Here is a 55276-nt window from a genome sequence, read left to right as displayed (position 1 = left end):
CCCCGCGGGGAACCATTGGTCGATTTGTACCGCAAGATGGTGGACGAAAACCTCGTCCGAAAAGACATCTCTTTCGGTGAAATGGCGCGGCTCGCCATCTCCTATGCCCGCGACGAAGGCATGGATCCGGGCGATGCGGTGACGGTTTTATACGCCTCCGCGCTAAAGCAGAAGCGCAGCTACATCCGTCAATTCGCAAAAGTCTTGGATGTTCTGGGCGACGCGTTGCTCCATCCGGAGGCAATCCCACGCGCCTTGGGCATGGACCTCTACAAGCTGTTCGAAGCGGAGGAGGGGCGCGGGGCGCAAGTTGCGGAGACCCTCAAAGCGCTGGACGATCACGACCCCGCCTCAGAGGTCCGCGTGCTGCGCGAAGCCCTGTTGCCGCCCGAGGACGACACGCCGACCCCGCCCAAATCGGTGTCCAAAACATCGCTGCGTCTGGCGCGGCCAGAGGGCGAAGCGCGGGTGCTGGCACAGAACGGCAAGGTTGAGTTGCGCCTGCCGCGCGACTTCTCTGCGGTGAGCCGTGAAAAGCTGCAAAGCGCGGTTGAAGCCTTTTTGGCAAACTTGGACTGACCCACCGGTGGTTCCCCGCGGGGAACCACCTTGCCGCTTTTAGTTTGGCGGCCTTGGTTAACTTTCCCTTAAATCTATCATGACGCCACCGCTGAGGTTTGCGTGCTGCCGCACGCCCCGTTGCGGCTTTCTTCGCGAATGCGGGGTGATCTGCCGATGGTTCCCCGCGGGGAACCATCCCGTCGCCTACAGTCCTGCGGCCTTGGTCAAATTTACCCTAAATCTATCGCGACGCCGCTGATACCTTCGGGTCATTTCAGCGGAGGCATGGCCGAGTTGTTTCTGGATATAGCGCTCGTCCACCTCCGCGCTGGACGCCAGACCCGCGCGCAAACTGTGCCCCGAGAACAGCGCAAGACGTTCGCGCGGCGGCAGATCACTTCGGATGCCCGCATCAAGGACGGTCTGCTTGATCAGCCGCGCCACGTGCTTGTCGGACAATCGGCCGTCGAGCGCCCGCGTGGTGTCGCGGCTAACGCGCCGGAAGAGCGGGCCGAAGTCGATCTTGGCGAAGTGCAGCCATTGTTCCAGCGCGTGGACGGGGCAGGTGGCTTTTGTGGTCCCACGGCCAATCTCCACCTCGCGCCATCCGGTTTTGCCACGCAGAAACAGCACCGCACCCGCGTCTTCAATTTGCACCCAACCGCCGCTGTCCGATGTGTCGTCGCGCCCGCAGTCCAGCGCGACGATCTCGGACCGCCGCAACCCGCCTGCGTATCCGACGAGCAGAATTGCGCGGTCCCGCAGGCCACGCAGATCGTGGGACAGGGTGGCGATCATCGCGATTAAATCATCCGCCAACACGGCCTCTTTCTGGCGCGGCGGGCGGGCGTGTTGGCGGCGGATACCGGCGAGCACGGTCGCGATGTGGCGGTCCTTGCGGTCGAGCGTGAGGCCGCGTTGTTGGTACTGCCAGCCGATGCCGGAGAGGCGCCGCTCAATGGTGCTGACGCTGAGCGGAGGAGTGCCATCGTCAGGGGCCGCGCAATGGGCAATATAGAGCCCGACCAGCTCCGGCGACGGGGGCAGGGCAGGGACGCCGCGCATCCGGCACCATCTGCTGAAGTGCTTCCAATCCGCCTTATAGGCGCTGCTGGTGTTCCCCGCAGTTGCCTGCTCCGCGTAGTCACGCGCGGTCTCTGCCAGGCGCTCTAGCGGGCGGGAGTGGGCGGATATCGGCGTGTTTTCAGGCATGGCGCAGACGATATGCCCTCAAGTCCGATAATGCAATATTATTGGACGTAGCTAGAAACGACAGGGTGGGGCGGTTTCTGTGCCGAATTGTGGACAAAAGCGCCGTGTAGGATTAGGGGTGTAGCATGACCTACCAGCCAACCGATATCTCCGACGACCAGAATACCCTACCGAAGCTGCCCGCTTGGGTCACCTCTGCGCGGCCCAAAACCCCTGAAGATGTGGCGTTTTTGTCGGGTGCGGCGCTCTCCCACCTGCATCTTGTGTTGGAGCGGGAAGACGTCCCCCGAAGCTTGTTGCGCGCGCGCCTCGCCCTGCGCGCGGCGGAGGCTTGCGTGACGCATCAAGGGCGGCCGGAAAGGGCAGGGGATTTGCGCGATGCTGTAGCGTTCCTGCACCCCGGTGATAGCCCCGGGCCATCGGGTGAAATTGCCCTGTCGTGGCAACGGGCGGTGGCGCGTCCGGTCTCTGTGGATGCGCTGCAAGGGGCACTGCTGGACGTGGGGCCGGAGCGGATCGCGACTTGGCTGGATGCGTACGACCAATGCGGCGCGGGACATGTGGGGGCAGCGTCGCGGGCCGCAGCAGTTCTGCAAACTGTTCTGGAGGAGCGGCCGCGCGATCCCTCAACCGCGTTGTTATTGGCTGACGCGGCCTTAGCGCAAGCGCTTGGGTGGACCCATGTTGTGCCGCTTTTGGCACTTGGTCTCAAGCGCGGTGATCTGCGGACGGAGGGTGACGAGTTACGTACGTCCGTCCATCGGGCGCTTGTGGCTGCTGCCGTGGAGGTGATCCGCGAGGGGGCAGACCTAGCGCGCCGCGCGGCGCGGTTGCGAGAGGTCGCGCCGAGGCTGAGAGCGAAGGGAGCAGAGGACGCCGTGACCGTGTTTCTGGCGCGCGATGCGGTGGCACCTGCGGCCCTGACGTCGCTGCGCTCCGACCGGGCCGCGCGACGGTTCTGCGACCGGCTGGTGGATCTGGGCGCGGTGCGCGAGCTCACCGGTCGCGACACGTTCCGGCTTTACGGGCTTTGACGATGGCGAAGAGTGACGCAGACCAAACGCTCAATCGGGAGCTTGGGGACATACCGGCAGAACTGCGCTGGCGCGAATGGATGCGCCGGATCGAAGCGGTGCTCTTTGCTTCTGCCTCACCTGTCCCGCGCGAAGACCTTGCGCGTGTGGTGGGGCAGGGAGCCTCGGTCGAACTGCTTATCGAGGACCTTGCCGCCGATATTGAAGGCCGGTCCTTCGAGGTGGCGAAGGTGGCCGACGGCTGGATGTTTCGCACGCGGCCCGTCTACGCGACCGCGATCAAAGCCGCTTCAGACGTTGCAGACCAAGACCTCGACCTGCGGGAGTTCGATATCGCCGTCTTGGCAGCCATTGCCTACCACCAACCGCTGACCCGCGACGGTTTGAAGGACATCTTTGGCAAAGATATCAGCCGCGACCTGATCGGGCGGTTGCACGCGCAAGATCTGATCGGAACCGGTCCACGATCCCCTAGGCGCGGGGCTCCATATACGTATGTGACGACGCAGAAGTTCTTAGTCGCGTTCGGAATGGAGAGCTTGCAAGACCTGCCGGATCGCGAGCAGCTGGTGGATGCAGGGTTGGCAAGTTGACAGGCGCAATCCCGTCTGGTGCCAAGATGAGCGGCACGCGTTTCGCGGTGCGTTTGGCGTAGCTGCCAAACTCTGCGCTGTGGCGGGGCGCGTTTGACTTGTGACAGCGCCCTGACTATTTAGGAATGAGACAAGGAGACACGACAATGGATCACACGCGCATCAACTGAACCCCTTATCCGGTTTCTACATGCGAGCGTGTTTATGTCTTTTGTTACCCTTGCCGGCGTCAGCTGGCACACTTCCGATCACTCCCTTCTTTTCGACGATCTGTCGCTGACCTTCGGGGACAGACGCACGGGGCTGGTGGGCCGCAACGGCACTGGTAAGTCGACGTTGCTGCGGCTGGTTGCGGGTGAGATCACCCCCGTTGCTGGTCGCGTCGTCGCGCCGCCCTCCACCGTATTGATGCGGCAGGACGCGACCGACGACGGGCAAATTACAATTGCCGACCTCTTTGACGCCGCCGCGCCGCTGGAGGTTTTGCGCCGCGCCAGCGCAGGCTTGGCCAGCCTCGACGAGCTTGACGCGGCCGATTGGACGCTTGAGGCGCGGATCAACAGTGCGTTGACCGCCTTGGGGCTGGATTACCCGCCCGGCACACCATTGGAACGACTATCGGGGGGCGAGCGCACGCGGGCGGCTTTGGCCGGGTTGATCTTTCAAAAGCCCGACGTGTTGCTGCTGGACGAACCGACCAACCACCTTGACCGTGCGGGGCGGGCTGCCGTGGCGTCGGTGCTGGGCGATTGGAAGGGCTGTGCGATTGTTGCGAGCCATGACCGGTGCCTGCTGGAGCAGATGGACGATATTGTCGCGCTGACAGGCCTCGGCCGGCGCAGTTATGGCGGCGGCTATAGCGCCTATGAAGCACAAAAGAACCACGAACTTGCGGTCGCTTCCGAACGGCTGGCGCACGCCGAACAACAAAGGGCGGGAGTCCGCGCTCGCACCCAACAGGCGGCAGAGCGTAAGGCGCGCACAGACGGGCAGGGCAGGCGGTTGCGCGCCTCGGGCAGTCAATCGAAACTGGTGCTGGATGCCGCCAAAGAGCGCAGCGAAGGGTCCGGTGCCTCGGCCGCGCGGCTGCGCGAGAAACAGATCGCGGACGCCGAAGCTGACTTGGCGGCTGCGCGCGATGCCGTCGACGTGCTCCAGCCCTTGACCATGGATATTCCGTCCAGCGGTCTGGCGGCGGGGCGCGATGTGCTGACCTGTGATGGGCTGACTGTCGGTTTTGACGGGCAAAACCCGGTGTTCAACGGGTTTTCCTTTGCGCTGCGCGGCCCGGAACGTATGGCGCTGACCGGCCCGAACGGTGTCGGGAAGTCGACGCTGTTGGCCTGTATCACTGGCGCGGTGGAGCCTGACGCGGGCCGCATCCAGACGCATGTACCCTTGGCCCTGCTCGATCAGGATCTCAGCCTTTTAGATCCGCACGAGACGGTGCAAGAGGCCTTTGCCCGACTTGATCCGTTGGCTAGCGAGAACCAACGCCGGGCTGCATTGGCGCGGTTCTTGTTTCGTGGAACGCAAGCAGAGCGCAGGATTGATAGCCTGAGCGGCGGCGAACGTCTGCGCGCTGGACTGGCCTGCATTCTGGGTCACAGCCAGCCGCGACAGCTTTTGCTGCTGGATGAGCCAAGCAACCACCTTGACCTTGACGCCATTGATGCTTTGGAAGGGGCATTGAACGGGTATGATGGCGCAATGATCGTGGTCAGCCACGACCCGTCATTCCTGAACCGGCTCGGGTTGACCCGCAGGCTTGAATTGGGATCCCCGTGATGTGTCCGCGTAAAATCGTGACCTGCAAACACTGCTGATCTTGGGCAGTGCGGCGCAGAGTGCGAGATCGTCTGCCGTCTGCTAGCCGAAGGCGGTGACGAATTGTATCGGCGCCATAAATAGGTTAGGCGTGCAAGTGCCTAGAACAAGGAGCTTGATGCGCAGAGGTTGAAATTTCGGACGATTACACACCGACTGCATTGCAGCGGACGATATTTCTTTGCGCGCAAAAGCGCCAATTCTTAGGACTACCAATGACAAAAACTGAACTCGAAATCCGCCCGTATCAGGCGGAGGACAACGCCGTGCTGACGGCTGTATGGCTCGACGCCTCCCGCATCGCTCATGACTTTCTGGGCGCGGCAAAGCTGACCGAGCAAAGCAAGCTGGTGTCGGACATTTACTTGCCGCAGGCGGAAACATGGGTCGCCTGTCTGGACGGCAAGCCGGTGGGCTTTCTGGGGTTGATGGACAACTACATCGGCGGGCTTTTCGTGTCGCCGGATGCGCAAGGGCGCGGGATCGGGCAAGCCATGATCGCGCACGGGTTGAAGCTGAAGGGCACCCTGACGCTTGATGTTTATGCCAAAAACCTGCGCACGGTCGCGTTCTACGAAAAACAGGGATTTGTAGAAACGGATCGCAGGCCAACCGATAAGGAAGGCCTGCCGTTCGAAGAAATCTCGATGAGCTTGTCCAGCTAAACGAGAGGGCGGGGCGATTGACAGTCGCCCCGCTTTGCACATTCTAGCGCGAAGCCAAGGCGCGCCAGGCCTTGCCAATGCCTATCCGGATGAACCGTTTCTGGAGCAGGAGGTTCAACAAATGCCGGCCTGGCTGGATGCGGTTGCGGATGGCGCAGAAATCAAAACGTGAAGGGAATTCGACATGTATATCATCACTCTTAACCTGACGGAAAAGAAGGGCGAGGCCGCCGCACATATGGCGGCTCACAACGAATGGATTGCAAAGGGGTTCGAGGATGGCGTGTTCTTGCTTGTCGGTGGGCTGAAGCCGCAAGGCGGCGGTGCCATTCTTGCCACATGTGATGATCGCTCGGAGATCGAAGCACGGATGGCTGCGGATCCCTTTGTCCGCGAGGGCATTGCAACGGCACAGATTCAGGAGGTTTCGCCCGCGCGCGCAGATCAGCGTTTGTCGTCCCTGAAGGTCGCGGTGGCGTGAGCGATCTGTTTATAGGGCCGGACAGTTGCGCCAAATGCAGTTGGTCGAAATGGTAAAGACCGAGGGATCTATGGCAGCGTTCTTCTCGTCGTTCGCGGCATACAGAAGCGGGAAATCCACTTGCGAAACAATTTGGAAGTGCTCAGACGGACCGAATACCTGTGATGGTTAATCCCTGCCATCAGCGCACAATGCCGGATCATCCGCCAAGTGATCAATAAGAGCACGTACTCTGGCCGTTAGGTGCCGATTATGTGGAAAAAGCGCTGCCACAACATAGGGTGAGACGCGTTGCTCGGCAAAAAGTTCGACCAGATCACCCGCTTTCAAAGCATCCGCAACCGTATATGCGGGGCATCGTGCGATTGCGGCACCCGCTGCGGCAAGGCGCGCGGATCCGGCTGGTGCGTTCATCCGGAAACGCCCGTTTACCTGAACTGCTTCTTCCTGCCCGTTGATCATGAACCTCCAGACTGTAGGTTCTGTCATATTGCCGTCGAGTATGCACTCATGGGTGGCAAGCGCCTGTGGATGGCTCGGTGTCCCCGCGTGTTTCAAATAGGCGGGTGATGCACAGACAACCAAAGGCATGCGCCCAAGCTGGCGGACTTTGAGCGAGCTGTCCCGCATCGGACCAATCCTGACGGCAAGATCAAGCCCTTCGTCAACAATCGAAACTCTGCGGTCCGAGAACTTTAGGTCGAGCTCTACATTTGGGTGTTTCTCGGCAAATCGGGCGAGCGATGGAACAAGCCGCAATGCGCCGAAACCCGTGGGTGCCGACATGTGGATTGCGCCGCGCAGCGATGCCTGTTCGTTCCTGACTTTTTCCTCCAGCTCATCAAACCCATCAAGAAGCGGCGCGCATAAGGCAAGGTATGTGGCACCCGCATCCGTCAGCGTGACACTGCGTGTTGTGCGGTTCAGCAGTTGCACACCAAGCGCGTTTTCCAGATCGGCCACATATTTGCTGACCAAACGCGCAGATCGCCCCATGCGCTGTGCTGCGATGGTGAAAGAGGCGTTTTTTGCAACAAGCGCAAAGGCGCGCATGCGATCGATTTTGTCCATAGGATTACGCCCTTTCAGGGCCAAATGTTACGCTAAAACTGGCAATTATCCCAAATCAGTACAGCAGTTATTCTTGACTTAACATCTGGAAATAACTGGAGACGTTGATGTCAAACGCTGTTCGCATTCACCATTTCGCCAAATCTGGCCACGCACATCGCGCCTTGGTGTTCGCCAAGCTCGCAGGGATTGCGCATGAAGCCGTCTCTGTTGATCTTATGTCAGGCGCGCATAAATCGCCTGAGTTTCTGGCGATGAACCCGAACGGGCAGGTGCCGGTTCTTGAGGATGGCGACGCAATCGTATCGGATTCCAACGCGATCCTTGTCTATCTCGCACGGAAGTATGCGCCCGACTGGATTCCAGACACGGCCCTTGGCGAAGCCGATGTCCAGCGTTGGCTTACCCTCGCGGCAGGAGAAATTGCCTTTGGATCCTGTGCAGCGCGACTGATCACCGTTTTCGGCGCACCATTGGACCCAGAATTTGCCGCCGCAGTGGCCACTCGGGCGATGCAAAAGCTGGAACACGGGCTGGAAGGGCGCGATTGGCTTGTCGGTGATCGTCCGACCATCGCAGATGTTGCAGCATATTCCTACACCGCGCACGCGCCAGAGGGGAATGTATCGCTTGATCCTTATCCGAATGTTCGGGCTTGGCTTGTCCGTTTTGAGGCCCTGCCCGGATTTGAAGCCATGCCCGCGACCGCCGTTGGTCTTGCGGCTGAGTAAAGGGATTTGACATGACCACCGAAGCGCCCCGACATCCGCTGCCGCCATTCACCAAAGAGACAGCCATCGAAAAAGTCCGCCTTGCCGAAGACGGATGGAACGGTTGCGACCCTGCCAAGGTCGCGCTCGCCTATACGCCCGACAGCAAGTGGCGCAATCGGGCCGAATTCCCCGAAGGGCGCGCCGAGATCGAAGAATTCCTGACCCGCAAATGGGACAAGGAACTGGACTATCGCTTGATCAAGGAGCTGTGGGTGTATGATGGGAACCGCATCGCAGTACGTTATGCCTATGAATACCACGATGACAGCGGCAACTGGTTCCGTGCCTACGGCAACGAGAATTGGGAGTTCGACGAAAACGGCTACATGGACCGTCGGTTTGCCAGCATCAACGAGCATCCGATTGCCGCGGCAGATCGTAAATTCCATTGGCCGCTTGGGCGTCGGCCTGACGGTCACCCCAGTCTCGGCGACTTGGGGCTTTAATCCAGCATTCGGGAGCAGGCAGATGCCCCTGAATGCAAAATTCCACGATAGGGGCGGAAGGATCAGGCAATGACGCAGATACATCGGTCGCATGCGGGGGAATTGCTGCTGCAAGAGCGGCGTAATACACCCAAAGAGGTCATGGATGGCATTCCCCACTACATCGCCAGTGATATGCCGCAGCAACATGCGGATTTCTTTGCGGGCCTGTCCTATCTGCCGTTGGCAACGCTCGACCAGCAGGGGCGGCCTTGGGTTAGTCTTTTGGTGACGGCGTCGGAGGGTGATCCATCGCTCGGCATCAGACAGGATGGGCGCAGCACGACCGATATCGTTGCAGAAACCTCCCCCTATGACCCTTTTGCGCGCGCCTTGCGGCAAGCGGCGATGCCCGCCGACCAAAGGCGGCTCTTTGCAGGGGTCGGTATTGATTTCAATAACCGTCGACGCAACAAGATCGCCGGAGCAATTGACGAAGCATCTGTTGAGGAGTCTGGAAAATTGCGGCTTCGGCTGATTTCCGACCAGCATCTCGGGAATTGCCCGAAGTACATCACCGTGCGCGCGTTGAGGCATGTGCAGCGCACAGCAGAGCTTGCGCATGACAGCTTTGATACGGGGACCGGGGCCTTGCCCGTTGACGCCAAAGCCGTGGTTGGTCAATCAAGCACCGTCTTCTTGGCAACAAAATACACCGCCGCGGATGATACGGCGGACACTCAAACTGATATGGGCGTCAATCATCGCGGTGGCGCGCCGGGCTTCACCCGCCTCTACGAAGAGAGGGATGGCGAGAAAGTTACGACTTTCCTTGTGATGCCTGACCATTCCGGCAATCGTTTTTACCAATCCTTGGGCAACATCGAGACGGACCCTCAGGTCGGTCTGGTGTTTCCGGACTTCACAACGGGTCATGTCCTGTATGTCACCGGCGAAGCTGAAAACCTGCTTGATCAGGATGCCGAAGCGTTGATGCCGCGTGTAAGCTTGCTGACCCGCATCAAGGTTTCCGGTGCAGTATTGGTCAAAAATGGCCTCAACCTAGAACTGGCATCAGCGGAGCAGTTTTCGCCCTACAACCCGCCAACAAGACACCTGCGGCGGGAGTTGGACCAGATGGGGCACGCGCCTGTCGCCCAAGACAGCTCTGCGGGAATAACCGCAACGCTTGTTTCCGCACAGACCCTTTCCGACAGCATCAAGACATTCAACTTCAAGCTCTCTTCGCCCGTCAATGCGCCCTTACCCGGAGGATTTGGTGTATTTGATTTCTCGGGGATACTGGATGCAGGTTACAGCCATATGAACGAGGCCAACCCGCAGTTGGTGAACGAGGATTATGTGCGCACATGGACACTTTCCGGCTCGGCTGAGTTTGATGCGCAAAGCAATGTTTTTCGCCCGACCGATCACGTCAGCATTACCGTAAAACGCAAACTAGGCGGCTTGTTGTCAAATGTTCTGCACGACAACGCAGGCAAACTGATCACGCATAACCTGCCCGTTGCTTTCAAAGGCACCGGCGCGGGGTTCACTTGTTTCTCCCAACCCTCGGACGGTGCCGCGCCAAGTGTTCCGTCACAGATGCTTTGGCTCGCAGGGGGCGTTGGCGTTACGCCATTTATGGCGATGTGGGACGGCATACTCGAAGTTGCGCGGGCTCATCCGAGCCAGATTGCAACCGACATCGTTCTGCTGTTTTCAGGGCGCGATGATGACATCAATGTCCTGAAACGCTTTCAGGATAAGCGCGGGTCGCTTCCTTATCATGTGAAGCTTCATATCGGCGCATTTCAAAGCGGCAAGGGCGGCGCGATTGCGGTGCAATCCGCGCGGGACGGCTTGCGCCAGACCTACCCTGATGGCGCTTTGGGAATGCACGAGCGGCGCATGGAGGTCAGTGACATTCGATCCGTCGCGCGCCTTCACGATCGCGAGGTATTCATGTGCGGACCGGATGCTTTGATGACGTGGTGCGAAGCGACGCTTACCGAACTGGGCGTAGAAGAAGCCCGTCGCCATCGCGAGTCTTTTGTTTTTTGAATGTCCCACACTGTTGAAGATCAGTTCATCTCGGTTGATGGCACCCAGGCGGTCATGAAGGGCGTGACTCGCGCCGCTGTCGAAAGCCAGCGTTTCCAGCTTGAAGGGTCGTACATCTACGTCCTTGAGCGTGAGAACGAAGGCGCACCATGGCAGATCGTACTGGACATGTTCAACAACTACGCAGCCGATTGATCCTCGGCATCCACCCTCTCAAAGAAGAATGACATTAGGAAAATCAACATGGCCATGACTGAAGATCACACGAACGCAGCCGCTGTCAAAGAGACACTGGACGGGCTGATCCACGGCGTATCGGGGCACTCGTTTGAAGTGCTGGACAGCCTCTATCACCGCGACATGCGGACCTATCTTCTCCTCAACGATGGCACCTTGATGCGTAATGACAAGAAGGGGTTCATGGCCTTCATCAAGAATAATATGGGTGCGCTGAAGGACGACGATCCGTGGGTAAAGTACCACCTCGTCGAGGCGGACGATACCCATGGCCATATCGTGGTGAGCCGCAAGAACGATGCCACCGGGCGCTATCAACTTATCTCACTCAGCATCGACTTCGTGTTTGAAGATGGCCGTTGGCAGATCACCCGCGAGGTCATCATGACACGTGACGCAGCGACAGACGCGTAAGCTGTGGGCTTTTGGTCAGGTGCGCCCCTCGGCGGTCCCGCCGAAAAGATACCGTTGCCAGCATGATTGCGCCGCTCGTTCTTGATAGTGTAGGCGCACCAATTTTGCCTTGGCAGCCATTCGGATAAACCGCCACGTTACAGCGAGGCTCGCAGTATCGTGGCGATCCGACGTCGGGGCGGTGATTTTCGCATCGGGATAGTCCTTGAACCAAACCGCCAGTTGGTCCAGCAGCGGTTTGAGCGCGGCGCCATTGTTGCTCCGTCTCGCTCCTTGTTATCGGGACAGGAAGTCGAAAGACATGCACCAAAATCACGATATTCATCCGGGTCTCCCAAACCAGATTGCCAGACGGCAACCGCCAAAAGAGTTCAACTTTGATCTGTTCTCCTACGGCGTTTCCATCTTGGACCAACTGCGGTGGGCAGCTGAACAATCCGCCCCAAGCCTGATAGGCCGTGGCAGGCTTTTCCCGGGTTTACGCCACTTTCGACGCGGCGCGCCTGTCTCTGGTATTCTTTGACTAGACCCCTGCGAGAACGGGGGGAGTAGGGTTCTTCAAGAGATAGATGCTTTCCGAGGCATGACTTTCAGGGCCGCGGAATTCAGTATGTCTTCACGCACTGGGTGCGCGGGCAATCACTTTGATTTCGAAGTCAAACCCCGCGAGCCAATTCACGCCAAGTGCTGTCCAGTTGGGGTAAGGGGCTTGGTCAAAAACGCTCGCCTTGACCTCCATGATGTCCGCAAACTGGTTTTCCGGATCGGTATGAAAGGTTGTCACGTCAACGATGTCATCGGTGCTGCAACCGGCGGCTTCGAGTACGGCCTTCAAGTTGTCAAAGGCCAATTCGACCTGCTTTTTGAAGTCAGGTTCAGGCGAGCCGTCTTCGCGGCTGCCGACCTGACCAGAAACAAAAACCAGATCGCCGGATTTGATCGCAGCGGAATATCCGTGCGCTTCGTAAAGCGCGTGACGGTTGGCGGGGAAGATTGCTTCGTTGGTAAGCGCCATGTGGACCTCATATGTCAGACGTGGAATCCTTCACCGCATTCATATACGGTGTGTATGTGATCTAACCCGCATACACACCGTATGTCAATTGACATACACTACGTATGTGAAAGAAGGAGACGTTGATGGAAAGTCAGACCCGAGCCAAAAAGATGGAAGCGACTCGCAAGAAACTCATCGCAGCGGGGCGTAAAGCCTTTGCGAAAAAAGGGTTTGCAGCAGCGTCGATGGACGAATTGACCGCCGAAGCAGGGCTGACACGGGGCGCGCTTTACCATAATTTTGGCGACAAGAAGGGCCTGATGGCTGCTGTTGTCGACCAGATCGACATGGCCATGGCGACCAAGGCTAAGGAAGCCGGTGAAGAGATCGGTGGAGGTTGGGAAGGCCTTCTGGCTGAAGGTAGAGCTTACATTGAGATGGCGCTCGAACCAGAAGTGCAGCGAATTGTGCTGCTGGATGGTCCGGCGGTATTGGGGGACCCCGCCCAATGGCCCAGTCAGAACCGCTGTCTGCAGGGGACGATTGGAACACTCCGTGCACTGGCGTCCGAAGGGCTGATCAAACCCGTTGATATCGAAGCGCTAGCGCGTCTCTTGAATGGTGTTGCGTTAAATGCGGCGCTTTGGGTCGCCTCTAGCGAAGACGCCCAAGGAACATTGCCCAAAGCCATAGCGGCCTTCGAGTGTCTGGCCACAGGCGTTTTGAATAAAGCGCCGCAGGCTGTGCATGAAAGCGGCTAAGGGGCCAGCGCAACTTTCGCAATGGACGCTGCATTTTGTTCAAGTGCGGATTGGCTCCGGACCCATGCGGTGGCATCGATTGATAATCGGGTTCTGAGCCAGGCCAAGGTCAGCCGCCGTGTGGCTTCCAGTGCATCTGGGTCTTCTGTCTCGGTTTCGCGCGCGTCCCACCCCGCGATCCCGCCCAACCCGTGGCCGACGCCTTTGATTGTCAACAAGGCCTCGCCGCCGGGCGCGTCATGAAACGCATCAGCGTGCCATTCAGGACCACGGGGCGTGAAGTGTGGGGTATCGTCGGCACCGCAGACCACGAGGGTCGGGACCCTGATCCCACTAAAATCGAGGTCGAAGAAGGGAAAGCGCGCCGCGCTTTCAGGTGTCAGATCGGTGCCGCCCCGACCGGGGGACGCGAGCAGAATGCCTGCCCTGATACGTGGATCAGAGAAGTCTTCGCTTTGCAACTTTGCACCAAGCAGCAGGCTGCATGTAAAGCCGCCGAAGGAGTGGCCTGCTACTGCGATTTGAGCGCGATCCAATCGACCGGCTATGGTTGGCGCCTGAAGCTCAACCTGATCAAGCTGATCGAGGATAGCGCGTATTTCGTTCACCCGTTCCCGCCAGAAAAACGGGCCCGCAGGCAAATCAGGATCAAGCCCCGCTACGCGTGAGCTTGCATGTGTGGGCTGTATGACGACCATCCCGCGCTCCGCCCAGAACTGCGCAAGCGGGGCGTAGCCGTCCTTGGACGGGATGTAATTCGAGGGACCGAACCCATGCGACAAGATCACGATGGGTAAGTTGTATCCGGTCGCAGGTGCCGTGAGGCGCAACTCAAGTGGCTGACGGCCCTCCATGGGCAGCTTGATCGGTGAATAGGCCACAGTGAGTTGCGGGTCTGGCGTTGGCAGGGCGCGGGAGGCATTGATCAATCGGTTCATCGGAGCGGTTCCTTGTGGCGGGGATAATTGGGTGGCTTGCTGTGGCCTATGGATCAGCCCACAGGCAGGCCTTCTTCGCGAAACAAAGCCGTCGCGTCGGCGCCGGCGGGCAGCTTCATTGGCGCGGTCTCATCGGTAACGGCGCGCCAGACAGCCTGCGCGACATCGCCCACCTCGGTTTTCTTGGCCTCGGATTGGAGGCTCTGAACGTAAGCCTGCACGAACGGGCCGTAGGCTTGGGGGATATCCATGCCCATTCGCGCGACTGCATTTTGCCCGAACGATGTTGCCTTTGCGCTGCCGGGAAGGACCAACCTGACACGGACGCCAAATTCCGCCGCCTCCAGCGCGAAGCTTTCGGTAAAGGCATTCAGGGCGGCCTTGCTGGCAGAGTAGATCGACAGGGCGGGAAGCGGGCGCAGGGTCACGCTGGAACTGACGTTAACGATGACACCGTTTCGCTGCGTCCGCATTGCGGGCATCACAGCACGGGTCATCGCCATCGCACCCAACACATTCGTTTCAAATAATTCGCGGACTCGGTCTATGTCTGCCCCTTCCAGCACATTGAGCATGCCGACACCTGCGTTGTTCACCAGCGCGTCGATCTGCCCCGCATCGGCAACCGCAGCGGCAATGCTTTCTGGGTCGGTCACGTCCAAGGCGAGAACTTTTAGGCGCTCGCCCTCTGGCAGCCCTGCGGCGGAGGGCGAGCGCATTGTCGCGATGACGTCCCAGCCCTGATCGAGAAACTGCGCGGCGATGGCTTGGCCGAAGCCGGAGGAACAACCAGTGATGAGAATACGGGGCATTTTCAGATCTCCTTGTCTATGATGAAAAGGAGATAGACGGCAGTGTTCGGTCATTCTATATTCAGGTGTCCAAAATAATTCATCAAGCGTCCAGATTCATGCTCGACACCCCGTCAGATCCTCTGTCCAGCGTCGTGACCCTGCTGAAGCCTGCGGTGTCCATATCGAAGATGGTCGAGGCTGGCGGCCAGTGGTTGGTGGAGCGTCACGACATGGCCAGCCCCTTCTATTGCGCGATGGTTGAAGGGCAGTGCCGATTGCACATCACAGGGCGCGATCCGGTCACGTTGAGGGCCGGAGATTTCGTCCTGATCCCGCACTTGCAGGGCTTTACGATGTCGAGCGAGGTGCCGCCGCCGCCGCATGTGCCCCGCGTGCCTTTGGAAACCGGTCCCGGGCGGTTCCGGTTGGGCGTGTCAGAGGCCCCGGTCGATGTTCGCGCTCTGGTCGGGCATTGCAGCTTCGACACGCCAGCCAGTGACCTGCTTGTGTCACTGCTGCCCGATATGATCCACGTTTCAGGGCAGAGCCGTCTGACGGGTTTGGTGCCAGTCATCCACGAGGAAACCCGCGCCGACCGACCGGGGCGCGGGATGATCTTGGAGCGCTTGCTGGAGGTCCTGCTGATTGAGGCCCTGCGCTCGGGGCCGGCGGCGACCTTGCCGCCGGGGCTCCTGCGCGGCTTGTCGGATCCGAAATTGGCCGGCGCCTTGCAACGTATCCACGCCGAGGCGGGCAGCGCCCTATCCGTGTCAGACATGGCGCGGGCGGCGGGTATGTCCCGCTCCGGATTTTTCGAGCGGTTCCGCAAGCAGGTTGGCCGCGCGCCGATGGAATACGCAACTGACTGGCGTATGGCGGTCGCCAAGACCTTGCTGCGGCACGGCGGTCTGACAAATGCCGAGATCGCGCTGAAGGTCGGCTACGGGTCCGCCAGCGCATTCGGGCTCGCCTTCACTCGGCACGAGGGCGTCTCGCCCGGCGCTTTCGCGAATAAGAAACAGCTTCGACTTCCACGAGTGCCCCTTTAGGGAGGGCGGAGACTTCATAGCACGCTCTTGCAGGGAAGGGGGCTTGAAATGCCTTGCCGTATTCTTCGTTGATTTAGGCACATCCTGACAGATCGGTGAGCAGGATCGTCGTCTTCACTGTCCGCGATATATCGGCCCCTGCAGCCTCGGCGATGGCGTTAATGTTCGCGAGGCATTGGCGCCTCTGTCCAACGGCACCCGTCGCGGAAAAACCGCCCGTGGACGGGTCGATTGGCAACTGGCCTGAGACGAATAACACGTCGCCGACTGCCATGGCTTGGCTACGATATGTAGAAGTGACTGCGGCAGTCGGGTCGGCGCTCTGACTACCTACCCTTGATTTTGATTGAAAAGCTGCGCCGTGCTCCGTGCGGTGGGGCGGGGAAGGGTTGGGCTTTGCGGATTACACCTAACGCGGCTTTATCGAGCGCCGCCGAGCCGGAACTGCGGGCGATGGATAGGCTGCTGAGTTGTCCGCTTGACGCGATTGCGAAGGACACTACGGCGACGCCGCGCGTGCTGACGTTGGGTTTGCGGATGCGCGAGATGCGGTGCATGACCTTGCCCGGGTAATTGCTGGCGGCGGCGTTGCCGCTCTTCGCCGCGCGGCTTTTTTGTGTGCCTTGCGACGCGGCACGCGCGGTCTCGGTGCCAGTGGCGGCACCCTGCCGGTTGCTCACTTTTCCGGTGTCGCGCTTGGCCTTCGGGGCCTTTTTCTTGGCAGGGGCGGCTTTGGCGACTTTCACCGGTTTGCGCGGGGCGAGATCGGGGTCGCGCCGTTTCGGGCGGGGGGAGGTCGCGGCGGCATCCTCTGGCGCGGCCTTGATGATCTGTTTCGGCGTGCTGGGCGTTAACGGGGCAGCTGCCACGGGCGAGAGCACGGCCAGCGCGGTCGGGTCGGGCGCGGGTGTGGCCTTTGGCGCCGCGGCCGTGACTGGCTGGGGCGCCGTCACGATTGGCTTCGGTTGCACGGCTTCTGTTACCGTTTCCACCTTGGCGGGGGTTAAAGTGCCCGCGCTCATATCGGCGAAGTTTGCGCCTAGCCGTGCTTCGGCGGCGCCAGCGCTGCTTTCAATTTCCACTTTTGCGTCGGGGGCCAACGCGCCGGAGACCCCAAGGTGAGCCCCCGCCGCGAGCATCACGGCGGCGATCTTTATAGTGCGGGAGGTGGCAATCATTCTAGGCCCCGTTCGGTGACGATCATGATTTTACCCGCCCCTGCGCCGCGCAGGTCGCGGGCGATACGGATCATGTCTGTGGCGGGCAACGCGCGGTCGGGGACGATGCGGATCACCGTGCGGTCTTCCGCGCTTAGGCTGGACAGGTAGGCGGCGGCATCGGGCTGGTCTGCGCCTTGATAGGACAGCCTGCCATCGGCGTGGATCACAAGCGTATCGGGGGGCGCGCGGCCTTCCAGATCACGGGTGTCCACAAGGTTCAGCGTCTTGTCCAACGGTTGGGCGAGGGTGCCTGCCACCATGAAAAACACCAGCATTAGAAACACGATGTTGATGAGTGCAATGGTCGGTTCGCGTTGCGGTTTTGCCTTGGCCAATCTGCGCATATCAGGACGCCCCCAAGAGGGTAACGGTCAGCTTCGGGAAGGCCCGCAGGGCGACGAGAAGGTCGGTCAGCCGTTGGGCGTTCACACCGTCTTGCAAGGCCACGATCAGCGTCGTTTCGGTGTCGGGCAGACCTTCGGCCAGCGCGGTGATCTCCAACGGATCGCCGTTCACGCTGAGGCTGTCTTGGCCCAGCCGCAAGAACACTGGCGGAGTCGTCTGTGCCATGGCACCGGTGCCTGCGTTGGCGGCCAGCTCGACCTCCGAAAACTTGGAAAAGGTGGAGGTGAGCATGAAGAACAGAAGCAGCAGGAAGATGACGTCGATCAGCGACGTCATCGACAGTCTGCGCCGCCGTTTGCGGGCCTTAGCCATGGGTTGCCACCATCTGGGGGGTGTCAGCGGGGGCCGCTGCTCCGGTCGGGGCCAGCATGGTTTGGATGGCTTTTTCGGCAAAGACGCGCTCTGTCTCCATGCGGCCCTCGAACCAGCTTAGGATCAGCGCGGTTGGCATCGCCACGACCAGCCCGACAGCGGTGGTGAGCAGCGCCACCCAGATGCCGCCAGCGAGGATGGACGGGTCCACTTGTGCACCCGCGTCCTGCAAGGATTGAAACGCCTCGATCATGCCCAGAACGGTGCCGAACAGACCTAACAGCGGCGCAAGCTGCGCGACGGAATCGAGGAACCGCAGACCGCGTTCAAGCTTGCCGAAACGCAGCTCTGCCTCGGAGAGCAGACGGTCGGACGCGGCACTACGGCCAGAGAGCGCCATATCAACGACAGGGGCCAGATAGCTGGTGGAGCGATCAAGGGCTGCGCGCGCTACGCTTCGGTCGCCCGCGTCCCACGCGGCGATGGCTTCCGACAATGCTTTGTGACGGCCGACGCCTGCGGCGGTGAACTGCCAGATTTTGTAGAGGATCACGGCCAGCGTCAGCACGGACACGGCCATAAGGATGACGACAACCGGCCCGCCTATGTGGGCGATGGTCAGGAGGGGATCAAAGAATGTGGGAAGCGAGATTTCCATCAGCCCAGCACCTCCACGCTACCCACGCGCGATACGGGCTTTAGCGCCGTGTCGCAGACGCCCGCGTCCGCTGCCGTGCAGGTGCTTGCACCGTTGAACAAAATCCGGCTGAGGTCGGCGCAGGCCATGTTGGGCACAGCAAACTGGCGCACGCGGGGGCGGTTTGGCGGCAGGGTGCCGAAGTCGAAGAGGGTCAGGCTTTGCACCGCGCCCGATGCGTTGAACAAGACGGTCTCAAACACGGCTTTGTCAATGGCGGTGCCTGTGTCGTTAGTGACCATGAAGGACAAGGTGCAGGCGTCGGCGCTGGCTTGGGTCGTGTTTAACTCGACCGTCAGCGCGCCTGCGGTGGCGTCTTGTGACAGGGCCGGTGCCGCGGCGGCGAACAGGCAGAAAGAGAGTGGTAGAATGCGTCGCATTGGGGGCTCCGGCGGTTGAGGCTCTGGCTAGGGCGCACCCGTCGTGTGGCGCGTCGCTGGAGCATGTTGTCGTCTGACAGGGTGCGGTCAAGGCATCCTCTATATCCGATAGAAATACTAGGGATATATTTTCCCGTCTATATGGGACGTCACGTCGCGCGTCAAATCGTTCGTCGGGGCTGCCTTGGGGCCTTCCCAATTGCGCATATCCTTTGTATCAGGGCCGTACTTCGGTCTGGGCAGTACGCTGTCCGGTTAAAAGGGAACGTGGTGCGGCCTTTGGGCCAACGCCACGACTGCCCCCGCAACTGTAAGCGGAGAGCGAAGCCGACACATGCCACTGTCACGCCAGCCGTGATGGGAAGGTCCGGCTAAGCATCGACCCGCAAGTCAGGAGACCTGCCGAGGTGTTCACCCTGTCCGGACGCGAGGGGCGTCGGGGCTGCGGAGCTTCCGCTTGTGGTGTTTTCACCGTCTGCGGGGGGCCAACCCTCAAATGACATATCTGACCTGCGGACCTATGATGGGCCGCATCCTGAGGGATAAGACATGCTGCGTTCTTCTTTGCTGGCCTCCGTGGCCTTTACAACAATCTCCACGTCATCTGCGATGTCGCAAGACGCCTTCGACCTTGGCGAAATCGTCTTGTCGGGCGGGTTGACCAGCGTTGAGGCCTCCGACTACGGGCGGGCCGCGACCGTGTTGGACGCCGAGCAGATCGAAGCGCGCGGCGCTGATTACGCAGTCGATGTATTGCGGGGTTTGCCGGGTATCTCCGTCTCGCGGGCGGGGTCTGCGGGCGGCATCGCACAGGTGCGGCTGCGCGGTCATGAGGGCAACCACACCCTTGTGCTGATCGACGGGGTTGAGGTGGCCGCGCCCAACACGGGCGAATATGATTTTGGCGGGCTGCTTGCGGCCGACATCGAGCGGATTGAGGTTTTGCGCGGTGCGCAATCGTCTCTTTATGGCTCCAACGCGATCGGCGGCGTGATCTCGATCACTACCAAACGCGCCACGGAGGATGGTCTAAGCGGGCAGGCGGGCCTTGAGTTTGGCAGCGACGGCACCGTGCAGGGCAACCTTGCGCTGCGTGCCAGCGGTGCGCGCGGCGGCCTGAGCTTTGCGGCGCAACGGCTGAACACCAACGGCTCCGACATTTCGGGCACGGCGGGCGGGGAGGAAGACGGCGATACCAACGCCACCTACGCGCTGAACGGCCGCTATTTCGTGAGTGACACGGTCACCGTTGGCGGCACGCTGCGCTACACCGACCGTACGGCGGACAATGATGCGTTCAACTTCGGGGCGGCCACGCGGTCTGGGCTGGTGACGGATTCGATTGCCAATGTCGAGACGCAGGAACTGTTCGGCTCGCTCTATCTGGAGGCGACCGCGCTTGGCGGGCGGATGGAAAACCGTCTGGACCTATCCTTTGGCGCGCTTGATCGGCAGGGACGCAACGGCACCGGCGCCAAGGACGGCGACAACAGCGGCACACGCCGCAAGCTGGCCTACCGCGCCACCTTCGCGCTGGACGCGGGCACCATTGGCGAGGCGCGTCATCTGTTGACCGTAGCCGCCGAGACGGAACGTCTGACCTACAAAGAAAACGATGCGTCGATTGTGTTTGGCGCGGGCCAGCTGGTCAAGCGCAGCCGTGATCAGGAGGCATTCGTGCTGGAGTATCAAGGCAACATCACGGACGCGCTGGATGTGCAGGCCAGCCTGCGCCACGATTTCAACGACGCCTTCGAGAACGCCACGACCTACGCGCTTGGCCTGTCCTACAGGTTGCCCAATGACACCACGCGGTTGCATGCCTCCTACGGCACGGGGGTGCAGAACCCGACGTTGATCGAACAGTTCGGCTTCTTCTCGGATTTCGTGGGCAATCCAAACCTGTCGCCTGAACGCAGCAAAGGCTGGGACATCGGCGTGGAGCAATCGTTTTGGGGTGGGCGCGGGCTGTTTGACCTGACCTATTTCAAGGAGGAGCTGACGGACGAGATCACGTCCGTCTTCGATCCGGTGGCGGGGGTGTCCACGCCAGTTAACCAGACAGGTAAAAGCGACCGTCAGGGGGTCGAAATCGCGGCAGAACTGGCGGCGACCGACCGGTTGGATCTGCGGTTCAGCTACACATGGCTGGACGCGAGCGACCCAGATGGATCCATTGAGGTGCGGCGGCCGAAGCAAGAGGCGCTGTTGCAACTGGGGTACCGGATGGCAAACGACCGGACGCGACTTAATCTGGATGTCCGGCATGTGGCAGGATTGTATGATATGGACTTTACCGCACCCGCGTTTGGCGGCTCCAAGATCCGGTTGGACGACTACACCGTCGTGAACGCGGGCTTCAGCCATGACATCACCGACGGGGTACGGCTGAGCGGGGGCGCGCGCAACCTGTTCAACCAGTCGTATCAGGAACAGGACGGCTACACCGCGCCGGGGCGCGTGGCGTTCTTTGGCGTGGCGAGCCGGTTCTAATGCGCGTCGCGGCCCTCTCTCTATGCGCTGCAGTTTGGGCCGCGACAGCACCCACGTGGGCCGACAGTCCGGCGCGGGTGGTTTCGATTAATGTTTGCACGGACCAACTGGCGATGCTGGTCGCCGACAGCGGGCAGCTTGTATCGGTGTCACAGTTGGCGTCTGACCCGCGCATCTCCGCGATGACAGAACAAGCGGCGCGCTACCCCGCGAATAGCAGCCGCGCCGAAGAGGTTTACCTCATGCGGCCCGATCTGGTGCTGGCGGGCAGCTTCACCGCGCGGGCAACCGTTGATATGCTGCGGCGGCTGGATATTCCCGTGGCGGTGTTTGATCCCGCGTATTCACTGGCGGATGTCCGCGACCGATTGGTGCAGATGGGCGATGTACTCGGGCGAGAGGTCCGCGCGGCGGGGCTAGTGGCCGAATTCGATGCAACGCTGGAAAGCTTGCGGGATGCCGCCGCCGCAACCCCGCCGCGCGTGGCGCTCTACTACGCGAATGGATACACGTCGGGGGAGAACACTTTGGCAGGGCAAATACTCGACTACGCGGGGCTGGCCAATGTCGCGACCGAACAGGGCTTTGCGGCGGGGGGCTTTATGCCGCTAGAGGTTCTGGCCATGGCGACCCCCGAAACTGTCATAACGGGCAGCCCTTACCGTGGGCCTGCCCGCGCCGAAGAGATCAAAAGCCACCCCGTCATCGGCGTGTTGCAACGCGGTGTGCCGCGTGCGCGACTGGCCGATCGTGACTGGACGTGCGGCACGCCCTTCGTGCTGCGCGCCATTGCCGATATGACGGAGCTGCGACGTGCTTTGCAGGAGGATGCGCAGTGATGCGTCTTGCCGTGACATTGATCGCGTTGGTCGCGGTGTTGTTCGTCGCGGCATTGGTCACTGGCCCTGCGGATATCGGTCCGTTTGAAAGCCTACTCGCCCTTATCGCGGGGGGCGAAGGCCCTATGCCGCTGGTGATGCGGGAAATTCGCCTGCCACGGGCGTTGCTGGCGGTGCTGATCGGCGGCTCGCTTGGGCTGGCGGGGGCGGCGATGCAGGGCTATTTGCGCAATCCGCTGGCCGATCCGGGGTTGATCGGCGTGTCGGGCTCTGCCGCATTTGGCGCGGTGCTGGCGATCCAGACGGGGCTGGCGGCGGCTTTTGCTTTGGGCCTGCCGCTGGCCGCGTTGGGCGGGGCGCTTTTTGGCGTGTTCGCGGTGTTGGTGCTTGCGGGGCCGCGCGGGTCGTCGCTGACGTTGATCTTGGCGGGCATTGCGATATCGGCGCTCGCGGGGGCGTTTACGTCACTGGTGCTGAACCTTGCGCCCAATCCGTTTGCGGCGAATGAGATCGTGTTCTGGATGATGGGATCGCTCGCCGACCGCTCCATGACGCATGTGTGGATCGCCTTGCCGTTAATCTTAGCAGGCGCGTTGATGCTGGCCACGCTGTCGCGCGGGTTGGACGCATTGACCTTGGGCGAGGACGCGGCGGAGGCGATGGGCATCAGCCTGCGCCGCCTGCGATTGACGCTGATCTTTGGTACGGCGGCGGTGGTCGGCGCGTCCACGGCGGTTGCGGGGGCGATTGGCTTCGTGGGCTTGGTGGTCCCGCATCTGCTGCGTCCCTTCGTGGGGTCACGACCCGGCGCGCTTTTGTGGGCCTCCACCTTGGGGGGTGCTGCGATGTTGCTGGCGGCGGATATTGCCGTGCGGATCATCCTGCCCGCGCGGGATTTGAAGCTGGGTGTCGTCACCGCATTGGTTGGCGCGCCACTATTTTTGCACCTGATCTACCGCACACGAAGGGACGGGTTATGAGCCTGCTGACCCTAAGGGAATTCGGCGTTGCACGGCATCAATGCGACGTGCTGCGCAATGTGGAGCTGACCATAGACAGCGGCGAGATGGTCGGGATTATCGGCCCCAACGGTGCGGGCAAAACGACGCTGATGCGCGGGGCGCTTGGGCTGTTGGCGCATCGCGGCGAAAGCTCGCTTGCTGCCATGACACCGCGTGAGCGGGGCCGCGCGGTGGCGTGGATGCCGCAAGCGCGTGAAATCGCGTGGCCGGTTGATGTGGAGACTTTGGTGATGCTGGGCCGCTCTCCGCATATGGGCCTTGGGCGACGTCCGACAAAAACAGATCACGACGCCGTGGCCCGCGCATTGGACCGCATGGACCTGACAGGCCTGCGCAGCCGCACGGCGACGCAACTGTCAGGTGGGGAGCAGGCGCGGGTTTTGATCGCACGGGCGCTGGCGCAGGACACGCCGCTTTTGATGGCGGATGAACCGATTGCGGGCCTCGATCCCGCGCACCAGATCGCCACAATGCAGGAGTTCGCCAGCTTGGCGTCGGAGGGGCGGTCGGTTGTCGTGTCGCTGCATGATCTGGGACTTGCTGCGCGCCATTGCACCCGCCTGATTGTCGTCGACAAGGGCAGAGTGGTGGCGGACGGCACGCCGGTTGACGTGCTGACGCAAGAGCTGATCCGCGACACCTTCGGGATTAGCGCATTCGTGCAAACCACGCCTGAAGGACTTGTCGTGCAGCCGATGGGTGTTGTGCCTTGAGCGCGAATTTCCTCACTTGTTGAAACGCGCGCAAGGGTCGTCCCGCTCTGCCGGATCGGTCACCACGGTGATGTCGAACGGCGTCTCGGTCGGGGCCTCAACAAAACCTATGGCTTTCACGGAGACTTCGGGGGCAGCCAGCGCGATCATCGCCGGAACCCCCCAATCGGTGCGGGCGTGGCCGTTGCCCGCGATAAGAACGATTGGCGCGCCGTAAGTCTCTAACGCTGCCAAAACCGCCTGTGCGAAGGCGGCATCACGGTAGCGTTGCGCCTCCACCATGCCGCCCATCATGTCGAGCGGCATGGCTTCGCAGTGGGCGTCGAACTGCATTTTTTTGCGCTGCTCCAACTGGTCTGCTGGCAGGGCGTCGGCCAATCCGAAGCGGTCGCCGTCTGGAGCCATCACCGCAGACGCGCCACCGCTGAAGGCTTGGCGCACCGTGTCTTTGGGGGCTGCGGCACCGATGACCGGACGGATGCCAAGTGCCTCAAACACTGGCTGGTAAATCGCGTACTCGGGCCAACCGGAGGTGGCCCAGCCGATGCGCGCACCCAGCCCGTCCAAATCAGTGCGGGGGTCTGCGTTGACCTGTTTGGCCTGCGCGGGGGTCAGCATCTCAAACACTACCGCGCGCGGGTCCAACCGCCGGATCATCTCTGCTTGCCCCAGATGGTGTAGCGGGTTATCATGGACTTCGCCCAGCACGACGACCTGCGCCCCCAGATCGTCCGGCACGCCGGTGAGATCCTGCGCGCACAGCGGCATGGCGAAACAACATAGCAAAGCGATGGGTCGGATCATGAAGCGCTCCAATTCTCGGTCATAAGGTTGGCGGCATGGGGCAGGATGAAGGTGTGCCCCGCCTGCGGTGCGGTGTTGACCCGCAACGCACAGCCATAGGCGTCGGACAGGGTCGCGTCGGTCAGCACGTCGGCGGGTGTCCCGTGGGCCAAAAGCCTGCCGCCTGCCAGCATAGCGACCTCATCCGCGTATAGCGCGGTCAGGTTCAGGTCGTGCATGACGGCAACGACGCCGCCGCCGGACCGAGCAAAGCCGCGGGCGATTTCCATAACTTCAAGCTGGTGGCCGATGTCGAGGCTGGCGACTGGTTCGTCCAGCAACAGCCAGCGCGGCGCGCCGTCCTCCACAGGGGCCCAGACCTGACAAAGCACGCGGGCCAGTTGCACGCGCTGCTGCTCGCCGCCCGACAATTCTTGGTAGAAACGGTTGGCGTAATGGGCGAGGCCGACGCGGCGCAGGGCTTGCATCGCGCGACTGTCATGGGTTGCGGCGGTGCCGTTGGTCAGCCCGATGCGGACTACCTCAATCACGGTGAAGGGGAACGCCATGGTGGTGGCCTGCGGCAGCACCGCGCGTTGCGCGGCCAGTTGCCACGGACGCTGGCCTTGGGTGTCGGTGCCGTTCAAAAGCACGGTGCCCGAATAGTCCACATCACCCGTCAGTGCCCGCAGAAGCGTCGTCTTGCCAGAGCCGTTTGGGCCGACGATGGCCGTTAGCTGACCTGCGCGGGCGGTGAAGTCCACGTGGGCCAGCACTTGCGCGTGACCAAGGGTGACGGAAATGTTGCGTGCGGTCAGCATTACAGCTCCATCATGGTGCGGCGGCGCAGCAGGATCCACAAGAACACCGGTGCGCCAAGAACGGCGGTGACGATGCCGATGGGAAGCTCTGCGGGGGCTATAATCGTGCGGCTGATGACGTCCGCGACAAGCAGCAGACTTGCGCCCAGCAAGGCGGAGTTGATGAGCAACGTTCGGTGGTCGGGGCCAGTGGCCAGCCGGAGCAGATGCGGCACCACTATGCCGATAAACCCGATGCCGCCGGAGACTGCGACGGCGGCACCCGTGGCCCCAGCGACGGTGAGGATGGCGATGTTTTTCATGCGCTGCACGGGGATGCCGATGTGGTGGGCGGTGGCCTCGCCCATGGCCAATCCGTTCAGCCCGTCGCCAAGTGTCATCGCGGCCCCGAGCGACAGAGCGATCAGCGGGGCGGCGACCAGCGTTTTGGCCCATGTGGCCCCTGCCAGCGAACCGAGGCCCCAAAACGTGAGGTCGCGCAACTGGCTGTCATCGGCGATATAGACCAGAACGCCGGACACTGCGCCCGCAAGTGCGCCCAAGGCAATGCCCGCCAGCAACATGGTTGCGACCGAGGTGCGACCGCCGCGCGTTGCCACGCGGTAGAGGACCATCGTTGACGCCCATCCGCCCATGAAAGCGGCGACAGGCACTAACGCGTTGCCGGTGATTTCCACCAGCCAGACGGGCAGGGCCGCGCCCAGCACGATGGCGATGATGGCACCCAGCCCCGCGCCCGCGCTTACACCGACCAAACCGGGGTCGGCGAGCGGGTTGCGGAACAATCCTTGCATAACTGCGCCTGACACCGCCAGCGACGCGCCCACGCAAATGCCAAGCGCCAGACGCGGCGCGCGGATGTCCCACAGGATGACGGCCTCAAGCTGGGTCAAGGGTTCACCGCGGGCAAGTTTAGCCAGTGCCGCCCACAGCGAGGTGCCGGATGCGCCCCAGGCTAGCGAGGCGAGGCTGACGACAACCAGCAGCAACGCCAGCCACAGATGTGCGGCGCGGGCGGCGTGCAACCGGTCGCGCGGGGTGTCTAAATCGCTGATCGCTGTCACCCTAGCCTCCGTAAAGTGCTGTGTTGAGGTCAGTCACCGCCTGCGCAGTGCGCGGTCCGAACCCTAGCAGATACAGCCCGTCCATCCGCACAACCGACTGGCTCTTTGCCGCAGGGGTGGTGGTGATGGCGGGCAGGGCCAAGAGTTCTTCATTCGACGTCGCGTGATCGCCACGGCGATCCATCATCAAAATCACGTCGGGCGCAGCGGCACTCACGGCTTCGTCGGTGACGGGTTTGTATCCCTCAAACTCAACGAGCGCGTTGACCGCGCCCGCCATCTTGATGATCCCGTCCGCGGCTGTGCCGGTGCCCGAGGCAAGGATGCGCCCGCCGTTGGTGCTGAGGATGAACAATACGCGCTTGGGGATGCCACTTTGTGTGGCCGCATGCTGCGCGGCGTCTAGTTTGCGCCCCACGTTGTGGGCCAATTCCTGCGCTTTCGGCTCCACGTCCAAGGCCTTGCCGACGGCTAGAATTTTATCGACGACGCCTTGGGCGGTGTAGGTTTCGGGCACGGTCACGAAGGGCACGGAAGCGGTTTGCAAGAGCTCAATGGTTTCGGGCGGGCCTGCGCCCTCCTCGGAGATGATCAGCGCGGGAGATACGGACAACACGCCTTCCGCCGACAAGGCGCGCAAGTAGCCGACGTCGGGAAGGTCTGCGGCCTCCGGCGGAAACACGGATGTGGTGTCGCGGGCCACCAAGCGGTGCTGCTGGCCCAACGCATAGACGATTTCCGTGACCGAGCCGCCGAGCGACAACAGGTCCGGTTGCGTGTTCTCACCCGCCGCCCAGAGGGCAGCGGAACCGCCCCAGAGAGCCGTGGCAAAGGTGAATGCCAGAATCGGCAAGGCCTTGCGGCGACTGAAGGCGCGCCTCATGATGCGACGGCCTCTGCTTCTTGCAAGCTTTCGAGTTGCTCGACAATGGCACGCCAAGCGGGTCGGCTATCGCGGCCTTCCTTGCTGATGCCAAAAATCTGGAAAATGATAGTGCCGTCTTTGTCGAACGCTTCGACGGATAGGGCAGGCCCGCGCTGCGTGGGTTTTTCGACGGCCCAGACCTCCGCCACGTGATCAAGGCGCAGGTGCAGGTTGAAATTGGGGTCCAGCACGTTTTGCCACGGGCCCATTGCCTTCAGGGTTTTGACGGGTCCGGTGTGGATTTGGATGCACCCACGGTTGCCGACGAAAATCATCACCTCGGTGCCGGTTTCTTGCAACTTGTGCAGCATTTGATCGACCGCACTCGTGTCGAGTTGCCGCACAAACGGCGCACCGGCGATGCGGTAGGCGCCAAGACGGTTCATCTTTAGTTTGGAGGCCAACCGCAGGAATTGGTGCGTGTCGGTCATTTTGGTCCACTCGGCCCGTAGTTCGTCCAGCTTGGCGAGGTTCGATTTCGCGGCTTCGGGGGGCTTGCGCGGGGCTAGATCAAGAGTTTGGCCTTGGTCTTCGATGGCGAGCGACGTCTTCAGGTCGCCCCATGCGCTTAGGTCGGAGGTGTCGCGGAGGAAGATTTTGTGGACCGCATCGCCAGCGGCGTCAAAGATTTGAAGGCTGCGGCGGGTGCCGGTGTCAGTTTCGCGCTCCACCAGAAAGCCGTGCTGCCAATGGCTTCCGAAAATACGCAGGTCGATGTCTTCGGTCTGCACCATCGCGGCGTGTTTTCCGGGGTGGTAGTTGTCGTAGATGCCGATCTTCTCATGCACGCAGGACGGTGTGCGGGTGAGGGCCATCACCTCTCCCAGCAGTTGCGCCGCGCCCATGATGCGGTCGGGATGCGGGTCGATGCGGGTGACGTCAATTCCGGTGAAGGCCGCCAGCAGGTCAGCCTCGGCAAAGCCGTGTTGCTCTGCCAGATCGCGGTCGCGCATTTTCGGGTTCTCCGTGCGCAATGCACGAATCTCTTCGGGGGTAGGTTTAGCCATCTCAGCGCCTCACATTGGTGAATTTTCTGTGGTGGCTGGGCCATTTATGCGGGCGTAGCTGCCAACCCGTCATCGGGCAGGAATAATGTTGACACTTTTAGTAGGATTAATTTAGAGACGCAAGCGGCGGATTGATCTGCCGACCAAAATCCACGAAATCCACGCCAGCCCATCGCAAGCATCTGGACACAGCCATGCAACCGAGGGGTAGACCATGCCACATTTTAATTCGCGCGCCGCGTTGCGCGCCACCACGGCGCTGATCGTCGTCGCCAGTTTGCCCATCGCGGCAATAGCGCAGGACGACGGCGATCTGGGCACCATCATTCTGGGCCAGAGTAAACGGGACGTGCAGACAGACACCGACGTCGCCGTAACAACATTGGATCAAGACGAGATCGACGACCGTCAAGGCGGCACTGTGGGTGAGTTGATCGACACCGTGCCGGGAGTAAGTCTGGTGAACGGCTCCACTCCGCAAGGTTCGGGCATCAACATTCGCGGCTTCGGTAGCAATTCGACGTTCGGCTCTGACCAGAAAGTCGCGGTGATCGTGGACGGCGCCAGCACCGGCGCGGAGGAGCTGTACCGTATCGGCACCCAACTGTTCACCGACCCAGAGCTGTATAAAGAGGTCGAGGTTATTCGCGGCACCATTGGCAGTTTTGAATATGGATCCGGTATTGTGGGGGGCGTGGTGAAACTGGAGAGCAAGGATGCCTCCGACTTCACCGGCGGGGTGCCGGGATTGGTGGCCCGCGAGACGTTGCAGTTTTCCAGCAATGGCGACGGGATCACGTCCTCCACCATTCTGGCGTGGCAGCCTACCGAAAACTTCGAGGCATTGTTTAACTATACGTGGCGCAAGCAAGGCGTGCAGCAGGATGGCGACGGCAACGACATCAGCACCAAAGGCGTCAAGCTGCCGAGCTACCAGCTGAAAACCAAATACAGCTTCGGGGAAGACAACGCCCATGCGGTGACATTTGCCTATAGCGACACCTCCGCCGACGACCGTGACGTGCCTTTTGATACGTTCACTACCACCGGCATCGGGTTCGGAAATGTGGACCGGCAAACCCAGTCCCGCACCACCGTTCTGGGGTATAGCTATAACCCCACAGGCAATGACCTTGTCGATCTGGATGTGACCCTGTCCTACGCGGATCAGGATATCCAAAGCGAGGGGGTCAGTGGCCAGACAGGAACGCTGGCGGCATTGGTCAATGCGGATAACCGCTACGAGATGACGAAGCTTACGGTGAAAAATACGAGCCTGTTTAGCACGGGGGCCATTGCCCACAACCTGCGCAGCGGTGTGGAGTTGATCCGCAAAGACCGCTTGGATGCGTCATCTTCCCCCGGCGGCACGGACGACCGGATCGCGGTATTTGCGGTGGATGAATTGCGCTTTGGTAACGGGTGGAGTGTCACGCCTGCGCTGCGCTATGAGCGTTCAACAATCACAGGCTCCACCGCGCCGAATGACGGCACGTTCAAGAACGCGGCCCTGATGGGGGGCGTGTCGCTGCGCTACGAGTTCGCCAACGGGTTGTCGCTGTTCAGCTCCGCCGCTTATACGGAAAGCTTGCCGATCATTGACGACCTCGGCAGTCCGGCATTCATGACCCAACCCGAAAAGTCTCGGACGCTGGAGGTCGGCGCAGCCTATTCCAATACTGACGTATTCGCGCAAGGCGACACGTTTAGCATCAAAGGTAACCTCTATCACACCCGCCTTTGGGACGTGACAAGCTATCAGGCGTCGGGCTTGCCTTTCGGAACGCCGATCACCGAGATCGAGGTGAAAGGGCTGGAGCTTGAAGCGTCTTACGCCATGGAAAGCGGCATCTATGTTGACCTGAACGCGAACATTGCGAGCGGCACCGAGTACCAACCCGGCGGCACCACCGTCGACTGGCGCAATGTGCCAGCCAATGGGGTTAACCTGACGCTGGGCAAAAAGTTCGGGGATGAGTTGGACCTGAGCTGGGAAGTCGTGGCGCAGCGCCGCTACACCAAATCGGCCACGCCTACGGCAGGGTTCGGAGTTCACAATCTGCGCGCCACCTACAGGCCGCAGCAAGGGGTGCTGGAGGGCATGGAGGTCCGCGTTGGGGTCGAGAACGTCTTCGACAAACAGTACCAACGTCGCCTGTCCACACGCGCTGCCGCAGGGCGCAACGTTAAGCTAACGCTGGCGAAAAGCTTCTGAGGCAGGAGCGGCCGCGGCGCGAGGTATTAGGTGCCCTCGCGCCGCGGCGTCCAAGAATAGTTTCTTGCAGAGTGTCTTCGTTCGGTTACCAATGTCGTGGTATTTGACAGAAGGCCCCACAGGTCGGCGTCGTTTGTGGGCCAAATTATGGAAATTATTATGACAAAAACGACAAAAAATTTCATTTACGGTTTGTTGGCTGCGATCATTGTTGCGGCGCTGTATTTTGCAATGCCCCAAGTCACGGATCCTGATCCGGCCTATGGGGTGGAGCTCCAAAAATCGGACGCGATCTCGACGGAAACAGTGGCGGCGATTGACGACTATCTGGAGACCGAAAGCGAGCATGTCGAAGTCATCATGGCAGTGCTGGATGGGACATCCATCTACGAGTACGGTGACACAACACGCATTATGAACGGCGCATCCACCCGCAAAGCAGTGCTGAGCTTGCTTTACGGGATCGCCATTGATCAGGGGCTGATCGACCTCGACAAAACCTTGGCTGAGCTGAACATCGATGAAAACACGCCGCTGACGGAACAGGAAAAGACCGCGACAATCCGCGATTTACTGATGGCGCGGTCCGGTATCTATCTGCCTGCCGAGGGTGAGCATGACGCGCAGATCACCGATCGCCCCGCACGCGGATCACACCTGCCGGGGGAATTCTTTTTCTCCAATAATTTTGATTACAACGCCTTGGGCACGATCTTCATCCAAGAGACTGGCCAACCCATCGGCCAGTTTATGGAAAAATATCTGGCCGAACCGCTGGGAATGCAGGATTTCGACGCGGACAACGTTGTTATGGGCGATCCTTGGTTCATGCCGAACAATGGGTCGCGGCATGAAATGTACTATATGTATACCAGCGCGCGCGATTTTGCCCGTATCGGTGCGATGGTCGCGAATAACGGTATGTGGGACGGCAAGCAGGTTGTCCCTGCCGCATGGATTGAGCTGAGCACCTCGCCGCTCAGCGCCCTAACGAATAGCGGCAGATACACTGCGTCGGGGTATATCTGGTGGATTGATGAGAATACGAATACCGTCTGGACCGATGGCTACGGGGGCCATTACATGCTGATCGACCCCGCGCGGAACCTGACTGTTGTTATGCGGACGTTCAGCGGGAACTCGTACCTGTCCACGGGCCTTTGGCTTGCAAGGTCAGATCGTAACGCGGCGCATCCTAAGTATATGGTTCACGCCTACGAAATGATGATCGCGGAGTTGGACGCGCGGGGGTAGAGTGGCCCGCCGACCAGATAGTCGGCGGACCTAGCCGCAAATCCGCGCTTGCCTCGCATTGCTAATTCAGCCGACGTTTGTGAGCCGCACTGGCTTCCCCGGTGTCAGCCCGTGCACCTTTTCCACGATCGACGCGGCATCAATGCCAAAGTGGCTGTAGAGATCGGCGATGGTGCCGGTCTGGCCAAAGTGTTCCACACCCAAGGGTACCGTTTGGTGCCCGATCACGGAACCAAGCCAAGACAGCGTGGCGGGATGGCCGTCAATCACGGTGATCAGCTTGCAGTCGCGCGGTAAGGCGGACAGTAGTGTTTCGACATGGCTCTCTGCCTGCGCATTTCCACGCGCGCGCGCACGTTGCGCGGCGGTCCAACCTGCGTTGAGCCTATCAGCGGAGGTGACAGCGAGCACGCCGACGTCTCTACGGCCCCCTGCAATGGTGCCTGCGGCTTTGATCGCCTCGGGTGCGACGGCCCCTTGATAGGCGATAACGACCTCGCAGTTCGGGCCGGGTTTGCGTAGCCAGTACGCCCCGTCGATCGCGCCTTGGCGGAAGTCTTCGTCCACGCGCTTGCCGGGTTGCTCGATGGGGTTTGTGGTCAGGCGCAGATAGACCGAGCCGCCCGTCTCGTCGCGCAGCCATGTGCGTTCATCGGGATCGCCCTCACCATCTCTTTGGAGGTAGTCGAAAGCCCAACTCATGATGACGGCCAACTCGTCTGCAAACGCAGGCTCGAAGCTCGCGAGCCCGTCTTGGCTCATACCGATCAAGGGGGAGCCGATGGATTGGTGCGCGCCGCCTTCGGGCGCCAGCGTGACACCGGACGGGGTGCCGACAATCATGAACCGCGCGTCCTGATAACAGGCGTAGTTCAGCGCATCGAGGCCACGGGCAACGAAAGGGTCGTATACCGTGCCGATGGGGATCACCCGCTTGCCAAATAGCGAATGCGACAGGCCAGCTGCGCCCAGCAGCAAGAACAGGTTCATTTCCGCGATGCCAAGCTCGATGTGTTGGCCTTTCGGCGTAAACTCCCATTTCGCGGTGGAGGGAATTTTCTCGTTGATGAAAGTATCCGCCTGCTCGGTCCGCGCGAACAGCTTGCGCCGGTTCACCCATGGGCCGAGGTTCGTGGTGCCGGTCACATCGGGCGACATGGTGACGATCCGTGCGGCCAGATCGCTGTCGCCTTTTGACAGATCATCCAGCACTTTGCCAAAGGCCATTTGCGTCGAAATCTCGCGGTCTGTTGTCAGCTCAATCGCTGGAACGGCCAACACATCGTCAGAGTAGCGGCGCGGGCCCTTGGCGAAGAAGGGCGTCTTGTCGAGCGTGGCTTGCAGGGCGTCGGGGTCGGCCACGGTTGCAAATTTCTCCCATTCCTCCCCATCGGCCACGCCCATGTGCTTTTGCCACGCGGCCATCTGGGCCTTGTTCATTAGCCCGCCGTGGTTGTCCTTGTGGCCCGCAATCGGCGTGCCCCACCCTTTGATCGTGTAGGCGAGGAAGCATGTGGGGCGGTCGTGGTCGATGGCGTCAAAAGTTTCGGCCATGGTTTGCACGCAGTTGCCGCCAAGGTTTTCCATCAGCTCGGCCAATTCATCGTCGCTGCGCGCTTCGATCAACGCAGTCACATCGCCCTGATCGCCAAGCGCATCCATCAGGCGTTTGCGCCAGACAGCCCCGCCCATAAAGGTCAGCGCGGAGTAAAGCTGGTTCGGGCAGTTGTCGATCCAGTCGCGCAGTTTTTCACCGCCCGGTTCTTTGAAGGCGGCGCGCTGTAATGCGCCGTATTTTACCTTCACCACGTCCCAGCCGAAGGCGTCAAATATCTGCTCAATCCGCTTGAACAGCCCCTCGCGCACCACACCGTCTAGCGATTGGCGGTTATAGTCGATAATCCACCATGTGTTGCGCAGGTCGTTTTTCCAGCCCTCTTGCAAGGCCTCGTAGATGTTGCCCTCGTCGAGTTCTGCATCGCCCACCAGCGCCACCATGCGGCCCAAGGGCATGCCGTCGCCCCAGCTTTTTGCCGCGATGTAATCCTGCACGATTGAGGCAAAAGACGTGATCGCCACGCCAAGCCCGACCGATCCGGTGGAGAAGTCCACATCGTCGATGTCCTTGGTCCGGCTCGGGTAGCTCTGCACCCCGTTGAAGCCACGGAAGGCTTCCATTTTCTCGCGGGTTTGGTTGCCCATCAGATACTGGATCGCGTGAAATATCGGGGAGGCGTGCGGCTTTACCGCCACCCGATCCTCTGGCCGCAAGGCGCTGAAATAGAGCGCCGTCATGATCGACACCATGGACGCAGAGGACGCCTGATGCCCACCAACCTTGATCCCGTCCGCCTTTGGGCGAATGTGGTTGGCGTTGTGGATCATCCAATGTGATAGCCATAACAGTCGTTGCTCGATGGTCTTAAGGTGGCTTTGATCAATCTGGGACATTGGGATGGCTTTCTAGTTGCGGTGGCAAGGCGTGACGGGAGTATGACGCGTGCTAGCCTTGGATTTGAGTGCTGATGATCTCGCCTGTCAATCCAACTGGATTGAGGATGGTTTGTGCGTTTGGGCTGTGGGACACGGATTTGCGGTGTAGTTCCGCAAATTGTTCAGGTGTGGCATCACCGGTCACGTAGATTTTGTAACGGATTTCGGGGAACCCCACCGTTGCGTTGGTGCCCAGCCCCATGAACCCGCGCAGGTCCAGCGTCGCATCGAAATCTATCTTCACGGATTCAAGCTGGATGCCTTCAGCGGTGGCCCCGGCGATAAAGCTGACCATCATGCATGACCCCAGACCTGACAGCAGCAATTCTTGCGGGTTTGGGCCGTGGTTGTTGCCCATTAACTGGCGCGGCTCATCCGCTTTCCAAGTGAATGACCGGCTGACCTGATGCGGCCCAACCTTCATTGATTTGGTCTCGGTGCGCGAACGCGTGCCACTCTCCCAGTTTATCTCAATGCCGTAGTCCATCAACGCCTCTTCGGGGGAGCTTGCAACTTCGTTCACGAATTCACTGAGGGCGGAGGTTGGAATGCTGTTACGCATATGCATTTTCCTTTTCTGCGTATATGGCGCTAAGGGCATGGTCAAAATCGGCGATCAGGTCGGCGGCATCTTCAATGCCGACAGACAAGCGCACACACCCCGGATCAATCCCCACATCTGCCCGTTGACGGGTGGTGAACGTCGCTTGAGATGTGTTGAATGGTAAGCTTATCAAGCTTTCGACTCCGCCAAGGCTAGTCGCTTGTTTGGGGATGCGAAGGGCGTTTACCAAACGAAGTGCTGCGGCATCGCCACCTTCAATCACGAAAGTGATATTGCCGGTGCCGTTTTTCAGCAGGCGTTTGGCGGTAGCATAATCCGGGTGGCTCTTCAGGAAGGGGTAGAAGACCTTCTTCACCTTCGGGTGGCTTTCCAGATAGTGCGCCAGTGCTGTGGCGCTTTCTTCATGGGCCCGCATGCGCACGGCAAGAGTTTTCAAACCGCGCTCCAGCAGGAAACAGGCGTGCGGATCTAAGGAGCCGCCATAGTTCAACAGGCGAGGCCAGATCATGTCGATCAGTTTGCGCGGGCCGGCTGCAACGCCTGCAATCAGGTCACTGTGACCATTGAGGTATTTTGATGCGGAATGGATGACCACGTCAACGCCGTGTTCCAAGGTGCGCATTGCAATGGGTGGCGCGAAGGTAGCATCCACCACCAACCGTACGTTGCGCCGCTTGGCGATTTCGGCCAGCCGCGGGATGTCGATGATCTTTAGCAGCGGATTGGTGATCGCCTCGAAATACATCATCTGCGTATTGGGTTGGATTGCGGCTTCGATGGCATCGAAATCATAGCTGTCAACCATAGTGCAGGACATGCCGAGTGTCGGGAACTCCTGATTGAACAGATTGAAAGTCCCGCCATAAAGGTCGCTGGACGCCACCACATGTGCGCCTTTGTCCATCAGGGCCAAAACGGTGCTGGTGATCGCTGCCATGCCGGAGCTGAATACGATAGCAGATTCAGCGCCCTCAAGCGCAGCTAGCTTTTCCTGAACGGCCCATTGCGATGGGTTGCCATAGCGCGAATAGATGAACCGATCACGGGCAAAGCCTTCCTCGACGGATTCGTATTGATGTTCATTCAACACAAAAGTTGACGCCTGATAGATCGGCGTGCCGACCGCACCGGTGCGTGGGTCGTCATGTGTGCCGGCATGAACAGCCGTCGTTGATAGGCCCGTGCCAGGGGCAGGGTGGTCTGCCAGAACCGGTCCGGCGCTGCGCGCGCGCGTCAAGTCATTCAGCCAGCCGCCGGTGGTGCGGTTTGGGGTCTTGCTGGCGGTGTCGCCTAAGATCTTATGGTCGGCCATGCGGTGCTCCGGCTTGAGGTGGGGTTGGTGCGGGCGCAGGTCATTCGTTGATTATCTGCACCCGCCGCCTGTCTAGGAGGGCGGCTACTCGGCGGCCTGCATGTTATGCGCGGAAAGCGCGCTATACAGATCGCCTATGATATCGTCGGCCCCCTCGAGGCCTACGGACAGCCGCACCAAACCTTCTGCGATACCATGCTCGGCACGTTCTTCGGGGGAGTAGGTGGAATGGGTCATGCTAGCCGGATGCTGGATCAAGCTTTCCGCGTCGCCCAAGCTTACGGCACGTTGAACCAGATTTAACCTGTTCATCACGGCGATGCCGCCAGCCTTGCCGCCCTTTACCTCAAACGGGATCATGCCGCCAAAGTCCGACATCTGACGCCGCGCCAGTTCCGCTTGGGGGAAGTCATCCAGACCAGGGTAGGAGACCGACAACACGGCCGGATGTTCGGCCAGCGCTTTGGCAACTTTCATCGCGGTTTCGCAGTGCCGTGCCATGCGCAGTTCCAGCGTTTTAATCCCGCGCAACAGTTGCATCGCCGTGAGCGGCGACATCACGGCGCCGGTCATATCCTTAAGCCCGACCAGCCGCACTTGCGTCATGTCCTCTAGGCTGCCGACAACGAGGCCCGCCACCACGTCGCCGTGCCCACTTAGGAACTTGGTGGCCGAATGGACCACGATATCCGCGCCGTGCTCAATGGGCCGCGTTAACACAGGCGTTGCATAGGTGTTGTCCACCACCACCTTGGCCCCTGCCTCATGCGCAATTTGCGAAATGGCGGCGATATCCACCAGACGGTTGTTGGGGTTCGCAGGGGTCTCGAAGTACACGATTTTGGTGTTGGCGCTGATGGCGTGGCGCAGGTTTTCGGGGTTCGTCATGTCGACCAGCGTTACCTTGACCCCGAAGCGCGGCAAGCCGTGGGTCATGAATGCAAATGTGCAGCCGTAGAGGGTCTTGTCGATGATCACCTCATCGCCCGCTTCCAAAAATGACCACATGGTGGACGTGATGGCCCCCATGCCTGAAGCCGTGCACAGCCCTGCTTGCGCACCCTCAAGGTTGGCAATCCGCTGTTCCAGATGATCTAGCGTCGGGTTGGAGATGCGCGAGTAGAAGTGGCCCTGCGCCTCGCCCGCGAACATGTCGCCACCCGCTTCGGCGGTCTCAAACGTGAAGGTTGAACTCATGTAGATTGGCGGGTTCAACGCGCCTTGCTCTGTCTGGGCGTCGTAGCCGTGGTGGATGGCGCGAGTGGAAAAATCTTGCTGCTTGGTAGTCATCTTGGCCCCTATCTGTTTAGGGGCATCATCTGTTGTTTCTAGAGGCATTAAGTTGCTATCTTATGCTTAGATAGCAGAAAGATTAGCATATTATGCCAAGGAATTCCAAATTAGACGCAACTGATCGTAAGATTTTGCGGGCCTTGCAACGCAACGGGCGCATGACGAATCTCGACCTTGCGGAGGAGGTGAACCTTTCGCCGTCGCCGTGCCTGCGGCGGGTACGCCAGTTGGAAGAGAGCGGCGCGATCCATGGGTATAGCGTGGACGTGGATGCGCAGATCTACGGCTTGCCCGTCACCGTGATGGTGCGCATCAGTCTGGAGCGCCATACCGAAGATGCGGTGCGCCGGTTTGAGGCGCAGATGAAGGAAATACCTGAGATACTCGAGTGCTTCGTGATGAGCGGGTTGTCTGACTACTTGTTGCGCGTGGTGGTCAGTGATCTGCAGGATTACGAGCGGTTTGTGAGGGAGCGGCTGCACCCGATTGGCGGGATCGGTTCTATTGATACAAGCTTTGTTTACGGCGTGGTGAAGCGCACACATGTGTTTCCCGAAATCGCGGGATAGTGCTTTATTCAAATGGCTGGTCGAGGCGCCGGTAGTCGTTTGGCGTGTAGCCGGTCAGTTTCCTAAACTCTCGTGTTAGATGTGACGGGCTGGAGAACCCCGTCTCGTAAGACAAGAGGGCGAGGGATTTTTGTGTTGCCCGCAGGTCGACCTTTACCAGTTCGATCCGGCGCCTGCGAATGTAGGCTTGCGGGGACATGCCAAGGGCTTCCGTAAAACTGCGCACGAAATGAGAGCGGCTCATCCCAGCCCGATCCGGTAGATCCGCGACCTTGATGGAAGACCGCAGGTTCTTGGAGATGTAGTCCAGAACGCCCATCAGGCGGACGACAGACTGGCGGCGGGTTCGGTCCTGCGCGGTTTCATCTATCGCGAAGTGAGGTGCGAGAAGTTGAAATAGGCGGCCATGCGCCGTGATCTGATCCGCGAAGGTCATAGCCTCGCCAAGCGCGTCATGCAGCGATGCCATTGTGGTTGTCATATTGTCTTCGTCAGGGCGCACAACCTTGAACAACGAAGGCTGGAGCTTCAGGACATCAACGCCGCCAAGAACCGTCATTTTGAAACATACGTTTTGAAGGCTCAGGTAGTTCGGGCACCGATAGGAGAAATGGGCCGTCGGGGGGAACAGGTAGCTGCACCCCTCCGTCAGTGTGCAGTCATGCCCGTCGTAGCGCACCTGCGCTGATCCGCTGACGATGTGGTACAGCCGGTGATAGTCATCATTGAGGCGGGTGCCGGACCATTCTTCGCCGTAATCGGAGTTGTCCGCATGCAGAAAACGTACATCAAGCAGGCTCGGGTTCATCTGGGGGGCTTTCGGTTGATCCGTTCGGACATCTGTATCGGATGCTCTCTTATATGAAAGCTTAACAGGGAATGAAAAGCACAAAAGTGCCATTTTTAGGGTCACCGTTGAATAGACTTTCTTCCGTAGTTTGGCGAAGCTCAACGAACCGCGCACTACCCGCGTCGGCTGCTTGGGAGGGCATCAGTGTATATCGAAAAGTTCGAAACTTGGATTTGTGGTCGGCCAAAGGGCATGTTCGATGCCTCCCGCGAAGGGGCGGCGCCAATGCCTTGGGACTACGGTGTTGGCAAGATCACGACGTCGGACGGCGTAGAGGGGCTTGCCACATTCTGGGCCGCGCGATCCGGCGCGGTAACGGATGCCTACCTAACTGACGTAATCGCACCGGTTATTATGGGGCGCTCGATCCATGACCGTGAAAAAGTCTGGCATGATTTTTGGAACATCGACCGTCACGGCGCTTTCTTTCCTGTCTTCCTTCCTGGACCGATTGACGTGGCGCTATGGGATGCGGCTGCCAAAACGGCAGAGTTGCCGTTGCATCAATACATAGGCAGCTACCGCACGTCGCTGCCAGCATACGCCAGCAGCCTGTGGCTCGCGACAATCGAAGAGTATGTTGAGGAGGCCAAGAAATACGTCGCCAAGGGATTCAAAGCCTACAAAATCCACCCTTGCGGGCCGTCAGATATGGATATGGCGATCCACGCTGCCGTGCGCGAGGCTGTTGGTCCCGATATCGTTTTGATGACAGACCCTGTGGCCGAGTATTCACTGGCCGAGGCGATCAAGGTCGCCCGCCACGCGGAAAGCCTGAATTTCCGCTGGTTTGAAGAGCCCTTCCGTGACTATGAGCTGGATAAATATGCGCGCCTGCGGGCTGCCGTTGATATTGAGATCGTCGGAACCGAAACCACCCGCGGCGGGCCTTGGGGCGTGGCGCAGGCTATTGCATCCGGTGCCTGCGATACGGTACGCGCCGACGTGTCATGGAAGGCGGGGATCACCGGCACGCTGAAATCGGCCCACCTTGCGGAGGCGCATGGGCTGAACTGCGAACTTCACACGACGACGATGGGTCCGATGGATATGGCGAACCTGCATGTGTCCTGCGCGATTCGCAATTGCGACTACTTTGAGTTGTTTGTGCCAGAGGATGTGTTCCAAGCGCCGATGGTTCAAAGCTACGATGACTTCATTGACGACAAGGGCATGATCCACGCGCCGACAGGGCCGGGTCTTGGTTGCGATATCGACTGGGATTTGGTCGATAACGCCTGCACCTCACACCGTGTTCACACGCGAAGTTAAGGATCTGATCGGGGAGGAGGACCCCCGCAGATTATCACTGGCCTAAAGAATTCGGCCAAACCTAGGGAGAGAAAATGAAACACTTCAAATCTACCGCTAAGGCGACCCTGATGGGCCTCGCGCTCGCGACGGCTTGGGGCGCTGCGGCGACCGCAGAAGAAGCTCGATTTGCATGGTATGCGTCGACGGTTCACCCGTATTTTGACGAGGTTCAAACCGGCGTTGACGCGTTTTCTGAGAAGACGGGCATCGAGGTCGTAAAACGGCTCGGTCAAGACTGGACGCAAGACAACCAGAACGAAAACGTGTCCGCAATGGCGGCGCAGGGGTTCACCCACTTCTCCATCTTCCCGTCCGACGTGGCAGGTGCGCAGGGCCTTTATGAGGAACTGGCGGAACGCGGTGTGACTATCGTTGACTTCGGACAGGCGACACAAGACCCGACACCCGCCAGCTTCTACGTGGGCACGCAAGCGAAAGAAGCCGCCATGCAGGCGACCGAAGCGCTGATCGAGGCAATGGGCGGCTCAGGCAACATCATCAACATCCTTGAAGTGCCGGGCGAGAATACCCGCCTGCGTGACGAAGGCGTTCAGGAAGTTGTCGCGCGTTACCCCGATGTTCAGATCATCCAGACCGTGGGCGATCTGGCGACCATCGAAGGCAGCGTTGAGAAAGTTCAAAACGCCATCGCGGCCAACCTTGGCAATATCGACGGGATGATCGCGACGGGCTACACGCCGACCGTTGCTGTGGCGGAGCTTTTGACCGAATACCACGAGCAGGGCGGCGAGAAGATCCACTTCTTCGGGATCGACACCGATGCGGTGGTGATGGACGCAATTCGTGACGGTCACATCGACGGGACACTGGCGCAAAACCCTTACGGGCACGGCTACATCCCGTTGGAGATTCTGCGTCTCATGTCGGAAGGTTACACACCTGTTGAGGGCACTCACGCGATTGACGCTGGTGTTCTGACGGTCACCGCCGACAACATCGACACATACGAGGGCGAGATTTCGACCCTCACCCAAGGCATCATCGATAGCCTTGTCGGGACCTACCTTACTAAGTAGCGGTCCATCAGCGTTCGGGGAGGGCGTCCGCGCCTTCCTCGAACCACCTGTCATCATCTCGGAGAAATACAATGTTTATGCAAAGACTGCGCGCGGGGCGGATCATCACCGGCGCTGAGGCTGGGATCTTGGGCGCAGCCCTTCTGTTGGTGATGATTTTCGCAATCGCATCCGACAGCTTTTTAACCCAATACAACGTCTTCAACCTGACGCGCACACAGTCGCTTTATATGTTCGTGGCGCTTGCGCAGGCGATCATGCTGGTGACCGGAAACATGAACCTGTCCGTCGGGGCAATCGCGGGCCTTACGGCGGTGACCTTCGGGTATACCGTTGATACGCTGGGGCTTCCTTGGCCGCTCTGCGTGCTCATCGCACTTTCGGTTTCGCTGGGTACGGGCTTCTTTAACGGCTTCGTCATGACGAAGTTGGGGGTCAACAGCTTCATCGTCACGCTGTCGACGCTCTTTATTTTTACGGGCATCGTCTACGGCGTGTCCGAGGGCTACAGCTACCGCAATATCCCTGCGTCCTTTAAGGCCATCGGGCGGGGTAGCTTCTTGGGGCTGCCGTATCTGTTCTACCTCATGCTCGGGACACTTGGCGCGGTTTGGTACATGTTCCGCTACACCATCTTTGGGCGCCAACTTCTTGCGACGGGGTCGAACAAGGAAGCGGCCGAGCTTTCGGGCATCAACACGAACCGGATCATCATGGGGGCCAACCTGCTGTCATCGCTCTTCGCAGGGGTAGGGGGGTTGCTCTGGGTGTCCCGCCTTGGTTCCGCCCAGCCAGCCATTGGTGAAAACTGGCTTATCATCTCCTTCGCCGTCGCGATTATCGGCGGCACCGCGTTGGCGGGTGGACGGATCACAGCACTGGGCTTGTTCGCTGGTGGCCTGATCATGGTTCTGATCAAGAACGGCCTTATTCTGGTGCAGGCAAATGTGTACTTCGAGCAGGCGTTCCTTGGGTCGATCATTTTGCTGACCATCCTGTTGGACCGCGCCCGTGAAGTCTGGTCTGCAAAGGCGCGCAAGTCATGACGCTTGAGCTGGTTGGACTAAGTAAATCATTCCCCGGAGTGAAGGCGCTGGACGATGTGTCAGCAACTTTCCACCCCGGTGAGGTGCACGCCCTTTTGGGGGAAAATGGTGCCGGTAAATCGACACTAATCAAAGCGATCTGCGGCATTCATGCCGCTGACGCGGGTGTTATCAAGCTAGACGGGGAAACGCTGAAACTCGGGTCACTACGGGACGGGCTCAATAAGGGCATCACCATTGTGAACCAAGAAATTCAGGTGTTTTCCGAGGCGTCGATTGCTGAGAACATCATGATCGACAAGCTGGAGCTTTACCGCGAAGGGCGCGGTCTGAACTGGGCGCGGCTGAACGCGGACGCGGCGGATGTGTTGGAGCGCGTCGGTCTTGACCTAGACCCCGAGGATCACATTGGCGACTTGTCTGCCGCACAAAAACAACTTGTGCAGATCGGCAAGGCGCTATCGCGGGACGCGAAGGTGCTGCTGTTGGACGAGCCAACTTCGTCGATTACCGCCAGCGAGGTGGAGCGGCTTTTCAAGCTGGTTCGCGATCTTCGTTCTAGCGGCATGACGCTGATTTTTGTCTCCCATAAGCTGGAGGAAGTGCTGGAGATTTGCGACCGCATCACGGTGTTGCGCGATGGGAAGCATGTGGGCACAGAACTGATTGCCGATATGACCCGCGAAACCATCGTAGAGATGATGATCGGTCGCAAACTGCTGATTGAGGCCTTCCCGCGCCTTGAGACAGACGCAGATGATCTGGCGTTGGAAGTGACGAACCTCGCAGCGCCCGGCCTAGTTAAGGACGCGAGTTTTGGTTTGCGCCGTGGCGAGGTTCTTGGGTTTTACGGCTTGGTCGGCTCAGGGCGCACAGAACTGGCGCGCACGTTGATCGGGCTTTACGCGAAGTCTGCGGGCACCGTGAAGGTGAACGGGGCGCCTGTTGAGATAGACAGCATCGGCACCGCAATTGAGAAACACCGGATCGGCTATGTGTCCGAGAACCGTAAAGAGGATGGGTTGTTTCTGGATTTCGACATCGAGACCAACATCACCATGCCGGTCTGGAAACGCCTGCGTAACCCGCTGACCCGCGCCATTAACGGATCGCGTCAGCGCAAAATCGCGGCGGACCTTATGGAAGCATTGGACGTGCGGGCAACGGGGCCGGAGCAGCGCGTGGGTGATCTGTCCGGTGGCAATCAACAAAAGATATCCATCGCCAAATGGCTTGCGGCAGATTGCGACATTCTGATCGTGGATGAGCCGTCAGTGGGGGTCGACGTGGGCGCCAAGGCGATGATCCACAAACTGATCTGGGATTTGGCGGCGACACAGGGCAAATCCGTGATCGTGATCTCCTCGGATATGCCAGAAATCATTTCACTGGCCAGCCGCATCCTTGTCTTCAAGGAGCAGCGCATCGTCGGGGATGTTCCAGGCTTGCCGGAACCCGGACAAACGGAAGACAGCGTAAGCCGCGCAATTGGAAGGATGATGGCATGACAAATCCGTTTCGACTTGAGGGCCACGTGGGTATCGTCACTGGTGGCGGCAGTGGTTTGGGGCTGGCGATTGCCCAATGCTATATTGAGGCCGGCGGGAAAGTCATGGTTGTTGGCCAGAACGCCGACAAACTTAACCGCGCAGTTGCGCAACTGGGCGACAGTGCAACATCGCTTCAGGCGGATGTTACGGATGCTCAAGCGGCAGAGCAGATTGTTGACGCGACCCTATCCGCATACGGGCGGATTGATACTGTCGTGAACAATGCGGGCAATCATTTGAAGAAGCCGTTCGGCGACACCTCTGCGGATGAGTTTCGCGGCGTTATGGAGGTGCATGTGACAGCCGCCTTTAACCTGACCCGCGCCGCGTTGCCGGCATTGGGGAAGAGTTCCGGTTCTGTCATTTATCTGGCGTCTATGGCCAGCTACCTGAGTGTGCCTGAGATCGTTGCATATACCACGGCGAAATCCGCGGTGCTGGGTTTGGTGCGGGCAACCGCCGCCGAAGTCTCTTCAGACGGCATTCGCGCGAATGGCATTGCGCCGGGGTGGATAACCTCCCCGATGACCGAAAAGGCACTGGGGCAGGACCCTGCCCGAAAAGCCAAAATTATAGGCCGCACGCCCATGGGGCGGATGGGGCAGCCGCAAGATATCGGCAATGCCGCGACCTACCTCGCCTCACCAGCAGCGGGTTTTGTGAATGGACATGTGCTTGCCGTGGACGGCGGCGCTGTAACAGGATTTTAGACATGAGGGCTTTCAATATTACCGCCCCCGGCGCGAGTGCGTTTAGTGATCTCGCGGAGCCCACGATTGCGGCGGATGACGTTCTGTTGCAGGTGGACCGTGTCGGGCTATGCGGCAGCGATTTGAACACGTGGCGCGGGTTGAACCCGCTGGTGGATTATCCACGTATCCCAGGCCATGAAATCGCCGCGACGATCTTGGCGAAGGGTGACAATGTGCCGGATGCGATCCACATCGGGGATGCGGTTACGCTGAACCCTTACCGCAATTGTGGTGACTGCCCAGCTTGCCGGCAGGGCCGGATCAATGCATGCCGCAACAACCAGACGATGGGTGTGCAGCGTGAGGGCGCGCTGACCGGACGCATCTCCGCGCCGTGGCAGCGCATCGTTACATCCAAGGTAACAAACCCCAATCACCTTGCCCTGATAGAACCCATGGCGGTTGGTTTTCACGCAGTGAAGCGCGCGCGGGTTGCCCGCGACGAAACGGTGCTGGTCTTTGGCTGCGGTGCCATCGGATTGGGTGTCATCGCGGGGGCCGCACGACGCGGCGCGCGTGTGATGGCGGTGGACGTTGACAACGCTAAGTTGGAATTGGCCAAAGCCGCGGGTGCGGTAGAGGGCGTGCTGGCAAAAGACGTAGCAGAGGCCGTGAAGGACTTCGCCAAGGGTGACGGCGTTGATGTGGCGATTGAGGCCGTGGGCCTACCCGAGACGTTTTTGGCCTGTGTTGATCACGTAGCCCCTTGCGGGCGGGTCGTCTACATCGGCTACTCCAAATCACCGGTGACCTACGAGACCAAACTGATCCTCACCAAAGAGCTGGACATCATGGGGTCGCGCGGTGCGTTGCAAGACGACTTCATTGAGGCGGTAGAGCATATTGAATCCGGCCTCTATCCCGCCGATGACACGATCAGTGGCACATATCCCTTCGCGCAAGCGGCGGAGGCTTTGAAGCACTGGGCCGCGAATTCCGCTACGGTCACCAAGCTGGTGATTGATCTGTCGGACGAGAAAGCAATGGTATGACAGCGGGTGTAACCTTTGGCTGCTCCGGTCTGGCGGGCTTGTATGAACCCGTGTCGTCAGAGCAGGCGGCACAGGTTCTTGAGGCGGCATGGGAGCACGGCCTTCGCGATTTCGACACTGCGCCGCACTACGGGAACGGTATGTCAGAACGGCGCATCGGGGACTTTTTGCGGGACCGGACAGGCTGGACGCTCTCGACAAAGGTGGGCCGCGTTTTGGAGCCCTTGCAAAAGGGCCATACTGCTGAGGGCTTTAAAAGCGGGCTGCCGTTTGGGCAGCATTTCGACTTTTCGGCATCGGGGGTGGAGCGTTCCGTCGCGGACAGTTTTCAGCGTTTGGGGCTGAACAAGATCGATACGCTTTACGTACACGATATCCTCGATCCTGACGTCGAAACCGATACGCCTGCTCATCTGCGCGATCTTCTAGACAGTGGCGCGCCTGCGCTCTCCGCTCTGAAATCGTCCGGTGTGGTGAGTGCCATCGGGATTGGCGTGAATACTGTCGCCGCTTGTATGAACACGATTGGCAGGATGGAAATTGACCGCATTATGCTTGCGGGGCGGCTGACACCGCTTGACCGCAGCGCGCTGGATAAGGTGGTGCCCTTATGTGCCGAGCACGACATCGACTTGGTGATCGGCGGGGTTTTCAATTCGGGCATTCTTGCGACCGGACCCGGACCGGACGCGCATTTCGATTATCTTCCCGCATCCGATGACGTCCAAGATCGCACCCGCAGGATTGTTCAAATCTGTGAACGGTTCGGTGTTCCGATTTCCGCACTGGCGCTTCAGTTTCCGGCACGGTTTAAGGTGGTAAGCGACATTGTGATCGGCACTTCTAAAGTGTCTTCGCTGACACGAAACCTGTTGCAGATCAACGCCGAGATACCGCAAAAGCTTTGGGACGAACTTGACGCGGAAATGGAGGCAGGGACGATATGATCATCGACGCACATCAGCATTTCTGGACGCTGGGGCGGGGGGATTACCCTTGGCCCGATGCGTCCGTGGCCCCGATTTTCAAGGACTTCGGCCCCGATGATTTGAACCCTGCGTTGCAGCAGGCGGGCGTTAGCCACACGGTGTTAGTGCAGGCCACTGACACGGTAGCTGAGACGCGGTTCTTGCTGGAGATCGCAGCCAAGACTGATTTCATCGCGGGCGTCGTCGGTTGGGTAGACTTATCCGCTGATGATGCGGTCGAAACGCTAACCGCATTGGCGAAGGATCCGATGCTGAAGGGCGTTCGCCCCATGCTGCAGAATATTGCGGCGGAAGACTGGATACTTGGCGCTGATTGCGCGGATGCGATTGAAGCAATGATCACTTTGGGATTGCGGTTCGATGCGCTGATCCAGCCACGCCATTTAGGTGCGATCAAAGTACTGACGCAGCGGTATCCCGACTTGCAGATTGTTGTCGATCATGGTGCCAAGCCTGAGATTTTACCGGGTGTCGCGCCCGCGGCCCTATGGCGCGACGGGCTGGCGGGATTGGCGGAATCGCCTTCTGTCTATTGCAAGCTGTCGGGCCTTGTGACGGAAGCACGCGGCGATTGGGATATGGCAGATGTCGCGACCCATGGCCAAGAGATCATCAAATGCTTCGGAGCCGACCGCGTGATGTGGGGCAGTGACTGGCCAGTCGTGAACCTAGCGGCTGACTACGCGGCTTGGTTCCGAGCAGTGCAATCTATCGCATCAGAACACGGCCCCGAAGCAGCAGCCCAGATCATGGGCCGCACAGCAAATAGATTTTACAACTTGGGCTTGGGGGAATGAGTATGAAACGCATGGGAATGATGATCGGTCTCGATCCCGCGCAAGCGGCGGAATATCGGCGCCTGCATGCGGACGTGTGGCCAGATGTCCTGGCGCAGCTGTCGCGCAGCAACGTGCGGAATTACACGATATTTTGGAACGAGGCAGAGGCCACGCTTTTCGGGTATTGGGAATACCACGGGGCGGATTTTGACGCCGATATGAAAAAGATGGCGGATGACCCCACCACCCAGAAATGGTGGGCAATCTGTGGGCCGATGCAACGCCCGCTAGAGAGCCGTGCCGAGGGGGAGCATTGGGCGGATATGCAGGAAGTATTCCACATGGATTAACCCGTACGGCGTGTAGGGCGCGCTAGCTTAGTTCCGCGGCCTGACTTTCAATTATTTCGAAAAGATCAATGCACTCCTGACGGACATTTTGAACGGACCGATGCAGACAGTATGGGATGTCTGGCAGCGAAGGCAGACCATCCTTTTCCGTCAATATTTTGGTGTTGGTGAACAAGGAGCTCTTCGTCCGTACCGTGATGCCAAGCTCCGCTGCGACGGCGAGACGGACGCCTGCGAGTGACGAAGACGTAAGACGCTCAACGTAGGTTTGCCCGCTCAGATCAAGCGAAGAGAGCGCGATACGGCGGAACATGCTCGGCTCATCTCTCAAGACCAGCGGAATAGGCTCAGACGGATTAAACTGCCAGCTTTCAGACGCGATCACAAGGCGGGCGGTTTTAACAAAAGCACACTCTTGTAGCTGCCCGAGCGCCGCGTGCTCATTGTCATGTCTAGCTGCCCGTTCTCAAGCATTTGCATCAGCTTGGGACTTCTATCAACTTCTTAGCTGCAAAGGTGACGTCGATCTGGAGGCCAAACTCGACGAATGGGAGCGGTTCTACAACTTAGCTAGACCGCACGGCGCACATGACGGCCAGACCCATTACGAAGTTCTCAGAGACGAGCTAGAGTAACTCGGCAAGTGTCCCGTAGGTTCGTCTAGGCTACAAGGGGAAATCCGTGACGAGGAAACCGCAGAGATTGCCGTCAGAGCGGCGCTCTTGGGACGATTAGTTCTCTCAACAGTGCACACAAATGATGCGCTTTCCGCCATTGATCGATTGATCGATCTGGGAGTGGCGCCTTACCTTCTCGCGGCGACACTACGCGGGGTGCTTTCCCAGCGATTAGTGAGACGTGTATGCAAATCCTGCGCGGGACAGGGTTGTGAGAGCTGTAATAATTCGGGCTATAAAGGAAGGCGGGTCGTCTCAGAGCTGATGGCAGTGAGTGCGCAAGGCAGGAAGGACATTTCAGCTATGGCAGGAGGTTTGCCACTGGATCCGGATGCCGAAATTAGGCGATTCCGAACGCTCAGAGACGCTGTTCATGATCTTGTTGCTGCGGGTGAGACAACCGAGGCAGAATGGTCGCGGATCGTGTCGCTATGATTTTTCTCACATCAACACAGAACATCGAGTTGATTTGCAGAACACTTTCTTAGAAACCCGCTCAGCTCAGCCTCACTCCGGTTAGTGCCAAACATGTTACATAAGATTGATTATTAGTGTAAGGTGTGTACGCGGGGTGTTTTCACAAGCGAAGCGCAATTTCTGTATTAAAACAGAATGTTGCATGGAGTGTGAAGAATGGGGAGCCACTACTGTCACCTGAAGTTGGATGAACGCCGCAAGCACGCAAAGTGGCTGGAAGACAAAATGCCGGTATCAGAGATCGCGGATAGATTGGGTCGTGACCCTTCCACGATCTACCGAGACATCAAGCGCAACCTATACACTGACACTGAGCTGCCGGAGCTGGACGGCTATCACGCGCTTGTCGCTCAGGACAAATATGAGGCGCGCCGCGCAATCCATCGTAAGATGATCGTTCACCCTGAACTTAAGGCCGCCATCGAAGACCGTCTGAAGGCGGGTTGGTCGCCCGAGCAAATTGCTGGCCGCACGCGGCTTGAACGTCATCCGATCCGCGTGAGTCACGAGACGATCTACCGCTTCGCCTAGTCCAAGGACGGGCGCGCAGAGCAGTTCTATCGCCACCTGCCCGAGCACCGCCGTCGCCGCAAGCCATGTGGATATCGACGCCATCAACGCGGTCACATCTTTGATACACAGAGCCTGTCGTACAGGCCGGAACGGATCGCAGAACGCTCTGAGTTCGGCCACTGGGAGTGCGATCTGATGATGTTCCGCAAGGAGCATGGGAAGGTGAACGTGACGTCTCTGGTCGAACGCGTGAGCCGCTATGCTGTTGTGATGCGCAATGAGGATCGAACATCAAAGCCGATCATGGAAGCGCTGATCCAAGGCCTCGCTCCCCTGCCCGCAGATGCCCGCCACTCGGTCACCTTTGATCGCGGTATAGAATTCTCCGCCTGGAAGCATCTCAAGGATGGGATCGGCGCAGAAGCGTGGTTCTGTGATCCACAAGCGCCGTACCAGAAAGGCACCGTTGAGCATACGAACAACAGACTGTGAAAGTATCTACCTCGATCTACGGGACCGACGGCGCTGAAAAATCAACGCAGCCAAACCCAGACTAGGCGGAAAGCGTCATCAAGGCTTTGAGGGGTCTAGCAGAAGAATTACCCTTTAGGCGTTACCCTACCTTCTTGTTGTCAAAAACCCTAGTTGCTTAAAATCACCGATCTGACCTAAACTAATCGGATATCAAGAAAGACATTTAGACTGCATTTCCGGAGATGTTTTTTTGGCCGAGCGACTGAAAAACGGCGTGCCCGTAAATGCTGCCACGATCGCCCGCCACACTGGCACCCTGCCCGATGCATTGTTGGATGTATGGCGCACCGCCGGACTTGCCTCACTGGCGGGCGGTTGCAGTTGATCGTGCCCTCCATGCTTGGCCCAGTCACCAGCTACATCTTTGAAGGCGACCCTGATCTGTCAGGGGATACTCATGCCATCGCCTTGGGCGGGCTTGGCGAGGTCGCGTTCTGGTCGCGCCGCCATGGGTTCGGGTTTCTGGCGCCGGGGCTTGCGACACTTGATATGCCCTATATCCTCAACACTGCGCCGCCCCCGGCTGACGAGCAGATCGCCCTAGATTTATTAAACTTCCCGGCCGCCGGGATTGAGGCTTTTGCCCCTGACGGCCAGCCTGTTTTCGACCGGCTTGTTAAGCGGCTGAAGCCCCTTCCGTTTGGGTCTATCTACGGAACCACACCCGTCCCGCCGCCGCTTGAGGGTACATCGGTGGAGCACTACGTCGTCACCGAGGCTACCGAGTGGCTGGAGGCTGTCTACACAAGCATCAACATCACGCTGGTCGACTGGTCACGCGAGCCCGCAGAGCTGCGACGGGTTGGCCAACCTTGGCCCAAAGGCGGCCCTGTCGCAGCGAAGCGGGGCGACCAGCCATGAGGTGGGCCATGCCTTTGCTTGCGCTTGCCGTTCTGGCGGGCTGCAAGGCTGATGATGATCCCTCCGCATTGTCGTTGATGTTCTCTAGCTATCACTCGACACCTGTTGTTCTGACGCATTTTTCCATTGAAATGCCACTTGCGCCGACCCCGATATTTATTCCCGGTGGGCGGGCGGATCAGGGGCCACCCCGTTCGGCGGGAAGTGCCGTGGGCAGTATTCCACTGGACGATGGCGACGACGGCCTTTGGCGTGTCGCAGCCAGGTGGGTCGAGTTGACGACAGATCGCGCGTGGGAGGCACATGTCGATGTGCCCATTGACGAGTTGAACACCAATTTCACCCACTACGCGCTGAACGTCATCATGGGGCCGAATGGCTTGTTTCTGATCGGCTCCGACAAAGCCGGTATTGAGCTAAGCGACCTGAAAGATGTGGTTCGCACCTGCGGGGTCCGCGTGCCGTCAGAGGATAAAGCCTGGCGGCTGGAGACCGGACAACTCGCAGGCCTGTCGAGTATTATGGGTATCAGCCGCCCAGCTGTCATCGATCCAGAATGCCCAACGCCGCAGGAGTAAGTCATTGGCTAGCTTGACACATGTTGACGCCGACGCCACCACAGCCGCCGCTGATGCAGGCCTCTCCGGCGCGACGGGCAACACCACTCAGACCTGTCCGGACGTCACGCTTGAGGTTGGGGTTTTCTTCGACGGGACCGGCAACAACCGGTTCAACGTCCTCCCGCGCTGCTTTATCCGCTTTACAAAAACGGCTCTGATTACAACGAAGCAAACGAATGCAGCGGGATCGGTGACCCGGCTGATGACGACAATGGCGAGGTCAACGTCCATGTCAAAACCGCACAGGTTACTGGCCAAATTTACCAGCTGACTGCCGCTGAAGAATACCGCAACAGTTTTCGCCTGAACCGCAACACCCCCACCGGCGGGGGTGACACGCTCGCCCTGCCCGGGGCCCATTCCGATGTCGGCGGTGGCTACCGCGACGCTGACGGAACTGGCGATTTCGCGCCCTTAGGCCGCACCAACCGTCGCAATTTCGATACTCGCGCGCAGGCCGAAGCCGCGCAGGCCGCCACCCGCCGCGAAGATCTTGCACGGGGCGTCAACGCTGCGGACGAGTGGGTCTTTGTCGACGAAGGCTGGATGACCTCATCGGAAACGACCGGTGGCATCATGCGCCACATGACGCCGGTGGTTCCTTACCGGATCACTGTTTCTGCGCGCGGCGTTTCGCGCACCATCACCCGCGATACCTATGACGAGCAGCGCGCGCTGCATCGCCCGTGGGTCAAAATGGGCCTGTCACGTGTTGCCCTGCACATGATGCATGATGCGGCAAAAGTACATCTTAATGGCGCCCTGCTCGACCTTCTAACCTCTCGGGAAGAATATCAGATACCTTCTGGATTAGCCCCTTACGTGGCCTCTATTCGGGCCGGCACTCCGGCTGGCGCTGCCCGCCGGATAGTTTTGCGCAATTATAGGCACGTGTCGACGAAGGACGGACCCTACAACAGCGCGAAATGGATCGGCCATCCGAGATTGAGAAACGCCCCCGAGGCGCGCGCGACCCTTCCCATAACGGCCCTGCCTCAAATACACGAAGCACATTCTGGTTAACGTCTGGAACAAAGACTTCGTCGATCTGCCCTCCTCCAAAAGGAAAAACCAACGCCGCCACTTTTCTGCATCTGGTGCGATCGCATCAAAATAGGTGTGGGCCTCAGCGATCTCGAGATTGTGCGCCCTTTGCGGCGTGGCAACTGACCATAAGAAAGCACCCGAGCACAGGCAGCTTTAGGAGACACTACACTGGGCAAGTTAAGGGTTGGGCAATCAATCCAACGTCGAAGCTAGCGGTCAGAAAATCTATTGCCAAGAATGAAACGCCGGCAACAGCAGCCATCATCTGAACTTCGCCGAGCGCGCACTTTCGATGTATTTCTCGACCGTCTAGTTTTCTACTAAAATCATGCGGTATATATTGACCTACTGACCAAACAGGTAGCACGCGAATACCCTCATCTAACGTAACCAAAACAGGCAGGCTTTCAGATAGAACGAAAAATTGAACCTCCTTCTTATCCGTCCAATGGCGAATTGGATCATTGACGGCAGCTAGACGAAATTCTCCCTCTTCTGGGGTTGTATCGTCTTCGAAGTAGTCCAGATTCCATTTATCGTCGTTGCACTTAATACAAGCATTTACTGGAAGCGAGAATGCTACTTCTGGCAACTCAGCGTGTTTAGAAAAATGGGTCAAATGTACTAGCCCTAATCCATCCCCAGTCTCTAGTGCGTCACAACTCTCACAGCAGGCCGCTACCAGCCCATCTTGTGTCCGGCAAAAAAAACCAGTTTCCGGAAGGTTTCGCAAAACATGTGGGCATGCGAGAACTGGCTCAGAGCCATTATTCATTTTGAGCTTCATGGCTTAGGAGCTCCACGCTTAGAATTGCACGACACACAGCATCCAATGAGGTTTGATTTATCGTCTGAACCACCCCATTTTCGAGGAATAACGTGATCAAGGCTGAAACGGTCCTTGCGGGGTCCTGTTCGCGGGCCACTAAAGACAGTTTGTATCCCGCAATAAGAGCATTTTCCTCCGCAGTCTTGATAAACTGATTTTCGATGTTTGGACCAACTGGCATTATGCCCCCAAGCCTCCAGCTCTCCCGCAAAATACGTGTGCGCCTCGGCGATCTCCAGATTGTGGACCTTTTGCTGGGTATCATCAAGCTCGATGGCCAAGACCACCAATGATGACAGGTCCGAACTTCGTATCTTGTCACCGACCGACAGGGCTTCCGCCTCGGTCCAGCCCGCCTCGACCACGAACATCGGGTGGCCGGAGGTGACCCCCAAGCGGCTGGTCTTGCCGGCCTCGTTTTCCAAGGTGATCCACATCAACCCAGCGGCTTCACGCGACATCACTGCTGTGACCGGGAACACGCCCGAGACGCCGGTGTCCTCATTGCGCGCCAGTACCAAATCGCCCTCACGCAAGGTTTCAATGGCGACTTTCCCGTTCGGTGTCAGAACCTCTGTGCCGTCTGGGAAGGAGTTTCCGCTACTGACACCGCCCTTTCCACCACCGGGACAACCGCAATTGCGGTTCTTTTTCTTCGCCTTGATCTTCGTCCGGCAAGCGGCCTCCCCTAGTGAAACAACGCTGGTAATGTTGTTAAACGTCTGTCCCTCGCTGACGATCGCGCCCAGCTCGCTCAGCGCGGTCGAGATTCTTCCCGCAACACAAACAGCACCACGCCCGACCTTGCTGACCGCCCGTTGGGCCATGGCCATAACACCGGCATTAAGCTGGCCGCTCTCGCCACTGGCGCTCAAGCCGCTGGGGTCGCTCCAGTTCGCGGGGTCGTTCCAGGTGTAGGCGTAAAGGTTAAGATCCCCCGCCGCGAAGCCGAGCGGGTCGGACTGAATGAAGCGCCCCTGAGCCGGATCGTAATGCCGCGCGCGGTAGTAGTAGAGGCCGGTCTCCGCATCAAACTCGCGGCCCGTGAAGCCGTAGTCCTGCAGGGTCAAGGCAACGGTTTGCTCACGCGCCCCGAAGGCATCGTAAACATAGCGCGCCATGACCGTATCCGTGGCCTGTTCCGTTATCGCTATGACCGAGCCTTGACGGTCGGGATGAAGCGCATAGGGGGCGTATTTCACCGGTCTCACGGTCCGTGATCCGGTTCTCACGGCGGCGTGATCGCGTGCGCGAGAGGGGATGTTTTGCTGTGCATCAATGCGCAGAAGTGGGGCGTTTTTGCGATGTCTGGGCGTTGAGGCGCGGGGTTCCATGCCCCATATTAGTCTCATCAAACGGCAACACGCCGACACACACATTAGGCAACAGCCTGAAAACAAACAAAAGAGAGTACTGAAAATGAAAACTGTAATCGCAACAATTATCGCCCTGTCCGCAACTGCTCCTGCTTTCGCAGCACAGGTGACAGACGCCGCCGCATTCTTCGCAGCAGACAACAACTCCGCCGCTGAGCGCGTGATCCCGAACACCTCCACCGGTGACGTTTACGCCGCACAATTGGCCGGCGCACAAGCCAACGAAGCCGCCGCAGAGCGCAACGTGTCCGTGACCGCAGGCCAAGCAACCCGCGCAAACACCGACCTGCTGTCGTTCTTCGCACTGGGTAACGAGTCCGCAGCCGAGCGCGTTAACTACTAAGTTCTCCTAGGTCGTCTCCTGACCCGAAAAGGCCCCTCGCATGTGATGCGGGGGGCTTTTTT

Annotated in this window: 58 protein-coding genes, 3 pseudogenes and 1 riboswitch (1 of these 62 cut by a window edge); of the genes and pseudogenes, 37 read left to right on the top strand and 24 right to left on the bottom strand. The window is 59.5% G+C overall.

Going from position 1 to position 55276, the window contains the following annotated elements; translation table 11 throughout:
* Positions 1 to 579: the 3' portion of a ParB/RepB/Spo0J family partition protein gene (locus tag BLW66_RS17470; RefSeq protein WP_089949090.1), read on the top strand. It extends 534 nt beyond the left edge of the window; the window shows 579 of its 1113 coding nt (coding positions 535-1113); its start codon lies off the left edge, out of view; its stop codon occupies positions 577 to 579.
* Between the two features lie 186 nt (positions 580 to 765).
* Here BLW66_RS17470 and BLW66_RS17465 read toward each other — a convergent pair whose 3' ends face one another.
* On the bottom strand, positions 766 to 1773 hold the full coding sequence (locus BLW66_RS17465) for a tyrosine-type recombinase/integrase (RefSeq protein WP_089949087.1): 1008 nt from the start codon (positions 1771 to 1773) through the stop codon (positions 766 to 768).
* A gap of 125 nt (positions 1774 to 1898) precedes the next feature.
* Here BLW66_RS17465 and BLW66_RS17460 point away from each other — a divergent pair, with 125 nt between their 5' ends.
* The 5 genes from BLW66_RS17460 to BLW66_RS17440 all read left to right on the top strand — a co-directional run bounded on the left by BLW66_RS17460 (position 1899) and on the right by BLW66_RS17440 (position 6373).
* Entirely contained in the window at positions 1899 to 2807 is a 909-nt protein-coding gene (locus tag BLW66_RS17460) for a DUF1403 family protein (protein WP_089949085.1), read from the top strand.
* Between the two features lie 2 nt (positions 2808 to 2809).
* Positions 2810 to 3400, top strand: a complete 591-nt coding sequence (gene scpB / locus BLW66_RS17455; protein WP_089949083.1) for an SMC-Scp complex subunit ScpB — start codon at positions 2810 to 2812, stop codon at positions 3398 to 3400.
* A 204-nt stretch (positions 3401 to 3604) separates the two neighbouring features.
* Positions 3605 to 5188 (top strand): ABC-F family ATP-binding cassette domain-containing protein, encoded by a 1584-nt coding sequence (locus BLW66_RS17450; RefSeq protein ID WP_089949080.1) that lies wholly within the window; start codon positions 3605 to 3607, stop codon positions 5186 to 5188.
* A 254-nt stretch (positions 5189 to 5442) separates the two neighbouring features.
* Positions 5443 to 5892, top strand: a complete 450-nt coding sequence (locus tag BLW66_RS17445; protein WP_089949077.1) for a GNAT family N-acetyltransferase — start codon at positions 5443 to 5445, stop codon at positions 5890 to 5892.
* A gap of 184 nt (positions 5893 to 6076) precedes the next feature.
* Positions 6077 to 6373 carry a YciI family protein gene (locus tag BLW66_RS17440; protein WP_089949074.1) on the top strand — a complete coding sequence of 99 codons (297 nt, stop codon included), beginning with the start codon at positions 6077 to 6079 and terminating at the stop codon, positions 6371 to 6373.
* A 168-nt stretch (positions 6374 to 6541) separates the two neighbouring features.
* Here BLW66_RS17440 and BLW66_RS17435 read toward each other — a convergent pair whose 3' ends face one another.
* Complete coding sequence (locus tag BLW66_RS17435; protein WP_089949071.1) at positions 6542 to 7444, bottom strand: LysR family transcriptional regulator; 903 nt, start codon at positions 7442 to 7444, stop codon at positions 6542 to 6544.
* A 107-nt stretch (positions 7445 to 7551) separates the two neighbouring features.
* Here BLW66_RS17435 and BLW66_RS17430 point away from each other — a divergent pair, with 107 nt between their 5' ends.
* The 5 genes from BLW66_RS17430 (at position 7552) to BLW66_RS17410 (ending at position 11357) form a co-directional block, all read left to right on the top strand.
* A complete protein-coding gene (locus BLW66_RS17430) occupies positions 7552 to 8175 on the top strand; it encodes a glutathione S-transferase family protein (RefSeq protein ID WP_089949068.1) in 624 nt (207 codons plus the stop codon).
* Positions 8176 to 8186: 11 nt separating this feature from the next.
* Positions 8187 to 8663, top strand: coding sequence for a nuclear transport factor 2 family protein (locus tag BLW66_RS17425; protein WP_089949066.1), 477 nt, complete (start codon positions 8187 to 8189; stop codon positions 8661 to 8663).
* 69 nt (positions 8664 to 8732) lie between these two features.
* Positions 8733 to 10706 (top strand): pyridoxamine 5'-phosphate oxidase family protein, encoded by a 1974-nt coding sequence (locus BLW66_RS17420; RefSeq protein ID WP_089949063.1) that lies wholly within the window; start codon positions 8733 to 8735, stop codon positions 10704 to 10706.
* 54 nt (positions 10707 to 10760) lie between these two features.
* A complete protein-coding gene (locus BLW66_RS18000; RefSeq protein ID WP_170833521.1) occupies positions 10761 to 10901 on the top strand; it encodes a hypothetical protein in 141 nt (46 codons plus the stop codon).
* Positions 10902 to 10949: 48 nt separating this feature from the next.
* Positions 10950 to 11357, top strand: a complete 408-nt coding sequence (locus BLW66_RS17410) for a hypothetical protein (RefSeq protein WP_089949057.1) — start codon at positions 10950 to 10952, stop codon at positions 11355 to 11357.
* 616 nt (positions 11358 to 11973) lie between these two features.
* Here the strand turns inward: BLW66_RS17410 and BLW66_RS17405 are convergent.
* Positions 11974 to 12372, bottom strand: coding sequence for a RidA family protein (locus tag BLW66_RS17405; protein WP_089949055.1), 399 nt, complete (start codon positions 12370 to 12372; stop codon positions 11974 to 11976).
* A gap of 125 nt (positions 12373 to 12497) precedes the next feature.
* On the opposite strand from BLW66_RS17405, the gene BLW66_RS17400 reads away from it, so the two are divergent.
* Positions 12498 to 13115 (top strand): TetR/AcrR family transcriptional regulator, encoded by a 618-nt coding sequence (locus tag BLW66_RS17400; protein WP_089949052.1) that lies wholly within the window; start codon positions 12498 to 12500, stop codon positions 13113 to 13115.
* Here the strand turns inward: BLW66_RS17400 and BLW66_RS17395 are convergent.
* Entirely contained in the window at positions 13112 to 14053 is a 942-nt protein-coding gene (locus tag BLW66_RS17395; RefSeq protein ID WP_089949049.1) for an alpha/beta hydrolase family protein, read from the bottom strand. The genes BLW66_RS17400 and BLW66_RS17395 overlap by 4 nt on opposite strands.
* A gap of 53 nt (positions 14054 to 14106) precedes the next feature.
* The gene (locus BLW66_RS17390; protein WP_089949046.1) at positions 14107 to 14865 is read right to left on the bottom strand and encodes an SDR family oxidoreductase; all 759 of its coding nucleotides are present in this window, start codon (positions 14863 to 14865) and stop codon (positions 14107 to 14109) included.
* A 98-nt stretch (positions 14866 to 14963) separates the two neighbouring features.
* Between BLW66_RS17390 and BLW66_RS17385 the strand changes: the two genes are divergently transcribed.
* On the top strand, positions 14964 to 15896 hold the full coding sequence (locus BLW66_RS17385; protein WP_089949168.1) for an AraC family transcriptional regulator: 933 nt from the start codon (positions 14964 to 14966) through the stop codon (positions 15894 to 15896).
* Here the strand turns inward: BLW66_RS17385 and BLW66_RS18155 are convergent.
* The 6 genes and pseudogenes from BLW66_RS18155 to BLW66_RS17355 form a co-directional block, all read right to left on the bottom strand.
* Positions 15820 to 16170: pseudogene (locus BLW66_RS18155) on the bottom strand (Rid family detoxifying hydrolase). The gene BLW66_RS17385 and the pseudogene BLW66_RS18155 sit on opposite strands and share 77 nt — an antisense overlap.
* 52 nt (positions 16171 to 16222) lie before the next feature.
* Entirely contained in the window at positions 16223 to 17074 is an 852-nt protein-coding gene (locus tag BLW66_RS17375; protein WP_089949043.1) for an energy transducer TonB, read from the bottom strand.
* Positions 17071 to 17460 (bottom strand): ExbD/TolR family protein, encoded by a 390-nt coding sequence (locus tag BLW66_RS17370; RefSeq protein ID WP_089949040.1) that lies wholly within the window; start codon positions 17458 to 17460, stop codon positions 17071 to 17073. Before BLW66_RS17370 ends, BLW66_RS17375 begins: the two co-directional genes overlap by 4 nt.
* Before the next feature lies 1 nt (position 17461).
* Entirely contained in the window at positions 17462 to 17833 is a 372-nt protein-coding gene (locus BLW66_RS17365; protein ID WP_089949035.1) for a biopolymer transporter ExbD, read from the bottom strand.
* Positions 17826 to 18491, bottom strand: coding sequence for a MotA/TolQ/ExbB proton channel family protein (locus BLW66_RS17360; protein WP_089949031.1), 666 nt, complete (start codon positions 18489 to 18491; stop codon positions 17826 to 17828). Before BLW66_RS17360 ends, BLW66_RS17365 begins: the two co-directional genes overlap by 8 nt.
* The gene (locus BLW66_RS17355) at positions 18491 to 18910 is read right to left on the bottom strand and encodes a hypothetical protein (protein WP_089949028.1); all 420 of its coding nucleotides are present in this window, start codon (positions 18908 to 18910) and stop codon (positions 18491 to 18493) included. The genes BLW66_RS17360 and BLW66_RS17355 overlap by 1 nt, the downstream gene beginning before the upstream one ends.
* A gap of 214 nt (positions 18911 to 19124) precedes the next feature.
* Positions 19125 to 19331, top strand: a riboswitch (cobalamin riboswitch).
* A 128-nt stretch (positions 19332 to 19459) separates the two neighbouring features.
* On the opposite strand from BLW66_RS17355, the gene BLW66_RS17350 reads away from it, so the two are divergent.
* From BLW66_RS17350 to BLW66_RS17335, 4 genes are read left to right on the top strand one after another with little or no spacing between them, the layout of a single operon-like run.
* The gene (locus BLW66_RS17350; RefSeq protein WP_089949025.1) at positions 19460 to 21403 is read left to right on the top strand and encodes a TonB-dependent receptor plug domain-containing protein; all 1944 of its coding nucleotides are present in this window, start codon (positions 19460 to 19462) and stop codon (positions 21401 to 21403) included.
* Complete coding sequence (locus BLW66_RS17345) at positions 21403 to 22242, top strand: ABC transporter substrate-binding protein (protein WP_089949022.1); 840 nt, start codon at positions 21403 to 21405, stop codon at positions 22240 to 22242. Before BLW66_RS17350 ends, BLW66_RS17345 begins: the two co-directional genes overlap by 1 nt.
* A complete protein-coding gene (locus BLW66_RS17340) occupies positions 22242 to 23222 on the top strand; it encodes a FecCD family ABC transporter permease (RefSeq protein WP_089949019.1) in 981 nt (326 codons plus the stop codon). Before BLW66_RS17345 ends, BLW66_RS17340 begins: the two co-directional genes overlap by 1 nt.
* Complete coding sequence (locus BLW66_RS17335; RefSeq protein WP_089949017.1) at positions 23219 to 23977, top strand: ABC transporter ATP-binding protein; 759 nt, start codon at positions 23219 to 23221, stop codon at positions 23975 to 23977. The genes BLW66_RS17340 and BLW66_RS17335 overlap by 4 nt, the downstream gene beginning before the upstream one ends.
* A gap of 12 nt (positions 23978 to 23989) precedes the next feature.
* Here the strand turns inward: BLW66_RS17335 and BLW66_RS17330 are convergent, their stop codons facing one another.
* Genes BLW66_RS17330 through BLW66_RS17310 form a run of 5 tightly spaced genes read right to left on the bottom strand, consistent with a single transcriptional unit; the run spans position 23990 to position 28577 of the window.
* Positions 23990 to 24781 (bottom strand): ChaN family lipoprotein, encoded by a 792-nt coding sequence (locus BLW66_RS17330; protein ID WP_244508688.1) that lies wholly within the window; start codon positions 24779 to 24781, stop codon positions 23990 to 23992.
* Positions 24778 to 25581, bottom strand: a complete 804-nt coding sequence (locus BLW66_RS17325) for a heme ABC transporter ATP-binding protein (RefSeq protein WP_089949015.1) — start codon at positions 25579 to 25581, stop codon at positions 24778 to 24780. Before BLW66_RS17325 ends, BLW66_RS17330 begins: the two co-directional genes overlap by 4 nt.
* The gene (locus BLW66_RS17320) at positions 25581 to 26645 is read right to left on the bottom strand and encodes a FecCD family ABC transporter permease (protein WP_089949013.1); all 1065 of its coding nucleotides are present in this window, start codon (positions 26643 to 26645) and stop codon (positions 25581 to 25583) included. Before BLW66_RS17320 ends, BLW66_RS17325 begins: the two co-directional genes overlap by 1 nt.
* 1 nt (position 26646) lies before the next feature.
* Positions 26647 to 27528, bottom strand: a complete 882-nt coding sequence (locus tag BLW66_RS17315) for a heme/hemin ABC transporter substrate-binding protein (RefSeq protein WP_089949010.1) — start codon at positions 27526 to 27528, stop codon at positions 26647 to 26649.
* Positions 27525 to 28577, bottom strand: coding sequence for a hemin-degrading factor (locus BLW66_RS17310; protein ID WP_089949008.1), 1053 nt, complete (start codon positions 28575 to 28577; stop codon positions 27525 to 27527). Before BLW66_RS17310 ends, BLW66_RS17315 begins: the two co-directional genes overlap by 4 nt.
* Positions 28578 to 28791: 214 nt before the next feature.
* Between BLW66_RS17310 and BLW66_RS17305 the strand changes: the two genes are divergently transcribed.
* Both BLW66_RS17305 and BLW66_RS17300 read left to right on the top strand, forming a co-directional pair.
* Positions 28792 to 30792 carry a TonB-dependent receptor domain-containing protein gene (locus BLW66_RS17305; protein ID WP_089949005.1) on the top strand — a complete coding sequence of 667 codons (2001 nt, stop codon included), beginning with the start codon at positions 28792 to 28794 and terminating at the stop codon, positions 30790 to 30792.
* Between the two features lie 159 nt (positions 30793 to 30951).
* On the top strand, positions 30952 to 32046 hold the full coding sequence (locus BLW66_RS17300) for a serine hydrolase domain-containing protein (RefSeq protein ID WP_170833520.1): 1095 nt from the start codon (positions 30952 to 30954) through the stop codon (positions 32044 to 32046).
* 66 nt (positions 32047 to 32112) lie between these two features.
* Here the strand turns inward: BLW66_RS17300 and BLW66_RS17295 are convergent, their stop codons facing one another.
* From BLW66_RS17295 to BLW66_RS17280, 4 genes are all read right to left on the bottom strand, one after another.
* Complete coding sequence (locus BLW66_RS17295) at positions 32113 to 34497, bottom strand: 1-deoxy-D-xylulose-5-phosphate synthase N-terminal domain-containing protein (RefSeq protein ID WP_089949001.1); 2385 nt, start codon at positions 34495 to 34497, stop codon at positions 32113 to 32115.
* Positions 34498 to 34549: 52 nt separating this feature from the next.
* Complete coding sequence (locus BLW66_RS17290) at positions 34550 to 35101, bottom strand: OsmC family protein (RefSeq protein WP_089948999.1); 552 nt, start codon at positions 35099 to 35101, stop codon at positions 34550 to 34552.
* Complete coding sequence (locus tag BLW66_RS17285) at positions 35094 to 36416, bottom strand: trans-sulfuration enzyme family protein (RefSeq protein WP_089948996.1); 1323 nt, start codon at positions 36414 to 36416, stop codon at positions 35094 to 35096. The genes BLW66_RS17290 and BLW66_RS17285 overlap by 8 nt, the downstream gene beginning before the upstream one ends.
* 84 nt (positions 36417 to 36500) lie before the next feature.
* Positions 36501 to 37706, bottom strand: a complete 1206-nt coding sequence (locus tag BLW66_RS17280; RefSeq protein WP_089948994.1) for a methionine gamma-lyase — start codon at positions 37704 to 37706, stop codon at positions 36501 to 36503.
* Between the two features lie 92 nt (positions 37707 to 37798).
* On the opposite strand from BLW66_RS17280, the gene BLW66_RS17275 reads away from it, so the two are divergent.
* Entirely contained in the window at positions 37799 to 38278 is a 480-nt protein-coding gene (locus tag BLW66_RS17275) for an Lrp/AsnC family transcriptional regulator (protein ID WP_089948991.1), read from the top strand.
* Between the two features lie 4 nt (positions 38279 to 38282).
* Here the strand turns inward: BLW66_RS17275 and BLW66_RS17270 are convergent, their stop codons facing one another.
* The gene (locus BLW66_RS17270) at positions 38283 to 39086 is read right to left on the bottom strand and encodes a helix-turn-helix transcriptional regulator (protein WP_170833519.1); all 804 of its coding nucleotides are present in this window, start codon (positions 39084 to 39086) and stop codon (positions 38283 to 38285) included.
* Between the two features lie 186 nt (positions 39087 to 39272).
* Here BLW66_RS17270 and BLW66_RS17265 point away from each other — a divergent pair, with 186 nt between their 5' ends.
* The 9 genes from BLW66_RS17265 to BLW66_RS17225 all read left to right on the top strand — a co-directional run bounded on the left by BLW66_RS17265 (position 39273) and on the right by BLW66_RS17225 (position 47937).
* Positions 39273 to 40400: an enolase C-terminal domain-like protein gene (locus tag BLW66_RS17265; protein ID WP_089948985.1), complete on the top strand. Its 1128-nt coding sequence runs from the start codon at positions 39273 to 39275 to the stop codon at positions 40398 to 40400.
* 74 nt (positions 40401 to 40474) lie between these two features.
* Positions 40475 to 41479, top strand: a complete 1005-nt coding sequence (locus BLW66_RS17260; protein WP_089948982.1) for a sugar ABC transporter substrate-binding protein — start codon at positions 40475 to 40477, stop codon at positions 41477 to 41479.
* 71 nt (positions 41480 to 41550) lie between these two features.
* Positions 41551 to 42525, top strand: coding sequence for an ABC transporter permease (locus BLW66_RS17255; RefSeq protein WP_089948980.1), 975 nt, complete (start codon positions 41551 to 41553; stop codon positions 42523 to 42525).
* On the top strand, positions 42522 to 44033 hold the full coding sequence (locus BLW66_RS17250; RefSeq protein ID WP_089948976.1) for a sugar ABC transporter ATP-binding protein: 1512 nt from the start codon (positions 42522 to 42524) through the stop codon (positions 44031 to 44033). The genes BLW66_RS17255 and BLW66_RS17250 overlap by 4 nt, the downstream gene beginning before the upstream one ends.
* Entirely contained in the window at positions 44030 to 44785 is a 756-nt protein-coding gene (locus BLW66_RS17245; protein ID WP_089948973.1) for an SDR family NAD(P)-dependent oxidoreductase, read from the top strand. The genes BLW66_RS17250 and BLW66_RS17245 overlap by 4 nt, the downstream gene beginning before the upstream one ends.
* Before the next feature lie 2 nt (positions 44786 to 44787).
* Positions 44788 to 45819, top strand: a complete 1032-nt coding sequence (locus tag BLW66_RS17240; protein ID WP_089948971.1) for a zinc-binding alcohol dehydrogenase family protein — start codon at positions 44788 to 44790, stop codon at positions 45817 to 45819.
* Positions 45816 to 46766, top strand: coding sequence for an aldo/keto reductase (locus BLW66_RS17235; RefSeq protein ID WP_089948969.1), 951 nt, complete (start codon positions 45816 to 45818; stop codon positions 46764 to 46766). Before BLW66_RS17240 ends, BLW66_RS17235 begins: the two co-directional genes overlap by 4 nt.
* Entirely contained in the window at positions 46763 to 47605 is an 843-nt protein-coding gene (locus tag BLW66_RS17230; protein ID WP_089948966.1) for an amidohydrolase family protein, read from the top strand. The genes BLW66_RS17235 and BLW66_RS17230 overlap by 4 nt, the downstream gene beginning before the upstream one ends.
* Before the next feature lie 2 nt (positions 47606 to 47607).
* Positions 47608 to 47937, top strand: coding sequence for an L-rhamnose mutarotase (locus BLW66_RS17225; RefSeq protein WP_089948962.1), 330 nt, complete (start codon positions 47608 to 47610; stop codon positions 47935 to 47937).
* A gap of 22 nt (positions 47938 to 47959) precedes the next feature.
* Here BLW66_RS17225 and BLW66_RS17220 read toward each other — a convergent pair whose 3' ends face one another.
* Positions 47960 to 48250: a type 2 periplasmic-binding domain-containing protein gene (locus BLW66_RS17220; RefSeq protein WP_089948959.1), complete on the bottom strand. Its 291-nt coding sequence runs from the start codon at positions 48248 to 48250 to the stop codon at positions 47960 to 47962.
* A gap of 175 nt (positions 48251 to 48425) precedes the next feature.
* Between BLW66_RS17220 and BLW66_RS17215 the strand changes: the two are divergent.
* The 7 genes and pseudogenes from BLW66_RS17215 to BLW66_RS17185 form a co-directional block, all read left to right on the top strand.
* A pseudogene (locus BLW66_RS17215) lies at positions 48426 to 48572 on the top strand (IS481 family transposase); the annotation flags it as partial.
* Positions 48573 to 48614: 42 nt separating this feature from the next.
* Complete coding sequence (locus tag BLW66_RS18295) at positions 48615 to 49049, top strand: ATPase, T2SS/T4P/T4SS family (protein WP_089948957.1); 435 nt, start codon at positions 48615 to 48617, stop codon at positions 49047 to 49049.
* A gap of 198 nt (positions 49050 to 49247) precedes the next feature.
* Positions 49248 to 50093: pseudogene (locus BLW66_RS17205) on the top strand (IS30 family transposase); the annotation flags it as partial.
* 324 nt (positions 50094 to 50417) lie between these two features.
* Complete coding sequence (locus BLW66_RS17200) at positions 50418 to 50999, top strand: hypothetical protein (RefSeq protein WP_089948955.1); 582 nt, start codon at positions 50418 to 50420, stop codon at positions 50997 to 50999.
* Positions 51000 to 51007: 8 nt separating this feature from the next.
* A complete protein-coding gene (locus BLW66_RS17195; protein ID WP_089948953.1) occupies positions 51008 to 51577 on the top strand; it encodes a hypothetical protein in 570 nt (189 codons plus the stop codon).
* A 4-nt stretch (positions 51578 to 51581) separates the two neighbouring features.
* A complete protein-coding gene (locus tag BLW66_RS17820; RefSeq protein WP_139254590.1) occupies positions 51582 to 51890 on the top strand; it encodes a hypothetical protein in 309 nt (102 codons plus the stop codon).
* A gap of 275 nt (positions 51891 to 52165) precedes the next feature.
* Positions 52166 to 52642 carry a hypothetical protein gene (locus tag BLW66_RS17185; protein WP_089948948.1) on the top strand — a complete coding sequence of 159 codons (477 nt, stop codon included), beginning with the start codon at positions 52166 to 52168 and terminating at the stop codon, positions 52640 to 52642.
* Between the two features lie 187 nt (positions 52643 to 52829).
* Here the strand turns inward: BLW66_RS17185 and BLW66_RS17815 are convergent, their stop codons facing one another.
* The gene (locus tag BLW66_RS17815; RefSeq protein WP_139254589.1) at positions 52830 to 53453 is read right to left on the bottom strand and encodes a hypothetical protein; all 624 of its coding nucleotides are present in this window, start codon (positions 53451 to 53453) and stop codon (positions 52830 to 52832) included.
* Entirely contained in the window at positions 53450 to 54706 is a 1257-nt protein-coding gene (locus tag BLW66_RS17180; protein ID WP_170833518.1) for an RHS repeat-associated core domain-containing protein, read from the bottom strand. Before BLW66_RS17180 ends, BLW66_RS17815 begins: the two co-directional genes overlap by 4 nt.
* A 208-nt stretch (positions 54707 to 54914) precedes the next feature.
* Between BLW66_RS17180 and BLW66_RS17175 the strand changes: the two genes are divergently transcribed.
* A complete protein-coding gene (locus BLW66_RS17175; RefSeq protein ID WP_089947071.1) occupies positions 54915 to 55214 on the top strand; it encodes a hypothetical protein in 300 nt (99 codons plus the stop codon).
* Positions 55215 to 55276 lie beyond the last annotated feature (62 nt).

Source organism: Litoreibacter albidus (assembly GCF_900107015.1).
Taxonomy (GTDB): domain Bacteria; phylum Pseudomonadota; class Alphaproteobacteria; order Rhodobacterales; family Rhodobacteraceae; genus Litoreibacter; species Litoreibacter albidus.
This window is presented reverse-complemented; position numbering and strand designations above follow the sequence as displayed.

Excerpts from the sequence above, each read along its gene's own strand:
- BLW66_RS17450 (WP_089949080.1), top strand. The coding sequence starts at position 3,605 with ATGTCTTTTGTTACCCTTGCCGGCGTCAGCTGGCACACTTCCGATCAC.
- BLW66_RS17370 (WP_089949040.1), bottom strand. The coding sequence starts at position 17,460 with ATGCGCAGATTGGCCAAGGCAAAACCGCAACGCGAACCGACCATTGCA.
- BLW66_RS17240 (WP_089948971.1), top strand. The coding sequence starts at position 44,788 with ATGAGGGCTTTCAATATTACCGCCCCCGGCGCGAGTGCGTTTAGTGAT.
- BLW66_RS17260 (WP_089948982.1), top strand. The coding sequence starts at position 40,475 with ATGAAACACTTCAAATCTACCGCTAAGGCGACCCTGATGGGCCTCGCG.
- BLW66_RS17280 (WP_089948994.1), bottom strand. The coding sequence starts at position 37,706 with ATGACTACCAAGCAGCAAGATTTTTCCACTCGCGCCATCCACCACGGC.
- BLW66_RS17435 (WP_089949071.1), bottom strand. The coding sequence starts at position 7,444 with ATGGACAAAATCGATCGCATGCGCGCCTTTGCGCTTGTTGCAAAAAAC.
- BLW66_RS17245 (WP_089948973.1), top strand. The coding sequence starts at position 44,030 with ATGACAAATCCGTTTCGACTTGAGGGCCACGTGGGTATCGTCACTGGT.
- BLW66_RS17310 (WP_089949008.1), bottom strand. The coding sequence starts at position 28,577 with ATGGCTAAACCTACCCCCGAAGAGATTCGTGCATTGCGCACGGAGAAC.
- BLW66_RS17335 (WP_089949017.1), top strand. The coding sequence starts at position 23,219 with ATGAGCCTGCTGACCCTAAGGGAATTCGGCGTTGCACGGCATCAATGC.
- BLW66_RS17225 (WP_089948962.1), top strand. The coding sequence starts at position 47,608 with ATGAAACGCATGGGAATGATGATCGGTCTCGATCCCGCGCAAGCGGCG.
- BLW66_RS17815 (WP_139254589.1), bottom strand. The coding sequence starts at position 53,453 with ATGAAGCTCAAAATGAATAATGGCTCTGAGCCAGTTCTCGCATGCCCA.
- BLW66_RS17270 (WP_170833519.1), bottom strand. The coding sequence starts at position 39,086 with ATGAACCCGAGCCTGCTTGATGTACGTTTTCTGCATGCGGACAACTCC.
- BLW66_RS17200 (WP_089948955.1), top strand. The coding sequence starts at position 50,418 with ATGGCGCACCGCCGGACTTGCCTCACTGGCGGGCGGTTGCAGTTGATC.
- BLW66_RS17315 (WP_089949010.1), bottom strand. The coding sequence starts at position 27,528 with ATGAGGCGCGCCTTCAGTCGCCGCAAGGCCTTGCCGATTCTGGCATTC.
- BLW66_RS18000 (WP_170833521.1), top strand. The coding sequence starts at position 10,761 with ATGAAGGGCGTGACTCGCGCCGCTGTCGAAAGCCAGCGTTTCCAGCTT.
- BLW66_RS17305 (WP_089949005.1), top strand. The coding sequence starts at position 28,792 with ATGCCACATTTTAATTCGCGCGCCGCGTTGCGCGCCACCACGGCGCTG.
- BLW66_RS17445 (WP_089949077.1), top strand. The coding sequence starts at position 5,443 with ATGACAAAAACTGAACTCGAAATCCGCCCGTATCAGGCGGAGGACAAC.
- scpB (WP_089949083.1), top strand. The coding sequence starts at position 2,810 with ATGGCGAAGAGTGACGCAGACCAAACGCTCAATCGGGAGCTTGGGGAC.
- BLW66_RS17375 (WP_089949043.1), bottom strand. The coding sequence starts at position 17,074 with ATGATTGCCACCTCCCGCACTATAAAGATCGCCGCCGTGATGCTCGCG.
- BLW66_RS17395 (WP_089949049.1), bottom strand. The coding sequence starts at position 14,053 with ATGAACCGATTGATCAATGCCTCCCGCGCCCTGCCAACGCCAGACCCG.
- BLW66_RS17460 (WP_089949085.1), top strand. The coding sequence starts at position 1,899 with ATGACCTACCAGCCAACCGATATCTCCGACGACCAGAATACCCTACCG.
- BLW66_RS17195 (WP_089948953.1), top strand. The coding sequence starts at position 51,008 with ATGCCTTTGCTTGCGCTTGCCGTTCTGGCGGGCTGCAAGGCTGATGAT.
- BLW66_RS17230 (WP_089948966.1), top strand. The coding sequence starts at position 46,763 with ATGATCATCGACGCACATCAGCATTTCTGGACGCTGGGGCGGGGGGAT.
- BLW66_RS17465 (WP_089949087.1), bottom strand. The coding sequence starts at position 1,773 with ATGCCTGAAAACACGCCGATATCCGCCCACTCCCGCCCGCTAGAGCGC.
- BLW66_RS17350 (WP_089949025.1), top strand. The coding sequence starts at position 19,460 with ATGCTGCGTTCTTCTTTGCTGGCCTCCGTGGCCTTTACAACAATCTCC.
- BLW66_RS17360 (WP_089949031.1), bottom strand. The coding sequence starts at position 18,491 with ATGGAAATCTCGCTTCCCACATTCTTTGATCCCCTCCTGACCATCGCC.
- BLW66_RS17275 (WP_089948991.1), top strand. The coding sequence starts at position 37,799 with ATGCCAAGGAATTCCAAATTAGACGCAACTGATCGTAAGATTTTGCGG.
- BLW66_RS17325 (WP_089949015.1), bottom strand. The coding sequence starts at position 25,581 with ATGCTGACCGCACGCAACATTTCCGTCACCCTTGGTCACGCGCAAGTG.
- BLW66_RS17440 (WP_089949074.1), top strand. The coding sequence starts at position 6,077 with ATGTATATCATCACTCTTAACCTGACGGAAAAGAAGGGCGAGGCCGCC.
- BLW66_RS17290 (WP_089948999.1), bottom strand. The coding sequence starts at position 35,101 with ATGCGTAACAGCATTCCAACCTCCGCCCTCAGTGAATTCGTGAACGAA.
- BLW66_RS17425 (WP_089949066.1), top strand. The coding sequence starts at position 8,187 with ATGACCACCGAAGCGCCCCGACATCCGCTGCCGCCATTCACCAAAGAG.
- BLW66_RS17175 (WP_089947071.1), top strand. The coding sequence starts at position 54,915 with ATGAAAACTGTAATCGCAACAATTATCGCCCTGTCCGCAACTGCTCCT.
- BLW66_RS17355 (WP_089949028.1), bottom strand. The coding sequence starts at position 18,910 with ATGCGACGCATTCTACCACTCTCTTTCTGCCTGTTCGCCGCCGCGGCA.
- BLW66_RS17295 (WP_089949001.1), bottom strand. The coding sequence starts at position 34,497 with ATGTCCCAGATTGATCAAAGCCACCTTAAGACCATCGAGCAACGACTG.
- BLW66_RS17340 (WP_089949019.1), top strand. The coding sequence starts at position 22,242 with ATGCGTCTTGCCGTGACATTGATCGCGTTGGTCGCGGTGTTGTTCGTC.
- BLW66_RS17365 (WP_089949035.1), bottom strand. The coding sequence starts at position 17,833 with ATGGCTAAGGCCCGCAAACGGCGGCGCAGACTGTCGATGACGTCGCTG.
- BLW66_RS17220 (WP_089948959.1), bottom strand. The coding sequence starts at position 48,250 with ATGTTCCGCCGTATCGCGCTCTCTTCGCTTGATCTGAGCGGGCAAACC.
- BLW66_RS17250 (WP_089948976.1), top strand. The coding sequence starts at position 42,522 with ATGACGCTTGAGCTGGTTGGACTAAGTAAATCATTCCCCGGAGTGAAG.
- BLW66_RS17400 (WP_089949052.1), top strand. The coding sequence starts at position 12,498 with ATGGAAAGTCAGACCCGAGCCAAAAAGATGGAAGCGACTCGCAAGAAA.
- BLW66_RS17385 (WP_089949168.1), top strand. The coding sequence starts at position 14,964 with ATGCTCGACACCCCGTCAGATCCTCTGTCCAGCGTCGTGACCCTGCTG.
- BLW66_RS17405 (WP_089949055.1), bottom strand. The coding sequence starts at position 12,372 with ATGGCGCTTACCAACGAAGCAATCTTCCCCGCCAACCGTCACGCGCTT.
- BLW66_RS17185 (WP_089948948.1), top strand. The coding sequence starts at position 52,166 with ATGACCTCATCGGAAACGACCGGTGGCATCATGCGCCACATGACGCCG.
- BLW66_RS17255 (WP_089948980.1), top strand. The coding sequence starts at position 41,551 with ATGTTTATGCAAAGACTGCGCGCGGGGCGGATCATCACCGGCGCTGAG.
- BLW66_RS17235 (WP_089948969.1), top strand. The coding sequence starts at position 45,816 with ATGACAGCGGGTGTAACCTTTGGCTGCTCCGGTCTGGCGGGCTTGTAT.
- BLW66_RS17410 (WP_089949057.1), top strand. The coding sequence starts at position 10,950 with ATGGCCATGACTGAAGATCACACGAACGCAGCCGCTGTCAAAGAGACA.
- BLW66_RS17345 (WP_089949022.1), top strand. The coding sequence starts at position 21,403 with ATGCGCGTCGCGGCCCTCTCTCTATGCGCTGCAGTTTGGGCCGCGACA.
- BLW66_RS17300 (WP_170833520.1), top strand. The coding sequence starts at position 30,952 with ATGACAAAAACGACAAAAAATTTCATTTACGGTTTGTTGGCTGCGATC.
- BLW66_RS17430 (WP_089949068.1), top strand. The coding sequence starts at position 7,552 with ATGTCAAACGCTGTTCGCATTCACCATTTCGCCAAATCTGGCCACGCA.
- BLW66_RS17420 (WP_089949063.1), top strand. The coding sequence starts at position 8,733 with ATGACGCAGATACATCGGTCGCATGCGGGGGAATTGCTGCTGCAAGAG.
- BLW66_RS17330 (WP_244508688.1), bottom strand. The coding sequence starts at position 24,781 with ATGATCCGACCCATCGCTTTGCTATGTTGTTTCGCCATGCCGCTGTGC.
- BLW66_RS17390 (WP_089949046.1), bottom strand. The coding sequence starts at position 14,865 with ATGCCCCGTATTCTCATCACTGGTTGTTCCTCCGGCTTCGGCCAAGCC.
- BLW66_RS17285 (WP_089948996.1), bottom strand. The coding sequence starts at position 36,416 with ATGGCCGACCATAAGATCTTAGGCGACACCGCCAGCAAGACCCCAAAC.